The organism is Flavobacterium omnivorum (assembly GCF_900099915.1).
Classification (GTDB): Bacteria; Bacteroidota; Bacteroidia; order Flavobacteriales; family Flavobacteriaceae; genus Flavobacterium; species Flavobacterium omnivorum.
The window spans coordinates 1-57,671 of sequence record NZ_FNDB01000009.1 but is presented as its reverse complement, the minus strand read 5'-3'; the positions used below and the strand labels follow the sequence as shown (position 1 = coordinate 57,671).

Annotated in this window: 47 protein-coding genes and 1 pseudogene (1 of these 48 running past the window's edge); 21 read left to right on the top strand and 27 right to left on the bottom strand. The window is 34.1% G+C overall.

Going from position 1 to position 57,671, the window contains the following annotated elements; genetic code table 11:
* Together BLS90_RS10235 and BLS90_RS10230 are read right to left on the bottom strand one after the other, a co-directional pair.
* A protein-coding gene (locus tag BLS90_RS10235; protein WP_091257552.1) for a GNAT family N-acetyltransferase crosses the window boundary here: on the bottom strand, positions 1-253 show its 5' portion. 182 nt of this gene lie to the left of the window's left edge; 253 of the gene's 435 nt are visible here — the first part of the coding sequence; the start codon lies at positions 251-253; its stop codon lies beyond the left edge, outside the window.
* Positions 234-1,706 carry a sodium:solute symporter family protein gene (locus BLS90_RS10230; RefSeq protein WP_091257551.1) on the bottom strand — a complete coding sequence of 491 codons (1,473 nt, stop codon included), beginning with the start codon at positions 1,704-1,706 and terminating at the stop codon, positions 234-236. The genes BLS90_RS10235 and BLS90_RS10230 overlap by 20 nt, the downstream gene beginning before the upstream one ends.
* A gap of 512 nt (positions 1,707-2,218) precedes the next feature.
* Between BLS90_RS10230 and BLS90_RS10225 the strand changes: the two genes are divergently transcribed.
* Positions 2,219-4,066, top strand: a complete 1,848-nt coding sequence (locus tag BLS90_RS10225; RefSeq protein ID WP_091257550.1) for a CocE/NonD family hydrolase — start codon at positions 2,219-2,221, stop codon at positions 4,064-4,066.
* 255 nt (positions 4,067-4,321) lie between these two features.
* On the opposite strand, the gene BLS90_RS10220 is transcribed toward BLS90_RS10225, so the two are convergent.
* From BLS90_RS10220 to BLS90_RS10205, 4 genes are all read right to left on the bottom strand, one after another.
* Positions 4,322-5,638 (bottom strand): ammonium transporter, encoded by a 1,317-nt coding sequence (locus tag BLS90_RS10220; protein ID WP_091257549.1) that lies wholly within the window; start codon positions 5,636-5,638, stop codon positions 4,322-4,324.
* A gap of 334 nt (positions 5,639-5,972) precedes the next feature.
* The gene (locus tag BLS90_RS10215; protein ID WP_091257548.1) at positions 5,973-6,350 is read right to left on the bottom strand and encodes a PH domain-containing protein; all 378 of its coding nucleotides are present in this window, start codon (positions 6,348-6,350) and stop codon (positions 5,973-5,975) included.
* A gap of 9 nt (positions 6,351-6,359) precedes the next feature.
* Positions 6,360-7,667, bottom strand: a complete 1,308-nt coding sequence (locus tag BLS90_RS10210) for an amidohydrolase family protein (RefSeq protein WP_091257547.1) — start codon at positions 7,665-7,667, stop codon at positions 6,360-6,362.
* Between the two features lie 70 nt (positions 7,668-7,737).
* A complete protein-coding gene (locus BLS90_RS10205) occupies positions 7,738-10,728 on the bottom strand; it encodes an amidohydrolase family protein (protein WP_091257546.1) in 2,991 nt (996 codons plus the stop codon).
* 234 nt (positions 10,729-10,962) lie between these two features.
* On the opposite strand from BLS90_RS10205, the gene BLS90_RS10200 reads away from it, so the two are divergent.
* Both BLS90_RS10200 and BLS90_RS10195 read left to right on the top strand, forming a co-directional pair.
* Positions 10,963-12,498, top strand: a complete 1,536-nt coding sequence (locus BLS90_RS10200) for a YifB family Mg chelatase-like AAA ATPase (RefSeq protein WP_091257545.1) — start codon at positions 10,963-10,965, stop codon at positions 12,496-12,498.
* Positions 12,499-12,654: 156 nt separating this feature from the next.
* A complete protein-coding gene (locus BLS90_RS10195) occupies positions 12,655-13,353 on the top strand; it encodes a pseudouridine synthase (protein WP_091257544.1) in 699 nt (232 codons plus the stop codon).
* 624 nt (positions 13,354-13,977) lie between these two features.
* On the opposite strand, the gene BLS90_RS10185 is transcribed toward BLS90_RS10195, so the two are convergent.
* The 8 genes from BLS90_RS10185 to BLS90_RS17360 form a co-directional block, all read right to left on the bottom strand.
* Entirely contained in the window at positions 13,978-14,616 is a 639-nt protein-coding gene (locus BLS90_RS10185) for a hypothetical protein (RefSeq protein WP_091257543.1), read from the bottom strand.
* 369 nt (positions 14,617-14,985) lie between these two features.
* Positions 14,986-16,275 carry a DEAD/DEAH box helicase gene (locus BLS90_RS10180; protein WP_091257542.1) on the bottom strand — a complete coding sequence of 430 codons (1,290 nt, stop codon included), beginning with the start codon at positions 16,273-16,275 and terminating at the stop codon, positions 14,986-14,988.
* A 166-nt stretch (positions 16,276-16,441) separates the two neighbouring features.
* Entirely contained in the window at positions 16,442-17,302 is an 861-nt protein-coding gene (gene ypfJ / locus BLS90_RS10175) for a KPN_02809 family neutral zinc metallopeptidase (protein ID WP_091257541.1), read from the bottom strand.
* 78 nt (positions 17,303-17,380) lie between these two features.
* Complete coding sequence (locus BLS90_RS10170; RefSeq protein ID WP_091257540.1) at positions 17,381-21,391, bottom strand: PAS domain S-box protein; 4,011 nt, start codon at positions 21,389-21,391, stop codon at positions 17,381-17,383.
* A gap of 134 nt (positions 21,392-21,525) precedes the next feature.
* Complete coding sequence (locus BLS90_RS10165; protein ID WP_245705087.1) at positions 21,526-22,308, bottom strand: hypothetical protein; 783 nt, start codon at positions 22,306-22,308, stop codon at positions 21,526-21,528.
* 24 nt (positions 22,309-22,332) lie between these two features.
* A complete protein-coding gene (locus tag BLS90_RS10160; protein WP_091257538.1) occupies positions 22,333-23,070 on the bottom strand; it encodes a nitroreductase family protein in 738 nt (245 codons plus the stop codon).
* Positions 23,061-24,389 (bottom strand): aldehyde dehydrogenase, encoded by a 1,329-nt coding sequence (locus BLS90_RS10155; protein WP_091257537.1) that lies wholly within the window; start codon positions 24,387-24,389, stop codon positions 23,061-23,063. The genes BLS90_RS10160 and BLS90_RS10155 overlap by 10 nt, the downstream gene beginning before the upstream one ends.
* Before the next feature lie 9 nt (positions 24,390-24,398).
* Positions 24,399-24,500, bottom strand: coding sequence for a hypothetical protein (locus BLS90_RS17360; RefSeq protein WP_394331032.1), 102 nt, complete (start codon positions 24,498-24,500; stop codon positions 24,399-24,401).
* A 328-nt stretch (positions 24,501-24,828) separates the two neighbouring features.
* Here BLS90_RS17360 and BLS90_RS10150 point away from each other — a divergent pair, with 328 nt between their 5' ends.
* Positions 24,829-25,245 carry a YybH family protein gene (locus BLS90_RS10150; protein WP_091257536.1) on the top strand — a complete coding sequence of 139 codons (417 nt, stop codon included), beginning with the start codon at positions 24,829-24,831 and terminating at the stop codon, positions 25,243-25,245.
* A gap of 50 nt (positions 25,246-25,295) precedes the next feature.
* Here BLS90_RS10150 and BLS90_RS10145 read toward each other — a convergent pair whose 3' ends face one another.
* Together BLS90_RS10145 and panB are read right to left on the bottom strand one after the other, a co-directional pair.
* Positions 25,296-25,985: an RluA family pseudouridine synthase gene (locus BLS90_RS10145; RefSeq protein WP_091257535.1), complete on the bottom strand. Its 690-nt coding sequence runs from the start codon at positions 25,983-25,985 to the stop codon at positions 25,296-25,298.
* A gap of 20 nt (positions 25,986-26,005) precedes the next feature.
* Entirely contained in the window at positions 26,006-26,824 is an 819-nt protein-coding gene (panB, locus tag BLS90_RS10140; protein WP_091257534.1) for a 3-methyl-2-oxobutanoate hydroxymethyltransferase, read from the bottom strand.
* Between the two features lie 101 nt (positions 26,825-26,925).
* Between panB and BLS90_RS10135 the strand changes: the two genes are divergently transcribed.
* From BLS90_RS10135 to BLS90_RS10090, 10 genes are all read left to right on the top strand, one after another.
* Positions 26,926-27,357, top strand: a complete 432-nt coding sequence (locus BLS90_RS10135) for a nuclear transport factor 2 family protein (protein WP_091257533.1) — start codon at positions 26,926-26,928, stop codon at positions 27,355-27,357.
* 65 nt (positions 27,358-27,422) lie between these two features.
* Positions 27,423-28,766, top strand: a complete 1,344-nt coding sequence (locus tag BLS90_RS10130; RefSeq protein ID WP_175455469.1) for a sigma-54-dependent transcriptional regulator — start codon at positions 27,423-27,425, stop codon at positions 28,764-28,766.
* A 243-nt stretch (positions 28,767-29,009) separates the two neighbouring features.
* On the top strand, positions 29,010-29,279 hold the full coding sequence (locus BLS90_RS10125) for a DUF7674 family protein (protein WP_245705086.1): 270 nt from the start codon (positions 29,010-29,012) through the stop codon (positions 29,277-29,279).
* Positions 29,280-29,386: 107 nt separating this feature from the next.
* The gene (locus BLS90_RS16670) at positions 29,387-29,464 is read left to right on the top strand and encodes a potassium-transporting ATPase subunit F (RefSeq protein WP_139171412.1); all 78 of its coding nucleotides are present in this window, start codon (positions 29,387-29,389) and stop codon (positions 29,462-29,464) included.
* A gap of 61 nt (positions 29,465-29,525) precedes the next feature.
* Positions 29,526-31,247 carry a potassium-transporting ATPase subunit KdpA gene (kdpA, locus tag BLS90_RS10115; protein WP_091257529.1) on the top strand — a complete coding sequence of 574 codons (1,722 nt, stop codon included), beginning with the start codon at positions 29,526-29,528 and terminating at the stop codon, positions 31,245-31,247.
* A 9-nt stretch (positions 31,248-31,256) separates the two neighbouring features.
* Complete coding sequence (kdpB, locus tag BLS90_RS10110) at positions 31,257-33,290, top strand: potassium-transporting ATPase subunit KdpB (protein WP_091257528.1); 2,034 nt, start codon at positions 31,257-31,259, stop codon at positions 33,288-33,290.
* Between the two features lie 51 nt (positions 33,291-33,341).
* On the top strand, positions 33,342-33,896 hold the full coding sequence (locus BLS90_RS10105; RefSeq protein ID WP_091257527.1) for a K(+)-transporting ATPase subunit C: 555 nt from the start codon (positions 33,342-33,344) through the stop codon (positions 33,894-33,896).
* A 172-nt stretch (positions 33,897-34,068) separates the two neighbouring features.
* Positions 34,069-35,151, top strand: coding sequence for a porin (locus tag BLS90_RS10100; protein WP_091257526.1), 1,083 nt, complete (start codon positions 34,069-34,071; stop codon positions 35,149-35,151).
* 173 nt (positions 35,152-35,324) lie between these two features.
* Positions 35,325-36,452 carry a histidine kinase gene (locus tag BLS90_RS10095; RefSeq protein ID WP_091257525.1) on the top strand — a complete coding sequence of 376 codons (1,128 nt, stop codon included), beginning with the start codon at positions 35,325-35,327 and terminating at the stop codon, positions 36,450-36,452.
* A gap of 18 nt (positions 36,453-36,470) precedes the next feature.
* On the top strand, positions 36,471-38,207 hold the full coding sequence (locus BLS90_RS10090) for an ATP-binding protein (RefSeq protein ID WP_091257524.1): 1,737 nt from the start codon (positions 36,471-36,473) through the stop codon (positions 38,205-38,207).
* A gap of 75 nt (positions 38,208-38,282) precedes the next feature.
* Here BLS90_RS10090 and BLS90_RS16885 read toward each other — a convergent pair whose 3' ends face one another.
* From BLS90_RS16885 to BLS90_RS10070, 6 genes and pseudogenes are all read right to left on the bottom strand, one after another.
* On the bottom strand, positions 38,283-38,453 hold the full coding sequence (locus BLS90_RS16885) for an EGFR-like transmembrane domain-containing protein (RefSeq protein ID WP_175455467.1): 171 nt from the start codon (positions 38,451-38,453) through the stop codon (positions 38,283-38,285).
* A 338-nt stretch (positions 38,454-38,791) separates the two neighbouring features.
* Positions 38,792-39,109: a chromate transporter gene (locus BLS90_RS17355; protein ID WP_394331031.1), complete on the bottom strand. Its 318-nt coding sequence runs from the start codon at positions 39,107-39,109 to the stop codon at positions 38,792-38,794.
* Positions 39,048-39,923: pseudogene (gene chrA / locus BLS90_RS10085) on the bottom strand (chromate efflux transporter); the annotation flags it as partial. The gene BLS90_RS17355 and the pseudogene chrA, both read right to left, overlap by 62 nt.
* A complete protein-coding gene (locus BLS90_RS10080) occupies positions 39,913-40,344 on the bottom strand; it encodes a DoxX family protein (protein ID WP_091257523.1) in 432 nt (143 codons plus the stop codon). The gene BLS90_RS10080 and the pseudogene chrA, both read right to left, overlap by 11 nt.
* A gap of 1 nt (position 40,345) precedes the next feature.
* A complete protein-coding gene (locus BLS90_RS10075) occupies positions 40,346-40,822 on the bottom strand; it encodes a hypothetical protein (RefSeq protein WP_091257522.1) in 477 nt (158 codons plus the stop codon).
* A gap of 701 nt (positions 40,823-41,523) precedes the next feature.
* On the bottom strand, positions 41,524-42,951 hold the full coding sequence (locus BLS90_RS10070; RefSeq protein WP_091257597.1) for an L-serine ammonia-lyase: 1,428 nt from the start codon (positions 42,949-42,951) through the stop codon (positions 41,524-41,526).
* A 238-nt stretch (positions 42,952-43,189) separates the two neighbouring features.
* On the opposite strand from BLS90_RS10070, the gene BLS90_RS10065 reads away from it, so the two are divergent.
* Positions 43,190-45,697 carry a M14 family metallopeptidase gene (locus tag BLS90_RS10065; RefSeq protein WP_091257521.1) on the top strand — a complete coding sequence of 836 codons (2,508 nt, stop codon included), beginning with the start codon at positions 43,190-43,192 and terminating at the stop codon, positions 45,695-45,697.
* An 87-nt stretch (positions 45,698-45,784) separates the two neighbouring features.
* Here BLS90_RS10065 and BLS90_RS16880 read toward each other — a convergent pair whose 3' ends face one another.
* A complete protein-coding gene (locus BLS90_RS16880; RefSeq protein WP_175455466.1) occupies positions 45,785-45,958 on the bottom strand; it encodes a hypothetical protein in 174 nt (57 codons plus the stop codon).
* A 531-nt stretch (positions 45,959-46,489) separates the two neighbouring features.
* Between BLS90_RS16880 and pyrR the strand changes: the two genes are divergently transcribed.
* The 6 genes from pyrR to BLS90_RS10035 all read left to right on the top strand — a co-directional run bounded on the left by pyrR (position 46,490) and on the right by BLS90_RS10035 (position 51,019).
* Positions 46,490-47,029, top strand: coding sequence for a bifunctional pyr operon transcriptional regulator/uracil phosphoribosyltransferase PyrR (pyrR, locus tag BLS90_RS10060; RefSeq protein ID WP_091257520.1), 540 nt, complete (start codon positions 46,490-46,492; stop codon positions 47,027-47,029).
* Positions 47,030-47,076: 47 nt separating this feature from the next.
* Entirely contained in the window at positions 47,077-48,003 is a 927-nt protein-coding gene (locus tag BLS90_RS10055) for an aspartate carbamoyltransferase catalytic subunit (protein WP_091257519.1), read from the top strand.
* Positions 48,004-48,077: 74 nt separating this feature from the next.
* Positions 48,078-48,410 (top strand): ribonuclease Z, encoded by a 333-nt coding sequence (locus tag BLS90_RS10050; RefSeq protein ID WP_066076426.1) that lies wholly within the window; start codon positions 48,078-48,080, stop codon positions 48,408-48,410.
* Between the two features lie 294 nt (positions 48,411-48,704).
* A complete protein-coding gene (locus tag BLS90_RS10045) occupies positions 48,705-49,610 on the top strand; it encodes a ribonuclease Z (protein ID WP_091257518.1) in 906 nt (301 codons plus the stop codon).
* Positions 49,611-49,706: 96 nt separating this feature from the next.
* On the top strand, positions 49,707-50,351 hold the full coding sequence (gene pdxH, locus BLS90_RS10040; protein ID WP_091257517.1) for a pyridoxamine 5'-phosphate oxidase: 645 nt from the start codon (positions 49,707-49,709) through the stop codon (positions 50,349-50,351).
* 164 nt (positions 50,352-50,515) lie between these two features.
* On the top strand, positions 50,516-51,019 hold the full coding sequence (locus BLS90_RS10035; protein WP_091257516.1) for a CAP domain-containing protein: 504 nt from the start codon (positions 50,516-50,518) through the stop codon (positions 51,017-51,019).
* A gap of 662 nt (positions 51,020-51,681) precedes the next feature.
* Here the strand turns inward: BLS90_RS10035 and BLS90_RS10030 are convergent.
* The 4 genes from BLS90_RS10030 to BLS90_RS10015 form a co-directional block, all read right to left on the bottom strand.
* Positions 51,682-53,622 carry an OmpA family protein gene (locus BLS90_RS10030; RefSeq protein ID WP_091257515.1) on the bottom strand — a complete coding sequence of 647 codons (1,941 nt, stop codon included), beginning with the start codon at positions 53,620-53,622 and terminating at the stop codon, positions 51,682-51,684.
* A gap of 42 nt (positions 53,623-53,664) precedes the next feature.
* Positions 53,665-54,060, bottom strand: coding sequence for a flagellar motor protein MotB (locus BLS90_RS10025; protein ID WP_245705085.1), 396 nt, complete (start codon positions 54,058-54,060; stop codon positions 53,665-53,667).
* Positions 54,061-54,072: 12 nt separating this feature from the next.
* Positions 54,073-54,990 (bottom strand): PorP/SprF family type IX secretion system membrane protein, encoded by a 918-nt coding sequence (locus BLS90_RS10020; RefSeq protein WP_091257514.1) that lies wholly within the window; start codon positions 54,988-54,990, stop codon positions 54,073-54,075.
* Between the two features lie 155 nt (positions 54,991-55,145).
* Positions 55,146-57,671 (bottom strand): gliding motility-associated C-terminal domain-containing protein (locus BLS90_RS10015; protein WP_139171410.1); only part of this gene is annotated, 2,526 nt, incomplete at its 5' end.

The window sequence follows — 57,671 nt, the reverse complement described above, 5'->3', positions numbered from 1 at the left end:
CTAAAATGTTTTCGGGAATAAAATCTTTCATTCCAGTATTGTTTAAGATCACAACACCTACAATTTTTTGTTCTTCGATACCAACTATGATGTTTCCTCCTTTACTGGGATTCATTACATAATCCATACATTTAGTAATATCCGCAACGGTATCGCCGTATTGTTCTAAATGGGCATAAAGAAATAAGGCTATAATTGGATTGGTATAAACGGCATGTTCTCCTGTTGTATCGTTAATTTGTTTGAATTCCATTTTGTCTTTCTTTTTTATTAGTATGATAAAGTGATAGTGTAACGAATAAAAGCAGTGAGATGCTAATTCCGTAAATATTAGCATCTAAGTGCTCTGGTAATTTTATACCTAAGGGTAGTTTATTCTCGGTGACAATTAGTAAGATTGTGGTTGCACCTCCAAAAAGCATACTCCAAAAAGCAGCAATTGGATGACTTTTCTTCCAAAACAAAGCGCCTATTACTGGAATGAATAAGCCAGAAACCATAAAAGCATAGGAATACAGCATCAGTTCAAGTACATTTTGCATTTGTGAGGCCAATAAGATGGCGAAAAATCCAACAAGTAAGGTTATAATTTGTGATAGTTGAAGTTCTCTTTTATGGCTCATTTCTTTTTTAGAAAATTTAGCGATAATATCAGTAACAATATTTCCGGAAGCCGCCATTAAACAACTGTCCGCTGTTGAAAGTATTGCTGAAAAATAAGAAGAAAGCATTAATCCCATGAGTCCTACTGGAAGTATTGTGGCTAATAAAATAGGCAATCCCATTTCGCTATCCATGGAAGCGGCATCGGTAATGCCGTTAAACATTCCTTTGGTAGCAGCCACTTTTGCCAGCATTCCCAGAATTACGCCCATAAAGGCCATTATCGGCCATTCAAAAACACCGGCAATCAACCATGCTTTTTTCGCTTCTTTTTCGCCTTTGCTGGCATAAATTCTTTGATACAAGGTCATTCCCACAAACCAGATAGGAATTATGGTGATGGACCAGTTTAAGATTTGATACCATTTTACATTGGTCAGCGATAAATATTCAGGTGCTAAGGTAGTTTTGATCGCATCATAACCTCCCACGGCAGTGTAAGCAATAGGAATTCCAATGAAAACTAATCCTCCAATTAAGACTAACCATTGGATCGTATCGGTATAAATGACGGCTTTTAGTCCTCCAATAGCAGTGTAAATTACTGCGATTAGGCCCATGACGATCAGCGCAGTTTGTAAATCAAGTCCTTTTATGGTTGCAGAAGCTAATTTGGCTCCAGCCAAGACTTGAGAACTGGTAAATCCTATATATCCAATAGCCGAAATTATTCCCGCTAGTAAAGCGACTTTAGCATTATAGAAATGGCCGAAAATTTGTGGAAAAGTAAAAAATTTATATTTATGTCCTAAAGCACTCACTTTTGGAATAAGAAAAACGGCACTTAGCCAAGCTCCTAGTAATCCCGTAAATAACATCCAAGAACCGGAGATTCCCATGGTAAATCCCAGTCCTCCCAATCCTATTGAGAATCCACCACCAACATCTGTGGCCACTACCGATAAACCGATGTGCCAACTGCTCATATTTCTACCGCTTACGTAAAAATCTTCAGCGGTTTTATTTTTGTTGAAAAAGTAAACGCCAACACCTAACATAGCCAGCATATAAACAATAAAGATTGCATAATCTATTATGTGCATATTATTAATTTTCGATTATTATATAGCCTGTAAATGGAATTTTTCCAAAAGGCAAAAGGTGCATTAAACTGCAACAATAGACGATTTTTTCAGAATTTTTCCTGAAATAAGGGATTTTAATTTTGGGTTAAAAGTGCACAAAAAGACACTTAATAAACCACAAAAAATAATTTGGTATTTTACAAATATAGGGCAAATTATCTGAAAATAGCTCTTAAATGATGTAAAATGTACTTTTTATAAGGAAAAACGATTCTTTTAGGGGTTTCTTTTGTAAATAATTCAAGGCAAAGACATAGGATTATCTGACAGAAAATGTTGCTAATTTGAATACATAAATGAATAAATTAATGGTGTGAAAACGTTGAATAATGAGCTAGTATAGACAGTATAAATTTCTACTTTTTCATCTCATTAAAGTCGATAGGTGAATTTTAAAAAAGTTGAAATAAGGATATTATATTCAGCGAGATTTTTTATCTTTAAAAACTATTTAAACTCAAAAAATACAGATGAAAAAACTATTAAGTATTTCTCTTCTTTTTATTGGTGTGATTCTTTTTGCCCAAGACAAAGCAGTAAATTATGTCGCTGATAATTATACTAAAAAGGAAGTACATATCAAAATGCGCGATGGAGTAGAATTGTTTACGGCTATTTATACTCCCAAAGACGTTTCTAAAAAATATCCAATTATAATGCAAAGAACGCCTTATAATTCTGGTCCTTATAGAGAAGGTCAGTTCAAAAGAAGTATTTCTCCAAGCGAAACAATGATGAAAGAAGGATATATTGTGGTCTATCAAGATGTTCGTGGCAGGTTCATGAGTGATGGATTATACGATAATATGCGCGGCTTTATTCCAAATAAAAAAGGAAAGGCAGCTACCGATGAAGCTTCGGATACGTATGATACGATAGATTGGTTGGTCAAAAATGTGGCCAATAACAACGGAAATGTTGGAACTTGGGGAATTTCATACCCCGGATTTTACGCTACGTATTCTTTGTTGAGCAATCATCCAGCTTTGAAAGCGGTTTCGCCTCAAGCGTGTATAGCCGATTTCTTTTTTGACGATTTTCATCACAATGGAGCCTATTTATTGAGCTATTGGAAAGTGACTCCATTATTTGGCCCTCAAAAAACAAAACGGACTACCGAGCCGTGGTATAAATTCAGCAACATAAGAACGAATGATGATTATCAGTTTTTCTTGGATGCTGGACCTTTATCAAATTTGGACAAATATTATGGCAAGGAGAATGAATTTTGGCAGCAGCTGAAAGACCATTCTAGCTATGATGATTTTTGGCAAAAGCGTGGAATATTGCAACATTTGAACAATATTAAACCAGCAGTAATGACCGTAGGAGGTTGGTTTGATGCCGAAGATTTGTACGGTCCATTAAACACCTATACTACTATCGAAAAGAGTAGTAAAAATTACAATACAATCGTTATGGGTCCATGGAGTCATGGCGACTGGGCTCGAAATTCAGCAAAACAAGTAATTGGAAATATTAATTTTGGAGATAGTATTTCTGGTTATTATCAAAAAAATATCGAAGCTAATTTCTTCCGTCATTTCTTGAAAAATAATGGAAAAGGAGCCAATAAATTGCCAGAAGCTTATGTTTTTGATACCGGAAGAAAAGAGTGGAAAACCTATGATGCGTGGCCTCCTGAAAACACTGAAAAACAAGATTTCTTTTTGCAAGGAAGTCAATTGACAAAAATGGCGAAGCGAAATATTTCTTTTGAAGAATTCATCAGTGATCCTAAAAAACCGGTTCCTTATTCTGAGGATATCAAACAGCCAGGGCTTACGCCAAGAAAATACATGACAGATGATCAACGTTTTGCAGCGAGACGTCCGGATGTAATTGTTTTTGAAACGGAAGTATTGGGCGATGACACTACATTAGCTGGAGAGATATTGGCTAAATTGCAGGTTTCAACAACAGGAACGGATGCCGATTGGATTGTAAAAGTGGTAGACGTTTTTCCTAGCGATGAACCAGAGACGAAAGATGTGGCTCCTTATTTGAAAATGAGCAATTACCACATGATGGTCCGCAGTGAAGTAATGCGCGGTCGTTTTAGAAACAGTTTTTCAAAACCAGAAGCTTTTGTTGCCAATGAGAAAACAGCAATAAATATTAAGTTGCAAGATGTTTTTCATACATTCAAAAAAGGACATAAAATCCAGATTCAGGTTCAAAGTACTTGGTTTCCATTTATTGATTTAAATCCGCAAACGTTTGTTGATAATATATTTTATGCTAAACCAGAGGATTTTCAAAAGCAAACACATAGAGTATATAACGACTCTAAAATTGAGTTTACTATTTTAAAATAACAAGGTAATTGGGTCGTATACTACATAAGTATCGGACTATATTCAAAGCTAAAATCCCAATCTTACTTAAGGTTGGGATTTTTAGTTTTTAAGGTATGTAGGTTGAAATTAGTATGATTAAGCGATTTACAACAAAGCTTTTGGTCCATTGTTTAAACAGTGGGAACTGCTTTTAGATTATAGGTGTTTAGAACGGATAAGTGAAAAAAAAAACGCTCTGAAATTTCAGAGCGTCTCTAACTTTATGCGGAAAATTTATAGAAATTCACCGTGTTGCGAAATATCTAAACCTAATTCTTCTTTTTCTTCACTCACTCTTAGAGGAGTTATTTTGTTTACAATAAAGAAAAGGAAATAAGACATTGAAAATGCAAATATGGAAACGATAACCATGGCAAATAATTGATTTAAGAATAATGTTGTTTCTCCAAAAATAAGTCCTTGGTTATCACCAACGGCCGCGTTTATTGATTTTGAAGCAAATACACCAGTTAAAAGCATACCAATCATTCCACCTACGCCGTGACAGGCAAATACATCTAAAGCATCATCAATTTTACATTTGTGGAAACTTCTAACCACTAGATTGCTCACGATACTGGCAAAAATACCTATGAACAAAGCATGAGGAATGCTGACAAAACCAGCTGCAGGAGTAATGGCAACTAATCCGACCACTACACCAATACAAGCTCCCATTGCCGATAATTTGTGACCAAGAATTTTATCAAGAAACACCCAAGCCATTCCGGCAGCTGCAGCAGCAATAGTGGTTGTTCCTAACGCTTGTACAGCAAGCCCATTAGCTCCTAAAGCGGAACCTGCATTGAACCCAAACCATCCAAACCATAACAATCCGGTACCTAACATTACGTATGTTATACGTGCGGGATTTCCTTTTTCTGCTTTTCTTTTGCCTAAGAATATGGCACCGGCCAGAGCAGCCCAACCTGCACTCATGTGAACAACTGTTCCACCGGCAAAATCCAATACTCCCATTTTAAAGAAAATACCCTCTGGATGCCAAGTCATGTGTGCTAGTGGTGTATAAACAAGTAATATGAATAAAACCATAAATAGTAAGTATGCCCAAAAACGAATTCTTTCAGCAAAAGCTCCTGTGATTAAGGCAGGTGTGATTATTGCAAATTTCGCTTGGAACAAAGCAAACAGCATAAATGGAATTGTCGGAGCTAGACTCCAAGCTGTATTTGTGCCAACACCTTGGAAAAATAAATTAGGTAGAGGGTTTCCTATAATCCCTCCAATTGATGGACCAAAAGACAATCCGAAAGCAATTACAACCCAAAGTACGGTTACAATTATCATAGCCATAAAACTTTGAAGCATGGTACTGATTACATTTTTCTTACCTACCATTCCGCCGTAAAAGAAACCTAAACCAGGAGTCATGATTAATACAAGTGCTGTAGCAACAATCATCCAAGCCGTATCGCCAGTGTCAAATTTGACAACTTCAGCAGGTGCGGGGCTGTCTATTAGAAAATAATTTGAAAAAAGGGTTACTACCAAAATGGTGATCAATAATACACTTAAAATAATTTTTCGCATTGTTTTTAGTTTTAAATTTCGATAAAAATATAAAAATACTGAATATACCCCCTTAAAAAATCAGTTGAATGTTTAATTTTTATGATTTAAATAATCTACACCCCTTTTTATTGTGGGTATTATATAATTTAATCTTAATATCTATAATTTATTAAAATTAGGTTAAAGAAATATTAGAATAAAGCACATTAACGCGTTATTATTAGAAAAAAAAATCTCCTGAATTCAAATTACTGGTTCTCATTTCCAACAAAAAATGGATTGTACTAAAAAAGGCGCTAATTGTTTGGATTTCAATTAGTGCCTTTCGATGCTGTAAATTATTGTTTTTTTTTTACTTCAACGTATGTTGACTTAAAATTTTATACACTTCATTAATATTATTTCCACCTTTTCCAAATTGCTTCACAATTGGATTATTGTCGTGGTTTAACCAAATTTTTAATTCGGCATCCAAATCCAATATTCCTGCACTTTCTTTTGAGAATTTCTTGATACTGGAATAGGGAATAGACATATAATCAACTTTACTTCCAACCAATTGTTTTTCGACTAGAATCAGCCTTTTATTGGTGAAAATAAACATGTCCCGAATAAGCTTATATGCTTTTTCAATTCTTTCTCCATCAATTAAGATTGGCTCAAATTCTTTCGAAACATTTTCAATATTTACTTCAGATGCATTGCCTAAAATGGCATTAAATAGTCCCATTGTATTACTTTATTTTTGATTGTATTTTGTTTTATATCTGTCGTTCAGCTTAGTTTGATGCGTTTCCAAACTAATCATTCTCCCTTGTATAAAGGCATTAGTCAATTTATTGGTTCTCATATCTAAAGCATCACCTTCTGAAATGAATAACGTAGCATCTTTTCCTTGTTCTAAGGTACCACATTGGGCATCAATTCCTAATATTTTTGCAGTATTTGAAGTGATTAATTGTAACGCTTTTTCTTTATCCATTCCGTAAGCAGCACATGTTCCTGCTAAAAAGGGTAAATTTCTGGTATTCATTCTTTCATGAGCACCACTATTTTCTAAACCAACCAAAACACCTTTGTCTGTTAATAATTTGGCGGCTTTGTAGGGCAAATTAATATCATGATCATCATTTTCGGGCATGTCATGAACTCTCCTTAATAAGACACCAATATTGTTTTTTTGCAATAATTCAGCCACTTTGTAGGCTTCATATCCACCAACAATAACCATTTTCTTAATACCATTTTCCTTGGTAAATTGCACCGCATCTATAATTTGCTTTTCTTCATTGGCATGAATGAATAGCGTTTGGCTTCCGTCATATATACCTTTTGTTGATTCTAAAACTAAATTTCTTTCCTTTGAACTATCACCTAAATAGGCTTTGGCATTAGATAAAAATCCTGATAATTCTAAAATTTGTTTTGTGTAATCTTTATTGGTTTCGATATTTCCAGGTTCAAATCTTGAGCCACCTCTTCTAAAAGTAGTTGGGAAATTTACATGAATTCCGTCATTTTCTTTTACCAAGGCATCTGTCCAGTTCCAGGCATCCAATTGAACAATGGAGGAAGATCCAGAGATTGTTCCACCGCGAGGTGTAATTTGAGCCATTAAAATACCGTTAGGTCTCACGGTTTCTATTACTTTTGAATCGGCTGTGTAAGCAATAATACTTCTCACATTTGGATTCATAACTCCAATTTCATCTTCATCATCGGATGATTTTACAGCATCAATTTCAACAAGTCCCAAGGTGGAATTTGGTGCAATAAATCCTGGATAGACATGTTTTCCACTGGCATCAATCGTTAGATCGTATGCTCCTGCAGCCAATCGGATTACTGTAGCATCAGCAACCAAAGTGATTTTTCCATCCACAAATCCGATGGCGCTATTTTCAATTATTTCACCATTTCCTAAATGCGCTGTTGCATTAAGAATTAAAACAGATTTTGATTGTTTAGCGGCAGGTGTTTGTTGTGCTCTTGTAAGTACTGATATACTACATACCAACGCTAAAAGATATATTTTTTTATTAATCATATTTATACGTTTTTTAAAATTGCTTAGCTTTTTTATAAAAGCTTGGGTTTTTGAAATTCAAATTGTTCCGTTATTCTTCCATAGAATCACAGTGATATTCTGTTTTTTCTTTCTTTTTAGGTTCCTGAGTATTCATACCTTTATTTTTTTCTTGCAGTAACTGACCAATAAGCTCGCTTCTTTCTTTAGCAATTGCCACTCTTTGGGCTTCATCTTTTTGCGCATCATAATACACAACTCCTTCAATTAAGGTTTTTTCAGCTTTAGCATAAATAGATAAAGGATTTGCATTCCATAATACGATATCTGCATCTTTACCCACTTTTATACTTCCTACTTTGTCATCAATATGCAACAATTTAGCAGGATTCAGTGTTACGAATTTCCAAGCATCTTCTTCCGAAATATTACCATATTTCACTGCTTTTGCTGCCTCTTGATTCAGTCTTCTGGACATTTCAGCATCATCAGAATTGTAGGCAACTACAATTCCTGCATTGTGCATAATTGGTCCGTTGAAAGGTATAGCATCATTTACTTCAAATTTATACGCCCACCAATCTGAGAAAGTTGAGGCACCCACGCCGTGTTCTTTCATTTTATCTGCCACTTTATATCCTTCAAGAATGTGAGTGTAGGTATTGACTCTGAAATTAAATTTTTCAGCAACGTTCATCAACATTAAAATTTCCGATTGTACATAAGAGTGACAAGAAATGAAACGCTCTTTATTTAATATTTCAGCTAATGTTTGTAACTCTAAATCGACTCTTGGCGCATTTCCTTTTGCTTTTTTACCACGAGAATTGTATGCTTTCCAAGCCATATCATATTCTTTGGCACGTTGGAAATAATCTGTAAAAACTTGTTCAACACCCATTCTGGTTTGTGGAAAACGAGTTGGATTAGTAATTCCCCAATTGGCTTGTTTTACATTTTCTCCCAAAGCAAATTTGATGAATCCTGGTTGGTTTTTATACAGCATTTCATCTGCTGCTGCTCCCCATTTCCATTTTACAATAGCAGAACGTCCTCCAATAGGATTGGCAGAACCGTGTAATAATTGTGAAGTGGTAACTCCACCGGCTAAATCTCTGTAGATATTAATATCTTCGGAATTTACCACATCTTGTATTGTTACTTCGGCACTGGAATTGTGTCCGCCTTCGTTGACACCATTAGAAATTGCAATATGCGAATGTTCATCAATAATTCCGCTAGTCAAATGTTTGCCTTTAGCATCAACGATTGTTGCGGATGCGTCAGCAATATTTTTCCCGATAGACGCGATTTTTCCGTTTTTAACTAATACATCCGTTTCTTCAAGAATACCATCTTTTTCATTGGTCCACACTGTAGCATTTTTGAATAATAAGGTTTCTGCAGTTGGTTTTTTCAAATTACCATAAGCAACATTTGGAAATGTTGTTGGTATAATCATGTTGTTTTTCTCAATTTTGGAGGAATCAACCACTTTTACAAAAGGTGCCGTTTTTACAGCAGACCATTTTACTTCATTTCCATTAAATAAAACTGCTTTTCCAGAAAGATTTTGTGTGTCTTCAATGTATCCAATTAATCTAGTAAAGCTAGTTTTAGTAGAATCATTAGGTTTGATTACCGTCGAAATCCAATTGTTGGTCATCGTCAGTTTTGAGTTTACTTTTTTAGCATCAACTGTTGTAATTTCTGATTTTGGTGCGCTAATTTCACCATTAATCTTCCATTTGTATTTTTCATTGTTGATGGTTAAATCATAATTTCCACGAATATCTTTTGTAGTCAAGTCATTAATAACAAATTTGTTTCCTTGAACCCAGTTTTCATAGAGTATTGTTTTTTCTTCGAAAATTTCTCCGGAAGTAATCACAAAGTTGGCTAAACTTCCTGTCTTTAAAGTTCCCATTTCATTACTTTTTCCTAAAAGTGCAGCAGGAATGGTAGTCAATGCTTCTAACGCTTTGGTTTTATCAAAACCATATTTGATGGCTCTTAAAAGATTGGGTCTAAAATCTTCCATCTTCTTTAATTTATCTGTCGTCAATGCGAAAACAATTCCATTATCAGCTAAAACTTTAAGGTTAGTAGGCGCTTGGTTCCAAAAACGAAGGTCTTTTAATTCCATTTGGTTTGCTTGATTCGGATCAGATACATCATAGGCTTCAGGGAAATTGATTGGAATAATAAATTTAGAACTCGTTTTTTTGATTTCCTCAATGCGTTCAAATTCGTTTCCGTTTCCTTTTAAAACATAATTTAAACCAAATTCCTTCGCAATTTTGGCAGCGCGTAAACTGTTTAATTTGTCTTCAGAAGCGAATATTTGGATCAATTTTTCATTATTTGCTAAGGCTTCTAATGATAAATCTTTGGTTGTTGAATTGCCTTTTTTGTACCAATCCAGATCATAATACATTTGGCGTAATAATGCCATCATTCCCATTAAAGAACTTGGGTAGGATTGATTTGTGGTTACACTTTTAGTAAACGCAAAGTGATTGGTCACTTTATCGGATAGCAATTGATTCTTTTTTTCAAAGTTGTTCAAAGCGATTAAAGTTCCTGATCCGCGTGCAATTCCATCCGGGATATGAGTTCCCACAACACCAAATCCGGCTTTCAATAATTCTTCGGCTTTAGTTTGGTCGTATTTGAAAGCTTCGTAAGCATTCACCTCGGAACGAATGCTCTCATTCCAATAAAAACCAGATCTTTTAGTATCATACAATGGGTTTCTTTCGGTGATTCCTTTTGGTTTTTCAATTCCAAAACTGGTATACATATCAATAAAAGAAGGATAAACGGATTTTCCCTCCAGATTGATTGTCGTGCAATTTTTTGGGATGGAAATGTTAGTTCCAACACCAATAACTTTTCCGTTTTGAATCAGTAATGTACCTTTTTCGATAACTTGTGTAGGCGTTACATAAATTTTCGCATTGGTAAAAGCGGTAAAATTGGTGTTTTTGTTTTGAACACTTTCGTTGTTAGGAAAGTATTCTTGTGCGTAGGTTTTTGGCAGTAAAAAACTAAAAAATAACAGAAGTAAGATTTTTTTCATAGTGTGGTTTATAATTATTTTCTAAAAGTAGAAAAATGTTAATGTTATACCTTCACTTTTTTTAATTTTAACATTTGGTTTTTGCGGAAAATGCATTATATCGGACTGTTTGCCAAAGTATTTTGAGTATTTTTTGATCAAATTTTTGCTATTCACTTTTTATTGTAATTTATTGTAAGATTTATTATAATAATAAGAAAAGTTTTCTCTAATTTTAGAATCAAATAAAAATAGATGTTAGTTAAAGTTTTTGGAAGTGCAGTTTTTGGAGTAGAAGCCACAACAATTACCGTTGAGGTAAATATTGATAAAGGGATTGGTTATCATTTAGTTGGCTTGCCGGATAATGCCATCAAGGAAAGTAGTTATCGGATTGCCGCTGCGCTCAAAAACAATGGCTACGCGATGCCAGGCAAAAAAATCACCATCAATATGGCTCCCGCTGATTTGCGCAAAGAAGGTTCTGCTTATGATCTGACTTTAGCGATTGGAATTCTAGTAGCTTCCGGACAAATCAATGCGGAGGATGTTGATAAATACATCATTATGGGGGAACTTTCCCTTGATGGAAGCCTCCAGCCGATACGTGGCGCTTTGCCAATTGCTATTAAAGCCAAAGAAGAAGGTTTTAAAGGTTTTTTTCTTCCAAAGCAAAATTTAAAAGAAGCTGCAATTGTGGCGGGACTAAATGTATATGGAATCGATAATGTGCAGGAAGTAATTGATTTCCTTGAAGGAAAAGGAACGCTGGAACCGACAACTATAGATACACGAGCCGAATTTTATAAAACATTAGACTTTCCAGAATTCGATTTTAGTGATGTGAAAGGACAAGAAAGTATCAAGCGCTGCATGGAAATTGCCGCAGCTGGAGGACATAATATTATCTTGATAGGTCCGCCGGGAGCAGGAAAAACGATGCTTGCAAAACGATTACCAAGTATTTTACCGCCGATGACATTGCGTGAAGCTTTAGAGACTACAAAAATTCATAGTGTTGCCGGAAAATTAAAGGAAGTCGGTTTAATGAATCAACGCCCTTTTCGTAGTCCGCACCATACTATTTCAAATGTCGCATTAGTCGGTGGAGGAAGTTATCCGCAGCCTGGCGAGATTTCTATGGCACACAACGGCGTTTTATTTCTGGATGAATTGCCGGAATTTAAAAGAGACGTTTTGGAAGTAATGCGTCAACCTTTAGAAGATCGCGAAGTGACGATTTCGAGAGCCAAGTTTACAGTTACTTATCCATCCTCATTTATGCTGGTAGCAAGTATGAATCCGAGTCCGAGTGGTTTCTTCAACGATCCGGATTCGCCACAAACCTCTTCACCACATGAAATGCAGCGGTATTTGAGTAAGATTTCGGGACCTTTATTAGATAGAATTGACATTCATATCGAAGTGACGCCCGTTCCTTTCGAAAAATTATCGGATGATCAAAAAGCAGAAAGCAGTGTTGATATTCGGAAAAGAGTGACTGCGGCTCGAGAAATTCAAACCGAACGTTTTGAGCAAATGGAAAACATCCATTATAATGCCCAAATGAATACCAAACACATTCGGGAATATTGCGCTTTGGATGATGTTTCCAAGCAATTATTGAAAACGGCAATGGAACGATTGAATCTTTCCGCTAGGGCCTACGATCGTATTTTGAAAGTAGCCAGAACAATCGCTGATCTTGATGCGGCTTCAATTGTGGTTTCGAGTCATATTGCTGAAGCGATTCAGTATAGAAGTTTGGATCGTGATGGTTGGTTGGGGTAAAATTGATTTCAGATTTTTGATTAACGATTTTTGATTTTAGATGTTTCACTTCTGCAAAATTGAGAATACGCTCGCGCTAACGAGGAAAAAAGAAAAGTATATAAATAAATAAGTCAAAAAAGAGATTTCGAGAGAAATCTCTTTTATTTTTGCCAAATGTTAGAAATTCTGTACCAAGACGAATATATTATTGCAATTAATAAACCAAGTGGATTGTTAGTCCACAAATCATTTTACGCGCGTGATGCAAAAGTTTATGCGATTCAAGAATTGAGAAATCAGATAGGAGGGCAACACGTTTATCCTGTTCATCGGTTAGATCGCAAAACATCTGGTGTCTTGTTATTTGCGTTGGATAAGGAAGTTTTAAAAATTATGAATGATCGCTTTGCCACACGTGAAGTCGAAAAAAAATATTTAGCCATTTTACGTGGTTGGTCACCCGAAGAACTAACGATTGATTATGATTTAACCAATGATGATGGCATTATACAAAATGCAATAACTTACTTTCATCGATTGCAAACTACCGAAATTGAGTTAGCATTTAACAACAAACCAACCTCACGATATTGTTTGGTAGAAGCGATTCCTGAAACTGGACGGATGCATCAATTACGAAAACATTTCAAACATATTTTTCATCCTATTTTAGGAAGTCGGCCACATGGTTGTAACAAACAAAATAAATTATGGTTGGAGCATTTTGAAATGAAAGGAATGATGCTTCATGCACATCAGTTAATTTTTAATCACCCCATAACAAATGAACCACTTATTTTGAATGCAAAGATTAATGAAGAGTTTAGCAGAGTAGGTACTATTCTTAATCTGGATTTGAATACCTATGAATAGCATACTAATTTGTAAAGTCATGCTTTAAATTATTGTTGTATTTGGAAACAACAGTTTTCAGTATAAAGAGGAGCCGATTTCAGATTTTTGATTTCAGATATTAATTACAACGTTCCACAAAGTCTCCGATTTGTATGAAGTGACTTTCGGTTTTTAACCGATTTTGTTTTTCAAATATTTGAATTTTAAGGTCAGTCGGCGAATGAAAAATACATAATCAAAATCGCAGACTTTATTTAGCGGGCACGGATTGCAAATCCGCGCTATCGGGGCTGGAAAAAGCCCGAGCGCAATAGGAAAAACCTAATGCGATTAGGGATCGATAAAGACCACCCCTATGCTTGGAGCAGAACTAGAAAAGGAGGCTAGCGAATCGCTCAACTGCGAAGCACATCACGAAAACCAAAATTTAAATAAATATTGAGTAAAGTCCGATTCTAACCACTACAATTACCCTACTGCGACTTAAGAAGAAAGGCTATCAATCAATGTTGGAGATTTACATGGAACTGAACCCATCACTTTGCGAACCGCCGTATACGAGACCCGCACGTACGGTCGTGTGAGAGGCGCACTCTGTCAGTTTCTGGCGGAGCCGTCTACTCGATTATAGGCAGGTTTTATTTATTTTTTTGTAAAACTAGCATCTCCATTTCCAATCCAATAACTATATCTGCCTTTCGGTAGTTTTTGTAGCAATTCACGATACTTTACTTTTAGATTAAGTTCCTTGTCCAAAAAATCTAATACTTTTTGTGCTTTTTTTCGGTTTTCAGGTGTGTCTTCTTCATTTTTTTGATTGGGGGTTAATTCCCAAAAACTATATTCTTTAATTACATTAATAGATTTAATATTAAACTCTGTGTGAACACCGTCAAGCCCCATTAGACAATCATTATTTTCGGTACAATTTTTAACATTTTCGAGCGCAATCTTTTTGAATTCAGAAATTAGCTTTTCAACTTTTGATTTTTCAATCTGCATTTTACCTACAAAAAGTTCACTCTTGTTTTCAAAATCTCTGTCAATCACAATGTTTACAGTACCAAAAAAATCATCATCTAATTTTTCAATAAGCTCTATTGTTAGAGGAGAACTCGATAATTTAATTTGATAAATGGTCTTATAAATTTTGTCATTAAAATTAATAGAATCTTGTTGTTGATTTATTAACTTTTCTTGAGATTGAACAAAACTAGAATTTGCTATTAAACAAAGAAAAAGTAAAAAATATTTATTCATTGGAGTTGTTATTTTTACCATTCGTTTAAACTTGCCTATAACTAGGTTATATGTCTGACGAAATCATACAAAGCCACTCAATTTAGTATAGATATATATGATGATGGTCATACATTTATTTCAAATATAAGGTTTTTTTCTTACAAATAATCTGGCAATTCTAGATTTGTTAAATGAATTTACAAAATTGTATTATGAAAGTATAAACGCTCTCAATAGCCCCGATTACTTCACTTAGCTTTTATTTTAATTGGAGTTCAGTGAACTACGTTTGAAATGAAAAACCTTCTTAAAGCTGGTGTTCAGCCCTAAGAAGGGTTGTAATGTATAGCGGGAAATACGTTATAAAAAAACGAACTCGTTCTGCTCCTAAAAAACAATAAAAATTAATTATCTATTAGAGCGTCGGTCATTATTTTGACTCGGGCGTCTTGGACCAAAACTGTTATTGCTGCTGCGGTTTGTGGTGTCTGTTTTTGGTTTTCGCGGAGTTGAATCGCGTTGTTGTCTTCCTTGTCCTTGTTTGATTGGTTCTTTGGAAGCGTTAGGATCTGGCTCAAATCCTGCAAGTTGCTCTTTAGGCAATTTTAAACCTATTAATTTTTCAATATCACGTAAAAAAACAGTTTCATCGGGACTAAACAAAGAAATAGCTTCGCCGCTTGCTCCAGCTCTTCCTGTTCGGCCTATGCGGTGAACATAATCTTCTGGAATATTAGGCAATTCAAAATTGATAACGTGCGGTAATAAAGGAATGTCTAGACCGCGTGCTGCAATATCTGTCGCAACAAGTGCGGTTATGCTACCATCTTTAAAACCAGCTAAAGCCTTGGTTCTTGCACCTTGACCTTTGTTTCCATGAATGGCCGCTGCTACAATACCGGAGTTGATCATGCTTTCACATAATTTATTAGCCCCTTGTTTAGTGCGGGTGAATACTAATATTTGTTTCCAGTTACCCTCTGTAATAAGTTTTATTATTAATTCTGTTTTTTTCTCTTTAGCAACAGGATATATTTTTTGAGCGATTGCTTCTACTGTGGTATTTTCAGGTGTTGCTTCAACTTGAATAGGATTGTGCAAAATTCCCATCGCTAATTTCTTGATGTCTTGTGAAAATGTTGCTGAAAATAGTAAATTTTGTCTTTTTGCAGGAAGCACTTTTAAGATGCGCTCTATATCTCTTAAAAATCCCATGTCGAGCATGCGATCAGCCTCATCTAAAACTAAAATCTCTACTTTAGCGAGTGAAACTAGACCTTGATTTTGCAAATCAATAAGGCGACCGGGCGTCGCTACTAAAATATCTACACCGTTTCTAAGTTGAGCCGCTTGTGGATTTTGATTGACACCACCAAAAATAACGGTACTTCGAATATCTAAAAACGTACTGTATTCTTTAATGTTTTCAAAAATTTGAGCAGCTAATTCTCTCGTTGGTGTTAATATAAGCGCACGAATAGGTCTTTGTCTTAATTGTTGACCTTGCGAAATTATTTGTAAAATGGGTAAAGTAAAAGCAGCTGTTTTTCCAGTTCCAGTTTGTGCGGATGCTAAAACATCTTTCCCTTCTAATATAGGTTTAATTGCTTTTTGTTGTATTGGAGAAGGGGTTGTGTATCCTTTTTTGCTGATCGCTTTTAATAAAGCGTCAGATAATCCTAATGAGTTAAATGACATAAATGGTGTTTATAAAGTAAACACTATTATTTAGGTTACTTTTTAATTGGGCGCAAAGGTACTGTTAATTTTTCCGATGTGCTTTTGATTACTCCGATTTGTTTAAATATAAGCACAAAAAAATCGGGAAATTATCCCGATTTTTAAATTTTTATTGAATTGTACTTTATCTTATTTCTGCAAAAGTATCGCCTTGATTGATGTCTCCTGATTTATAGCCTTTCATAAACCACGCTTTGCGTTGTGCCGAAGTTCCGTGTGTAAAGGATTCCGGAACAATGTGTCCTTGAATTTTAGCTTGAATCGCATCATCACCAACGGCGTGTGCTGCACTTAAAGCTTCATCAATATCGCCTTCTTCTAGGAAGTTATTCATTTTTTGATTGTAATGTGTCCAAACACCTGCGTAAAAATCAGCCTGTAATTCCAGCGCCACTGATAACTTATTGGCTTCAGCCTGACTTTTTCCTTCTTGCATTTGCCTCATTTTAGTTGAAGTTCCTAGCAAGGTTTGTACATGATGACCAATTTCGTGAGCAATAACGTATGCTGTTGCAAAATCGCCTCCCTGCGCACCAAACTTAGTTTTGAGCTCTTCAAAAAAGGCTAAATCCATGTAGACTTTTTGGTCCGCTGGGCAGTAAAATGGTCCAGAAGCTGATGTGGCACTACCGCAGCCAGTTACATAAGAATCAGTGAATAAGACTAAATTTGGTCTTTCATACTGCATATTATTCTCTTGAAATATTTTAGCCCAAACATCCTCCGTATCCACTAATATGGCTTCTATAAATTTACTTTCTTCAATTTCGGCTGGTGTTAAGTCTCTTTGTTCAGTAGGAGCGCCATTTCCTCCACTTATTTGTTCCAATATTGGCGTAAGCATCTGGACGTTTTCTCCGCCAAAAGTGTTTAGTAACAAGATAATTATACCTATAATACCACCACCTACAATTGTTTTTCCTCCAGAAGACATCCCTCTTCGGTCTTCAAAATTTTCACTTGAACGTCTGCCACTCCATTTCATAATCTATTGTTTTAGTGATTTAAATCAAAATATAAAATTACAAATTTTATAACAATAAATAATCATCCTAGGATTAGGTTATTGAACCCATTTTAAAAATGTATCTTCAATAATTCCTTTGATTATTGGTTTTGGAATATAATCATTCATGCCTGCATTCAGACACTTTTCTTTTTCCTCTTTTTCTGTGCCAGCAGTGATGGCTATTATTGGCACTTTTTGACCGGATTTTAAATTCCGAATAATTTCTGTGGCTTCATAGCCATTCATTATAGGCATTTGAATGTCCATAAAAACAATATCTGGATTTATTTTTTCAAATTGCTCCACAGCTTCTTGACCATTTACTACTTGATAAATAGCAGTTGGTATCGATAAGTTTTTTATAATAGTTTTGAGTAACAACATATTTACTTTGTTGTCCTCTACTATTAAAACGGTAATTTTTTTAGTGGTGAGATTGGTCCTAACTACGATGTCTTTGATTGCATCAAAATCTGTATCGAATAGACTGACACTTTCTGGTGCTTCATTACTAGTTTTTAATTTTAAGTCAAAATAGAAAGTACTTCCTTTATTTACAGTACTCTCTAATTGTAAATGACTATCCATCAAGCCCAACAACTGATTCGAAATTGTTAAACCCAATCCTGTACCACCAAATTTTCTTGTGGTCGAGCTGTCCTCTTGCGAAAAGGCCTGAAATATTTTCTTCTTATTTTCTTCTAATATTCCAATGCCGGTATCGATTACTGCAAATCGAATTATATTTTCTAAATTATCTAATTCCTTGATTAAAGAAACTTCTAATTTTATACCACCTTTTAAGGTGAATTTTACAGCATTAGCTAACAAATTGATTAAAATTTGTTTTAATCTCACGCTGTCTAACCAAAAATATTTAGGGATATCGGATGCAATACGAAGTTCTAAATTTAATTTTTTTTGATTGGATTCGTATAAAATTAAATCAATTACAGGTTTTAGCAATTCATGAATATCATATTTTTCAATGTACAAATCTAGTTTACCGGCTTCAATTTTTGAAAAATCAAGAATGTCATTTATAATGTCTAATAGGGAATGGGCGGATTGACTGATAGTGGTCATGTATTTCTCCTGTGTAACTCCAAGATTAGTCTTCATTAATAAATCGGTGAACCCAATAATTCCATTTAATGGCGTTCTAATTTCATGACTCATGTTAGCTAGGAATTCAGATTTAGCTTTGTTGGCGGCTTCTGCTAATTCCTTTTGTTGCATGGCGGTTTCGGTTTTTTTTCGCTCCGTAATATCAATAAAAATACCTTCAATAAATGCAATTTTTCCATCTTTATAAATGGTATCACCAAATTCCTCTACCCAAACTACATGGTTGTCTTTATGTATGATTCGGTACATTAAGTGAATGGCTCTTTTATTTTCTATGGCATTTTTTTGTGCTGTAATGGTCCGTTTTTTATCATCTGGATGAATCAAGTCAATAAATGATAATTCATTATTGATAAAACTTGATTTAGGATAACCTGTTAGTTTTTCAATTTCATCATTAATGTATATTTTGGTGTTATTTTTATCATAATTAGAGAGATAAACGGTTCCAGGAATATTATTAGCTAATAAGCGAAATTTTTCTTCACTTTCATTAATTGCGGTCTCGTTTGCAATACGCTCAATTGAAGATGCAATGTTACTGGCTAATGTTTGTAAAATATTGACTTCATCCTCTGACCATAGTCGTTCTTGATGGGTGTCATCAAATCCTAAGAAACCATGGAATTTATTTCTTACAAATATTGGAAAAAGGATCAAAGACACAACGTCAATATTAATTAGTTTATTTCTTAAAGAAATATTTTCAATTTTAGGAATTAAGGCTGTATATATTTTATTATTTAAAAGGGGAGTTATCAGCTCTTCAAAATAATCATGTGGTAAATTCTGCAGCTTAACATTATTTTCAGATAGTTTTAGGTTGTGAATAATCCACCGGTATTTTTGACTAATTAAATCAGTATTTACATCATTTTCAAAATAATAAGCTCGATGGGATTTAGTCGCTTTTCCCATAATTACCAGGACATCGGAGAAAATAGCATTGATGTCATTGCTGTTCAAAAATTTCTCCGTGCAAAGTGCCATGGATGATAAAAGTTCGCTCTTATACTCTAATTTTATTTCAGCCTCATATCTGCTATGTGATATTATAGTCAATGAAAGAATGTCAGATATCGTTCTGGCAAAAATAATATCGTCATTATCCCACTTCCTTTTATTTTTTGCCGTTTCAAAGCTGATTGTTCCTGTTAATTCCCCATTGATAAAAACAGGGATATCAAGTTGTGATTTAATATCATATTTTAAAAAATAATTTTCTTTGAACTCGGATAATTCCCATTTTTTTAAAACATCTGGTGCGCTAATTTGTTTTTTGCTTTTTATAGATTCAAAGTAAATAGGATAATTTTCCTTTTCAATAACATATCCTTTGCTGTAGGTATTGGTTTCTAATTCGTATAAATTTTCACAAGTAATAAGCTCTTCTGTATAATTCCAATAACTAACGCGACTGCATTTATTAGCTTTTGCAGCAGCTTCAATGATTTGCATTATGCTATTCTCCAGATTTTTATAACTACTAAAGTTGGTCGTGGATAGCTTTTTAATAGTTCTGTTGTAATCTTCTATTTTTTTCTGACGAATTTTATTTTCAAATTCGATATTTTTTAATTTAGTAATATCTCTTGCAATCCCAGAATATCCTACTAGTTTTCCAGTATCATTTCGATTGATAATTACTTTTTGCGATACCCATAATTCTTCGCCATTCTTCTTTAATAATGGAAATTCAATCGTAGGGAAGTCTTGCTCATTTTCTAACAAATTCTGATAAAAGCTCTTGATTTTAATGCCGTAATCTTCACGTATGAAATCTAAATAATGTCGGGATAATAGTTCTTTTGGATAGTATCCTAAAGTTTTAATAGTAAATTCATTTACAAAGATGAAGTGGCCTAGGTTATCTACTTCAAAAATAAGATCAGTTGCGTTTTGAATTAAATTTTTATATTGATTTTGTAAATTGATTTCACTAGTTACATCTTGACCGATGCCAATAATTAAATCATCAGAAAATTTCTTGTCATTCCACTGAATGTGCTTATAATCTCCATTCTTACATTTAACTTTTCGGGTGAAAATTCTATCAACTTTAAACTTAGTGTCATAGTCTTCCCTATAGAATTCAGTATCTTCGGTTACTTTCCAGTAACCCAATCCCATTACTTCAGCTACAGTATACCCTAAAATACTTTCTACATTTTCACTACAAAAAACAATTTCTCCTTTTTTATTTGTTGCTAGAATCAGAGAATTTCCTTTGTTGATAATTTGATTGTTAAACTTAGTTACATTATTGCGGTTTATCCATAGTATGAAGCGAATGTAATTTATAATTACTATTATGGCAGAGTTGATAAATAATACTAAAATTGTTTTAAAGGGAACTAATTCAAAAACATAAATAACAACAAAATAGGCAATGACCGCCAATACAAACCCCCAGTACAGTTTTAAAGATTTGAGGACGATGTATGAAAAAAATAACGTTACTGCGAAAGCTACGATAGGAATAAGATCTGCGGGAGTTACTATTAAATTTCTACAAATTGAGCTAAAGTAGAGTAGAAAGCAAACAGTAAAAATTTTTTGAATATTTCTGAATATTAGCGCAGATTTGGTGCTGATAAAGTACAAGACCAATAAGGCAAACCCAATACTGCAGTTGACTACTAGCAAGCTTTTAGATCTAATATTTAAAAATTCAAATGTAATTTCTATAATAGGTAGTATAATTCCTAAAAAGAAAAGATAAATTTGATATTCCTTTTTCTTTGTAATGGCTTTGGCACTTTTTTCGAGTAAATTACTTTTTAGTCCATTTCTTATTTTGAAAATTTTATAAATAAGAAAAAGGATTAAAATAAGAACGACTATACTAAATAGCACATTAATAGCCAGTGAATTAGAGATTCCCAAGAAAATAATTTCAAGGGGAGAAGTATATAATTGGCTATAGTAGAGTACCATAGATTGTATTGGCTTAGGTTAAAAACTAAATTAGTTGGGGCTATTTTGGCTGTCAATTTAGTAATTTATTTTAAAAGAAAAACCAAAACAGATTGCTATTTCTATGATGGTTTTTATTCAAAAATAATTTGTAGTTATAGGGTAGCTTCTTGATCAATTTCAGTTTCAAATCCAATTATTTCACTGTAAATGACGTAGTATAAAGAATATATAAAAGGAAAAGTGAAGAAAATTCCAATACAACATCCTATTAATCCGACCATTATTGCAAAAGTCCCAACAACGATTAAACCTAATAAGATCAGTGGTTGTTTTGATACAATCATCAGACTTGTTTGTATAGCTTCTACGTCTTTCAATTTGCCGAAAATGATAAGCGGAATCATTAATATGGTGAACAAAGAGACTGTCAAGGTATTAACAAAGCCTAGAATTGGAATTTGTGCAAAATCAATTATAACGGAGAGGATGGAACTCACTATAGAAACGAGTAATGTAGCAATGAAAAGTTCCTTGAAATAAGGAGCTTTAAAAAACTCAAACATAGTTGACACATGAAATTCTTCGTCTCTTTCAGCGCAATAAGCCATTTTTATTAACCCAGCAGTAAATGGGCTTAACGACGAACCAATTAAAACGGACACTGCTGAAATAATTATTAAAGTAGATAAAGAAAGTACTTCTGGTCTTAAGTTTTCGGGCTTTAGAAATTCTAAAGTGGCGGCACTGCCAAAAATGGCAATGATTACGCCAAATGCTACTATACTTAGGAGGAAAAAAAACACAAAAATAACTAGACCGCCATAAAGCGCAATTTTTTTGTAATTTTCAAATGCATGGTTGAAAACAATGCCAAAATCCAATTCGTATCCATTATTTTTTATTCTTTCTATGCGATTTTGAGTAGTATTCATCATTTGGTTTTAGTATTATTTAATTGGTTATATTTTAAAATAAGTTTCTTTAAAAGGGATACGAAATCGCTCCCCATAAATCCCATTTGTAGCTCTGATCCAGCATCCCAAAATCATATTTATTTCTGCAGAAGCCGGTAAATGTAATATTTTTTTAATTCTCAACGAATCAAAACCTTCCATGGGACAGGTATCATAATTTATTGCAGCCATACCAATCATAAAATTTTGTGCCGCAAGTCCGGCGCTTTTATGTGCTACAATCCGCATATCGCTTTGTCGAGCCTGTCTGTAAATGGGTTTGAATATTCCAATAATTTGAAAAGCAAGGAATTTAATCATTCCAATGATTCCAAAAAAATCAAAATAAAGAGCATTAATAATTTTCTGATAATAATTTAAAGCAAACTTTTCTCTCTTCGAATAATCGGCTTCCGGTTTATTGCCATATTGAACTTTTAGATACTCAATATTTGATTTAACTCTTTTGCGCCAAAGGTCTTTTCTCGTGACAACGATAACTAGTTGCTGTGCCGTTTTTGCTGCATTTTGATCAAAACTTGCTTTAGCAATCTGCTCTATGCAATCTGGAGACACTACATGGTAGAACTCCCAAAGCTGCATATTGCTGCTAGTAGGTGCTAAAGCCGCTAATTGAATGCAGTCTTTTACTTTTTGAATATCAATTGCTTCATTTTTAAAAACACGGACAGAGCGTCTGTATTTAATAGCTTCGCTCACTGATTTTTCAGTGCTTAAATCCATTTCAATAATTTTTGAATGGTTTGTAATTTGTCTTTATACGGTGCATAACGCAGCGGTAAATCAAGCCAAGTTCCTCTTTTTACGATCGCTTTTTTATGGGAAAAAATATCAAAACTCAATTTTCCATGGTAAGCACCCATACCAGAATTTCCAACACCACCAAAGGGTAATTTATTATTAACCAAATGAATTACCGTATCATTGATACAACCGCCACCAAACGAATATTTTTGTAATACTTCATCAACAAAGGATTTATTTTGAGTAAATAAATACAATGATAATGGTTTTTCAAAGCTTAAAATTATTTTCTCAATATCTGCTTTTGTTTTATAAGAAAGTATGGGAAGTATGGGACCAAAAATTTCCTCCTGCATGACTTTACTGTCCATTTTAGGTTCGTCGAGTAAAGTAGGAGCTAGGTATAAGCTTTCTTTATTAGATTTTCCTCCTAAGAGCGTTTTTTGATTTTCCAATAAACTCAATTGACGTTCCCAGTTTTTTAAATTAATAATTCTAGCATAGTCTGGAGATTCTTCTGGATTTGTTCCTAATGCTTTTTCAATTTCCAGAATTAAGAATTTCACTAAAGTGTCCTTCATTTTATGATGTACCAAAATATAATCAGGAGCAACGCATGTTTGTCCTGCATTTATAATTTTCCCCCATACAATACGACGGGCGCTCAATTCTAAATTAGCCGTTTCATCAACAATGCAAGGGCTTTTTCCTCCCAACTCTAGAGTAACAGGAGTTAAGTTTTCGGCGGCAGCCTTCGCCACTATTTTCCCCACAGCGACACTTCCTGTAAAAAAAATATAATCCCACCGTTTTTTTAACAATTCCGTCGCCACAGTAGCATCACCAGTGACAACTACAACCTCTTTTACAGGAAAAGTTTCAATTATAATTTTGGAAATAATAGCAGCAGTGTGTGGTGTAAGTTCGGATGGTTTTAACGTCACTTTATTTCCAGCGGCTACTGCAGCCACCAAAGGGCATAACGCTAATTGAAATGGATAATTCCATGGTGAAAGTATTAAAACATGGCCATAAGGTTCACTGTAAACATAATCTGAAGAGGGGAAATTCAACAACGAAGCACTAACTTTCTTTGGCTTAGCCCAAGAATTTATATTTTTTATAGTTTCCTTTAAGTCAGAGATAACATAATTGGTCTCTGTTAAAACGGCTTCAAAAGCAGGTTTTTTAAAATCATTGTATAATGCTTTGATAATTTCCTCTTCATATTTTGTAATGACGTACAATAATTTTTTAAGAGATTCTTTTCGTTGTTTTAAATCGATAATTTTATTCATAAAATGATTTTAATTTAAAATTACATAATTATTAACTGATAGCAACTTTCTTTGGGAACTAAAATAAAAAAAGAGAATTTTATTCTTTTTATTTAGCTGTACGTTCGTAATTTTTTTGTTTTGAATTGTTAATAATTAGAATTTCTACAGTAAATCACATGGCTTTATTGCCAAGATTTTCATATTTTGTTTAAGAGAAGTATAAATAAAAACTAATTTTTTATCCTGAAAATGAATTTATGAGATGTACAAGAATAAATAATTAACGCTGCATGTGGGGTAAAATAGTACAAAAATTAAAAAGTAGTTCAAGTATTTTATAGTACAATATTTCATAAAATTAAATGGGAATGAACACGATTTTTTGAATACATTTGATTTATGAAAAGGGATAAAGGTTGTCCACAATAAAGTTAAAATCAATCAAATCGTAAAAAAAATGAAAAAAATCATATTATCAATTATGCTCTTATTTTGTGGTTATTTATCAATTGCTCAAGAGAAAGAAATTAAAGCAGTTTTAGAGAAACAACGTTTAGATTGGAATAATGGGGATATGATCGGGTATATGCAAGGTTATTTAAAATCCGATTCTTTACTGTTTGTTGGAAAAACAGGACCATTTTACGGCTGGCAAAAAAACTTAGAGATCTATCAACAAGTTTATCCTGACAAAGCTGCAATGGGTACTCTAACTTTTGATATCAAACAAATAAAAATGATTGATAGCAAACACGCCTTTGTTTTAGGAGGTTGGAATTTACAAATGGAAAAAGGAGAACAAAAAGGATTTTTTACTTTAATAGTAGAAAAATTTAAAGAAGGTTGGAAAATCGTAGTTGACCATTCTAGTTAGTTTTTTTTTAGTGAAAGGTTGTGACGAAATATTTATATGAAATGAGATTTCTAAATTGCATTCCAAATTACATCATCAGGAGTTGGCGCCAAGATTTCAATATTTTCTTTGGTTACAGGATGTTCAAAAACTAATTTCCGAGCGTGCAAATGAATTCCACCATCGGAATTACTTCGGTCAAAACCATATTTTAAATCGCCTTTTATTGGGGAACCAATAGCCGAAAGTTGCGCCCTGATTTGATGGTGTCTACCAGTATGAAGATTGATCTCCAAAGCGAAATAATTGTTGAGTTCCTTAATTATTTTGTAATCTAAACTCGCTAGTTTACTGTCAGGAACTTCTTTTAAATGTGCTTTTGAAGAATTGTTTTTTTCGTTTCTTTTTAAGTAATGAACGAGTTTATCTTCAGACTCTAAAGGTTTATTTTTGACAATACACCAGTAGGTTTTTTGAGTTTTCCGATTACTAAACAGCTCATTCATTCTCGTCAATGCTTTACTGGTGCGGGCAAAAACCACAATTCCAGTTGTAGGTCGGTCTAAACGATGTACGACGCCCAGGAATACTTCTCCAGGCTTACTATATTTGTCTTTAATGTATTCTTTAACTACATCAGACAGTGGTTTATCACCCGTTTTATCGCCTTGTACAATATCGCCCACACGCTTATTGACCACAATGAGGTGGTTGTCTTCATGTAGAATTTGGATATTGTTTTTATTAGATATAACCTTCATATTAGTTCCCTTTTATTGGATTAATATTGCTCATTTGCATTAGGGAAATCACTCGATTTTACATCGGCAACATACTGGCCAATGGCTTTTGTCATTCCTTCATACAAATCCATATATCTTCTCAAGAAACGAGGGCTAAATTCATTATTCATTCCTAACATGTCATGAATTACCAGAACCTGTCCGTCAACTCCGCCACCTGCGCCAATGCCTATAACTGGAATCGATATGCTTTGGGCTACTTTCTCGGCTAAATGTGCTGGTATTTTTTCTAAAACTAAGGCGAAGCAACCCAGTCTTTCAAGTAATTTAGCATCTTCGATTAACTTATGTGCTTCTTCTTCTTCTTTAGCGCGAACGGTATAAGTTCCAAATTTATAAATGGATTGTGGGGTTAAACCCAAATGGCCCATAACAGGAATTCCTGCGTTTAATATTTTTTTGATCGACTCTTTAATTTCTTTACCACCTTCTAACTTTACGGCGTGTCCACCGCTTTCTTTCATAATTCTAATAGCAGATCGCAAGGCTTCTTTCGGGTCTGATTGATAGCTTCCAAAAGGTAAATCCACGACTACTAAAGCTCTTTCTATAGCTCTAACCACAGAGGAGGCATGGTAGATCATCTGATCTAAAGTGATAGGCAATGTTGTTTCATGACCTGCCATGACATTTGAAGCAGAATCACCCACGAGAATTACATCGATTCCGGCAGTATCAACGATTTTTGCCATAGTGTAATCATAAGCCGTTAGCATAGAGATTTTTTCTCCGTTGGCTTTCATATCAATCAGTGATTTCGTGGTAATCCTTTTGTAATCTTTTTTAGCGACAGACATAGTTGTTATTTTAAGCTTGTAAAGGTAATAAAATGTATAATTTTTGATGAAAAATGTAACACTAATATTGTTTTAGATACAAATTAACTAAAAAAGGAATCATGCGAAAAATGCTAATATTAATTTTATTGCTTTGCTCCGTATATTCACAGGCGCAAAATCAAGAGATTCAAAAAGTAATTGAAACTTTTTTCATAGCTTTTCATGCTAAAGATTCAACAAAATTAAAGACTCTTTGCGAAGATGACATGATTTTGCAATCCATTGCTGAGAGCAGCAAAGGCAATACTTTATCTAATGAAAAACTGCAAACATTTTATAAATCCATCGCTTCTATTCCTGTGGATTTAAAGTTTTTCGAAAAAATTATAAGTTTTTCTATTCAAGTAGACGGAGCTATGGCGCATGCTTGGACGCCTTATGAGTTTTATATTAATGAAAAATTGATTCATAAAGGCGTGAATGCTTTTACACTTTTCAAAGAAGATAAAAGTTGGAAAATCATTCATCTGATTGATACTCGAAGGAAGTAAACCCTGTTTATTTATTTGTGTGCATTTAAAAAGGTAGCTTTGTATTTTAAATTTATAGAGATCCTATTTTGAAAAACATTCTAATTATCGACGACGAAGAAAAACTGCGCGGGCTTCTCGCCAGAATTGTAAAATCAGAAGGTTTTGACGTTGTAGAAGCCTCTGATTTAAAATCAGGTTTCAAAAAATTAGAACATACAGCTATTGATGTGGTTCTTTGTGATGTCAAGCTTCCTGATGGGAACGGTGTTGATTTTCTCGAAAAAATAAAGAGTACCTTTCCCTTAACCGAAGTTATCTTGCTCACTGCTTTCGGCAAGATTTCTGATGGCGTTCAAGCCATGAAAAATGGTGCTTTTGATTATATTGTTAAGGGCGATGACAATGATAAAATCATTCCACTTTTGTACAAAGCATTGGAAAAAGTACAATTACAAAGGAAAGTAGAACAACTAGAAAAACGAATTTCAGATAAATATTCTTTTGATTCCATCATCGGAAAATCTAAAGGGTTGGAGCAAGTAATTGATTTAGCAAAAAAAGTGGCAAAAACAGATTCAACCGTACTTTTAACCGGTGAAACCGGAACTGGAAAAGAGGTTTTTGCACAAGCTATTCATGAAAATAGCAATCGAGTAGGAAAGTCATTTGTGGCTTTAAACTGCAGCACCTTTAGCAAAGAAATTCTCGAAAGTGAATTATTTGGGCACAAGCAAGGCGCCTTTACTGGCGCCATAAAAGATAAAAAAGGATTTATTGAAGAAGTCAATGGCGGAACCTTATTTCTGGACGAAATAGGTGAAATGCCAATCGATTTGCAAGCCAAGCTACTACGTGTGATAGAAACTAGCGAGTACATTCCTGTTGGGGATTCCACTCCAAGAAAATCGAATTTTCGCTTGATAGCTGCAACCAATAGAGATTTAAAGTCAGAAAGCGACGCACATCGTTTCCGGCAGGATTTATACTTTCGATTGAATATTTTCGAAATCAAAATTCCTCCATTGCGGGAACGTGTAAAAGATATTTCCCCATTAACGCTCTATTTTGTCAAACAATTTTCAGAAAAAATTAATCGTAGAAAGTTAGAAATTGATTCGGAATTCTTGAAAAAATTGGAAATCTATCATTGGCCAGGAAATATTAGAGAATTAAGAAATGTCATTGAACGTTCCGTCATTTTATGCAATGGTGATTGTTTGACTCAAGATGTTTTGCCCTATGAAATACAACATCAAGCAGATAACACTTCTAAAATAATGTCTGCGTTTTCAATGCAAAGTGTAGAAAAATTGCACATTCAGAAAGTGCTGAACTACACGAAAGGCAATAAAGCCGAAACCGCTCGATTACTCGAAATAGGTGTTGCTACTTTATATCGAAAGTTAGACGAGTACCATATTCTGTAATTTTTAGAATGCAATCCCCTAAGACTATTTTAAACTTTGTGAGTCGTATTAACTAACTCAAACTTTGAATAAATCCTATTATAATGAGAAAACCTTATCAAAATGATAGGGTTTTTTTGTGCTGTTTCACGGCATAGAATCAGTCAAGTCTTCTAATACAACATGTTACAGGAATTCTAATTTATCGGAACATATTTTGGCATAAGCTCGGGGAACATAAAAATTTTTCTTACGAAAAACCAAGTGAATACAATTTACAGACAAGCGGAACGGTTTGCTGAAATCACCCAAAAGGCTATTGTTTCTGGAAACATCCATCGCGCTAAAAAATGTCTAGCCATCGCCGAAGATTTACTAAGGACAGGACGCAACGAAACTAAAAATGTTATTTCTACTGTCTATGTTTTTTCTGTGTCTTCTTTTATGGAGTTGCGCAAATGCTCCATTTCTAATCTGTTTCCTAGTGCTTTAAAAGCAGAATATGTTAAACACATCAATGCAGTAGGAGTTTAACCTAATTTTTATACCCATGATAAGTATTTTTATTTTAAGCGCATTAGCCATTTTGCTGTTTGCGATTTGCTTTAAAACCGTCGATTTTTTCGATAAAATCTAAAACTATGATAGCGTTATTTATTATTGCACTACTTGTTTTCGCTTATTTGATTTATGTATTAATCAAACCCGAAAAATTTTGATCCTCTCCTGAAAATTAGGGATTAAATCACCTACAAAAAACCAACAATTTAAAATTTCATTATGAATACAGAAGTATTTGGTGTCATCAGTATTTTTATTATTTCTTTAGTTTTAGCAATTCCTCTGGGGCGTTATATTGCCAAAATTTATGCTGGAGATAAAACATTGCTTGACCCTATTGTCAACCCGATTGAAAAATTAATTTTCAAAGTCAGTGGCATCAATGCTACTGACGAAATGAACTGGAAACAACACCTAAAAGCACTCTTGAGCGTCAATATGGTTTGGTTTTTCCTTTGTTTCTTTGTTTTGCTCACACAAGGTATGTTGCCTTTAAATCCGGATAATAATCCGTCAATGACTGCTGATTTGGCTTTTAACACTGCTATTTCATTTTTAGTGAACTGTAATCTGCAGCATTATTCTGGTGAATCTGGGTTGTCTTATCTATCTCAGATGGTGTTGATGTTCTTACAATTTGTTTCGGCAGGTATTGGAATGGCAGCTGCCGCAATGGTTTTTCTTGCTATGAAAGAAAGAGCAACGGATAAACTAGGTAATTTTTATAATTTTTTTCTCAAGAGTTGTATTCGTGTTTTGTTACCACTTTCAGCTGTTGTAGCTGTAATTTTAATATTCAGCGGCACGCCAATGACGTTTGAAGGAAAAGATAAAATAGTGACTTTACAAGGCGATACTAGTGAAGTGTCTCGCGGATCAGCTGCAGCTTTTATTGGGATCAAACATATTGGAACTAATGGAGGTGGGTTTTTTGGTGCTAACTCAGCACATCCACTAGAGAATCCAACTTATTTCACAAATGCGGTTGAATTATGTGCACAGTTACTCATCCCTTTTGCCATGATTTTTGCTTTAGGTTTTTACCTCAAGAAAAGGAAATTTTCCTATGTTGTTTTTGGAGTGATGACGATTGGTTTTTTACTCTTAGTAGTCCCAACTGTTATCAGCGAACTTAATGGGAATCCTGCTATTGAAAGAATGGGAATTACGCAAGCCACTGGAGCGATGGAAGGAAAGGAAGTTCGTTTTGGACCTGCAATTTCAGGTTTTTGGAGTATTGCTACTACTGTAATTTCAACAGGTTCTGTGAATAGTATGCATGATAGTGCAATGCCAGTTGCAGGAGCTACGCAGCTGTTAGCCATGATGATTAATGCCTTTTACGGAGGTTGTGGCGTAGGCTGGTTAAATTTCTATGTTTTTATCATTTTAGCGGTATTTATATCTGGTTTAATGGTGGGTAGAACGCCGGAATTTTTAGGGAAGAAAATTGAAGCTCGAGAAGTTAAAATTGCTGCTTTCATTGCTATTCTGCATCCATTTTTAATTTTGACAGGTACTGCCTTAGCTTCTTATTTAGCTGCAAATGATACCGCAATGGGATATTGGTTTAGTGGTAATGCAGCAAGTTGGTTAAATAATCCTGGCCACCACGGATTTTCAGAAATGCTTTATGAATATACGTCGAGTGCAGCCAATAATGGTAGTGGATTTGAAGGTTTAGGGGATAATAATCCGTTTTGGAATATAACAACAGGAATTGTTTTATTGCTTTCAAGATTTATCCCAATTATTGGCCCGTTAGCCATTGCGGGATTATTGGCCAGCAAAAAATACATTCCAGAAAGTGCGGGAACTTTAAAAACGGATACTACTATTTTTGGTGTAATGGTTTTTGCTGTAATCGCTATTATTGCGGCATTATCGTTCTTTCCAGCATTAGCTTTAGGACCATTGGCAGAATATTTTTCATTAAAATAATAAATCAAAATGAACAACTATAAATCCACTTCATTATTTGAGAGCAATCAAGTAAAAGAGGCCTTAGTGCACTCTTTTATAAAGCTTAATCCAAAAGAAATGTTCAAAAATCCGGTAATGTTTACCGTTGAAATAGGAACTGCCATTATGTTTTTTGTTTGTATTTCCATTTTATTTGGTGCACAAAATCAAGGTAGTTTTATTTATTATTTCATTGTTTTTTTAATTTTATTAGCCACGCTTTTGTTTGCCAATTTTGCTGAAGCCATCGCTGAAGCAAGAGGTAAAGCGCAGGCTGACAGTTTACGAAAAACACGTGAAGAAACGCCAGCAAGACAAATTTTGCCTAATGGCGAAATTAGAAATATCAGTTCATCAAAATTAAAGAAAGGAGCTATTTTTATCTGCGAAGCAGGGGATTTAATCGCTACTGACGGTGAGATTATAGAAGGTTTAGCTACTATCGATGAAAGTGCCATCACTGGCGAAAGTGCTCCGGTAATACGGGAAGCTGGCGGCGATAAATCATCTGTTACGGGTGGAACTAAGGTGCTATCAGATAAAATTAAAGTACTTGTTACAAATGAACCAGGCGAAAGCTTTTTGGATAAAATGATTGCTTTGGTGGAAGGAGCAAGCCGTCAGAAAACACCAAACGAAATTGCATTGACGATTCTTCTTGCGGCATTTACTCTGATTTTCGTGATTGTTTGCGTGACTTTGAAACCTTTTGCTGATTATGCCAATGCGCCCATTACGATTGCTGCTTTTATTTCACTTTTTGTTTGTTTAATTCCTACGACAATTGGTGGGTTGTTATCAGCAATTGGTATTGCTGGAATGGACCGAGCGTTGCGTGCCAACGTGATTACGAAATCCGGAAAAGCAGTCGAAACGGCTGGAGATATTGATGTTTTGCTCTTGGATAAAACAGGAACTATCACTATTGGAAACAGGAAAGCGACTCATTTCTATCCTTCAAAAGGGGTTACTCAAGAAAATTTTATAAAATCAGCCGTGCTGAGTTCGCTAGCAGACGATACTCCTGAAGGGAAAAGTATCATTGAATTAGCAGGAATTGATGTTGCGCAAAAACTATCCATCGAGGGTGCCACTTTGATTAAATTTACTGCAGAAACTCGGACAAGCGGCGTAATTTTGAAAGAGGGAACCAATATTAGAAAAGGAGCACAAGATGCCGCTAAGAATATTGCAAAAGAAGCTGGGAACCCCTTTCCGGAGGACACCGCACAAAAAGTTATAGATATTTCTTCCTTGGGAGGAAAACCTTTAGTAGTGATTAAAGACGGACAAATTCAAGGCGTAATCGAATTGCAGGATATTATCAAAACGGGAATGAATGAACGTTTTGATCGTTTGCGAAAAATGGGAGTCAAAACCGTAATGGTTACTGGAGATAATCCCTTGACGGCAAAATTTATTGCTGAAGCTGCAGGTGTTGACGATTTTATTGCCGAAGCCAAACCTGAGGACAAAATGAATTACATCAAGAACGAGCAACAAATGGGGAAACTTGTAGCGATGATGGGAGACGGTACCAATGATGCTCCCGCATTGGCGCAAGCCGATGTAGGGGTTGCAATGAACAGCGGAACACAAGCGGCCAAAGAAGCCGGGAACATGGTAGATTTAGACAACGATCCAACAAAGTTAATTGAAATAATAGAAATAGGAAAACAGTTGTTGATGACTAGAGGAACTTTAACCACGTTCTCGATTGCGAATGATGTTGCTAAATATTTTGCCATTGTTCCAGCTCTTTTTATCACAGCCATTCCTGCTTTGGAAGGATTGAACATCATGCGGTTACACAGTCCAGAAAGCGCGATATTATCGGCAGTGATTTTCAATGCGATTATTATTCCGATATTGATTCCCCTAGCTTTGAAAGGAGTAGATTATAAACCAATTGGAGCGAGTGCCATTTTGAAAAGAAATCTTTTGATTTATGGATTGGGTGGATTGCTTGTTCCTTTTGTTGGTATCAAATTAATTGATTTATTTGTTGCATTATTTATGTAAAATCAAATCAAACCGTTTTTAAAATTGGTTTGGTTTATAAAAAATATTAAAATGAAAAATATATTTTCAATACTTAAATTCACCTTTTTATTGGTGATCTTATTTGCGGTTATTTATCCGTTGGCGATCTACGGTATGGCACAATTTTCTCCAAACAAGGGAAAAGGTGAAACTATTACACAAAACGGAAGAGTAGTGGGTTATCAAAAAATAGGACAGAAATTTAATACTTTAAACTATTTTTGGGGTCGTCCTTCGGCAGTGGATTACAACGGAGCTGGAAGTGGTGGAAGCAATAAGGGAGCTAGTAATGAGGAGTATTTAGCTCTCGTTCAAAAAAGAATTGACACGTTCTTGATCGCTCATCCCTATTTAAATAAATTACAGATTCCAGCAGAAATGGTTACTGCTTCAGGCAGTGGATTAGATCCAAATATTTCTCCGCAAGGTGCTTTAATTCAAGTAAAACGTGTGGCTAATGAAAGAAAAATAGCGGAAAAAAAAATAAAAGAACTTGTTGAAGCGCAATGTAATAGACCATCAATTATGGGTCCAAAAACCGTAAATGTCTTAGCGCTAAATGTCGCTTTAAATGAATTAAAATAGTTGTTTAATAAAATTATCTAGTGTGCCGAAATCGCCTAGCCCAGATGGGAACGGCATCCTTTCCTTGCCTATTTTAGGCAAGGAAAGATAAAGTGGACAGCTGGATTAGCTTCAAAAAAATTAAATAATAATACAAATAGCATCGTAAGTCGCGATGATAATTAAATATAAAATGAAAAAAATAATAGTTACCGCATTACTTGCTTTGGGCTTTACGACAATCAATGCCCAAGAGGTTGAGAAAGAAAAAAGCCCAATTACATTTTCTGGATATATTGAAACCTACTACAGTTATGATTTTGGAAAACCGGACAACCACATGCGTCCAGGATTTATTTACAGTCACAACAAGCACAATGAGGTTAATTTGAATTTAGGATTTGCAAAGATTAATTACGCAACGGATAACATTCGCGGAAATTTTGCACTTATGGCCGGAACTTACGCGGCGTATAATTTAGCCGCTGAACAAGATTTATTGAAAAATGTATTTGAGGCGAATGTTGGTGTGAAAATTTTGTCAAAACACAATTTATGGATCGATGCAGGAATTATGCCCTCACATATTGGTTTTGAAAGTGCTATTGGTAAAGATTGTATGACATTGACAAGAAGTATTTTAGCAGATAATTCTCCTTATTATGAAGCGGGCGTAAAAATTGGATATACTTCTGCAGATTCAAAATGGTATGTAGCTGTAATGTACTTAAACGGCTGGCAACGTATTCAGAAAGTGGAGGGAAATCAAACACCAGCTTTTGGGACTCAAGTAACGTTTAAACCTAATGCTGGGGTTACTTTAAATTGGAGTACTTACGCGGGAAATGAGCAACCTGATGCGCTTAAAAAATGGAGGTATTTCAATAATTTTTATGGTCAATTTAAAGTTTCAGAAAGGGTAAATTTAATAACTGGCTTTGATATTGGCGCACAACAATCGGCAAGAGGAAGCGTTAAGTACGATATTTGGTACGCACCAATAGTGATCGCGCAATACAAGCCTTGGGAAAAAATCCAATTGGCTGCAAGGGTTGAATATTACGAGGATGCGAAAGGAGTAATTATAGGAACTGGAACGCCTAATGGATTCAAAACGTATGGTTATTCAGCTAATTTTGATTATTTAGTAACCGATAATGTTATGTTTAGATTGGAAGCACGAAGTCTAAAAAGTAAAGATCAAATCTTTTTGAAAGAAGGTAATCCAAATGCTAACAATGTTTTTTTGAGCACTTCATTAGCGATTTCTTTTTAAAAATTAAGATTTTAAATCAATAAGTTTCCTTAAGAAAAATTAAGCTATTTCTTAAGGAAACTTATTGGCTTAATGGTTTAATTTTTAGTTAGTATTTCTTTTTGATTTTGAAGTTTTTAATTTGAGCAAACTTAACAACTAATAGGAATTTAGCACCAGTAAATTCAGCATAAATGGACAACGAAAAAGATAATAATGTCAAGCACTTTCTTGATTTAATTCAGAAATCACGCAGAGGCAAATTTAAAGTCTACATTGGCATGAGCGCGGGCGTGGGGAAAACGTTTAGAATGTTACAAGAAGCACATACGCTATTGAAAAATGGTATTGATGTCAAAATTGGGTATATTGAAACCCACAATCGACTGGAAACCCATCAATTACTTGAAGGTTTACCCGTTATTCCGCGGCGAAATATTTTTTACAAAGGCAAGCAATTAGAAGAAATGGATGTACAAGCCATTATAAATTTGCGTCCTGAGGTGGTGATTATAGATGAATTAGCGCATTCAAATATCGAGGGAAGTAAAAACGAGAAACGCTGGCAAGATATACTAGAAATTCTTGAAGCCGGAATAAATGTTATTTCTGCGGTTAATATTCAGCATATTGAGAGTTTAAACGAAGATGTGAAACGTATTACCAACATTGATGTTCAGGAACGAATTCCAGATAACGTTTTGCGCATGGCGGATGAGGTTGTGAATATCGATTTGACTTCGGAAGATTTGATTACTCGATTGAAAGAAGGTAAAATTTATACCGCTGATAAAATCCAGACCGCATTGAGCAACTTTTTCAAATCAGATCAAATTTTGCAATTGCGAGAGTTGGCCTTAAAGGAAGTAGCAGGTCAAGTGGTTCGAAAAGTGGAAAATGAAGTTCCTAAAAACCTGGCTTTAAAACAGCAAAAACTATTGGCTTGCATCAGCAGCAATGATAAAACAGCTAAAATTGTTATTCGGAAAGCGGCTCGTTTGGCTAGCTATTACAATTGCCGATGGTGTGTTTTGTATGTGGAAACGCCAATTGAAAGTTCTGATAAAATAGCACTAGACAAGCAGCGGCATTTGATTAATAATTTCAAATTAGCTACACAATTAGGTGCCGAAGTTATCAAAATCGAAAATAAATGCATTACAAATGCTATTTTAGATGTTGTGGAGCAAAAAAACATCACAACAGTTTGCATTGGGAAACCACATTTAAACTTATTTAAAGTAATTTTATCCACTACTATTTTTAATAAATTATTAAACAATTTATCTTCATCGAATATTGATCTAGTAATTTTATCCTAAACTATATTTTTTAGTACAATGAAAATTAAAACCAAATTAAATCTGGGTGTTGGCCTGCTTTTCCTAATGATAATTATTCTTTCATTGGTAGCCGCATTTTATATATTTTCAATTAAAAAAGATACTGAAAATATTTTAAGGGCCAATTACAATACGTTGGAGTATTCAAGAAACATGCTTCTTTCACTAGATGAAATAAATGTTGATGAAGAAAAAGCAATTATAATTTTCGAAACTAATTTAAGGAATCAAATTGCTAATATTACGGAATCTGGCGAGGATAAAGCGACTTATAATTTGCAAAAAAGTTTTGATTTGTTAGTAAAAAATAGAACAGATGAGTCGATTAAAAGCCAAATCCGTCAGGATATTTTTGAGATTATGAAGTTAAATATGACTGCCATTAAAGCGAAAAGTGATATTGCAAAACAAACTGCTAAAACTGCTAATTTATGGATTGCTATTACGGGTACGCTTTGTTTTTTGATTGCATTTAATTTATTGGTGAATTTACCCAATAACATTGCCAATCCCATCAAAGAGCTTACTGAAAGTATCAAAGCAATTGCGAACAAAAATTATTCACAGCGGGTACATTTTATGAATCACAACGAATACGGTGATTTGGCCAAATCGTTCAATACTATGGCACATAAACTGGAGGAATACAGCAATAGCAATCTACATAAATTATCTTTTGAAAAGAAACGATTGGAAACGCTGATCAACAATATGCACGACCCAATTATAGGATTAGACAATGAGGGAATAATATTATTTTCAAATGATGAAGCGCTAAAAATAATGGGGTTAAAATCAGAAGAAGTAATTGGCAAACCAGCCTCTGTAGTGGCATTAACCAATGATTTAATGCGATCCTTAATTATAAAAGAGCTAGAAATTTATCCTGGAAATTCTGGAAAGAAGCCGTATCTAATGAAAATTTTTGCAGACGGTAAAGAAAGTTATTTCGAAAAAGAGACGGTAAAAATCACTGTAAAACCAACAGGGGAAGACCAAACTATAGCAATAGGTGAGGTGCTTATTTTACGAAATATTACCGTTTTTAAAGAATTGGATTTTGCCAAAACTAATTTTATTGCTACTGTTTCCCATGAACTGAAAACCCCCATTTCCTCCATAAAAATGAGTGTGCAACTATTAGAAAAAGAGCAAACAGGAATAATAAACGAAGAGCAACATCAGCTGATTGAAAGTATTAAAGAAGACAGTCAACGCTTACTAAAAATTACTGGGGAACTGTTAGAATTATCGCAACTAGAAACGGGTAACATTAAATTGAATATTGAAAAAACTAGTCCGTATAAAATTGTAAGCTATGCTATTGAGGCTGTAAAAGTACAAGCCGAGCAGAAGAACATTGAACTGCTTGTTGAAACTGAAAATAATGTGTCCGATGTAAGAGCGGATAGCGAAAAAACAGCTTGGGTTTTGATTAATTTTTTGACCAATGCTATTCGATATTCGTCTGAAAACAGTAAAATTTTGATCGAATTAAAAAGCCAAAACGAACAAATTATTTTCCAAGTAAGGGATGCTGGAAAAGGAATTGACTACCGGTATAAAACCAAAGTATTTGATAAATATTTTCAGATTCCAGGCAGTGATAAATCAGGAACCGGTTTGGGTTTAGCGATAAGCAAAGAATTTATTGAAGCTCAAAATGGTGTTATTGGTGTCGAAAGCCAATTGGGTTTAGGAAGCACATTTTATTTTAACTTGGGTGCGGTTTAATTTATAAAGAGAAACATTTTTTTTAAAATATAAAACTTTTTTTAGCGGAAATTAGGAGCCTAGTAGTTTATCCCCTTAGTACGTGTCGTCATTCAAATCTGATTCTTCTTCAGTAGCTTTTTTGTAATCATTATTCAAGTAATTAGTGTACTTCTTTTTATCTTTTTGATTTTTTCTAAAAAGAAATACAATCAAAATAATTGCGAAGAAAATAACAATACCAATAGTAATCCAGTTGATTTCCATTTTTTTTTACATTAAAAAAAGTATATTTAAAGGTAGGAATAAAATTTAAATTGTGTGTTATCTGTGTTTAAATAATCAATAATAAAATTTTAAACAATTTACTTTCTGTACGTCTGGCTTTCGTCACTAAAAAAGTTATTTTGCCAATATTAAAAGATTTTAAAATCATTGTTTAGTCTAAAATGCTATAGCAAAATTTAATATGTTTTTTTAATTCAAACCCATTCACTTTTATTATATTGAAATTTGTTGGGTAATTAATTTTCGCAGCATTCTTTTCCCCTTATTGTATAAAGCACCATAACTTCAATTTTTATTAGTTGCATCCCATGAGTTATTTATACATATGTTAATAGATAACCAAATAAGGAACTTCCTAAAACTATAAAAGCACTATTTATTTTTTTATAACCAAATGTAAAAGCAGTACTTAAAATAGCAATAATAATGGTTCGCCAATCTGTAATGGATTCTTTTCCCATTGAAAAGCAAATGGAAATAATTATAGCTACTGAAGCAATATTTACTGCATCTAAAAAAAGCAGACAATGATTTTGAACTTCGCATTTTCTTAACCAGTGGATTAAGCATTGCAACAAAAAGGAAAGCAGGAACAAAAATTCCAATAGTAGATATAACAGCACCAGAAATCCCATTGATTTGATAACCTATAAAAGTAACCGATGAAAAAATAGGACCAGGAGTAAATTGTCCTACTGTAATTGCATCAAAGAGTTGCTGCCTTGATAAAAGCCCTGTAGATACTAATTCGCTATCCAGAAAAGCAAATAAGAGGTAACCGCTTCCATAAAGTATTGTTCCGATTTTTAAAAATTTCCAGAATAAATTTAAATTCGTAGCTGAAAGTATTGTTGTATTTGCTATTTGTAAAAATGTAAGAGGGAAAAGAGTATTGGTTTTTTGCAATTTATTATTCCTGATTGTGAATAGGAGTAAGGCAACTAGGCCTGCCCCAAACATTAAGTAAATTTCATTAAAGTGAAGCAATGAACTTATTAAAACTATAATTCCAATGATGGCTAATTCAACTGATTGTAATGATTTTTTAGCCAAAGGAAAAGTTGCAGCAAGTATAATTGCGATTATGGCGGGATTTATGCCGTAAATAAAAGGTTGGAATTCTGGAAACTGTCCATATTGTTTGTATATCCAAGCAAAAATTCCGGTAATAAAAACTCCAGGAAAAATAAAGCAAAGTCCTGCAACAAGTAAACCTTTCCAACCTGCTTTCTCGTGTCCAATGTGAATGGCCATTTCGGTGCTGTTAGGTCCTGGAATTAAGTTTGTTGCGCCAATTAAGTCTAGGAAATGTTGCTCTGTTAGCCATTTTCTCTTTGTAACCACCTCTTCCCGCATCATTGCAATATGTGCCAATGGACCACCAAAACCAATTATACCGAGTTTTAGAAAAAGTTTTGCAATTTCTTTTAAGTCAACTCTATGCTCCATTGTTTGAAATTCTTAAGTCGAGCGACCAAAAACCACCCCCTTTCAATAATAGAAAGAAACTGCCTAATAGCATTGCCCAATCTGTTCTACTTCCATGCAGCATTTCCCAAACCCCTTTTTCAGCTAACACATCTGCTTTTGTCGTTGCAATTGCAACAAGCATAATTACTATTAACGGAATACTTCCTAATCTTGTAAAAAGTCCAATTAAAATCAAAGCACCACAAAGGATTTCGAATATGCCAACAAAACCGCCTAAAAATTCAGGAGCGGGTAAACCAATTTTTTCAAATCTTCCTGCCCCCAAAGTTTCTGAAAATAAAAATTTTTGAATACCTTCAGAAAGGAAAACAGCACCAACCATTAAACGAATGAGCACAGTTGTTTTTTCGCTATCTGTATTTATTAATTTCTTAAACATTTTATTTATGTATTGGTGATTGTCTGTTTATTGGCAGTTTAACGGTAAAAAAAGGAACTTTTTCCATTGAGTGACAATTGTTACAGTTAATCGTCATGGTTTTAAATTCTTTGTTAAAAAGCGCGGTATCTTTACTTTTTATTACTTTTTTCATTTCAGGTAAGCCAAGTTTTAAAAAATGCTCTGCAGATTTAGCTCTTTTAGGTCTTCTTTCGAGACCGTATTCAATTGCAACTTTTATTTTATCTAATTGATAATCGGCGTATTCCCAATTCTTATCTTTTCCAGCCCAATATAGCTCTTGATAACGATACCCGGTTTCAATCATCGCTTTGTCAAATCCCCTAAATTGTTTTTCAATGGTAGTAATTTGATCACTTTCACTTCCTTTAATCCAGTTCCCTTGTACCGTTTCTTGTTGTCTCTGTTGATCACAACCCAAAAGGCCCAGAGCTATTATGCTAAATAGTAGTTTCATTGTCTTATCATTTCAAATATTGCAATATACCCAAATTAAGGGACTCAAAACGTCAAATTTGTCTTCACTTATTTAGATTTTAGTCTAATCGTTTGATATTTAAGTTGATAAATCTGTTTTGTTTTTTGAAAAAATATTTGGTTATTGGGTTTTGAGGGATGCCAAGTACTTGCTTTTGGTATTTCTAAATTTTGCTAGAGCATCAAATCTAATTCAAATTTTAATAATCATCTTGCTTTAAAGTTTTCCTTTATGCAAGGGAGTTTAAGGCTTGAAGAGTAATTGAAAAGAACTTTTCGCTTTTATAAAACCAATGATTTCCTCCCTTTAGAGCGATTATCGCCTAATCCTATTTTACTTTGACTGTTGCACCTTCTTTAAAATATAGTAAAAGGTCTCTTTGAATACCATGAGAAGTTGGTCTTTATTATGGCGCCATTAGCATCAAAAATCATTTTTTTTATAAATTTTCACAGCATACTCGATAAGTTTACTTAGAGTATTCAGTATAAACTGTTTGTAAATGATGAAAATTTTTGTAAAAATATATGGATCAACTTTTTTTCAATTATCTTATTTCATCATTCTTTTTTTGTTTGCTACTGCTTTATTTAACGTACATGAAAATTTACGTTTGCAATTGACAACCAGTTTGTTTGCGAAAAAAAAACGTGTGATGTAATGCTGAAATTAGTTCAGTATTAACAATCTGCCATATTCACGGCAATTGCCAGACCTCCTTCGGAAGTTTCTTTGTATTTGTTGTTCATATCTTTGGCAGTTTGCCACATGGTTTCCACCACTTTGTCTAACGGAACTTTTGCGTTTTCGGGATCGGTGGCCAAGGCTAATTCAGCGGCATTAATGGCTTTTATAGCGCCCATGGTGTTGCGTTCAATACAGGGAATTTGGACTAATCCGCCAATAGGGTCACAAGTCATTCCAAGATGATGTTCCATGGCAATTTCAGCTGCCATTAATACCTGCTCTGGTGTTCCACCCATTAATTCGCATAAAGCGGCAGCTGCCATGGAGGAGGACACTCCAATTTCTGCCTGACAACCGCCCATCGCTGCTGATATAGTAGAACCTTTCTTGAAAATACTGCCTATTTCACCAGCCACCATAAGGAATTGTTTGATTTGTTTTTCACCAGCTTGGTGGTTTTCAATCACTAAGTAATACATTAAAACAGCTGGTATAACGCCAGCACTTCCATTAGTTGGAGCCGTTACGACGCGTCCTAATGCCGCATTGACTTCATTTACTGCAAGTGCAAAACAGCTTACCCATTTCAGAATTTGACGAAATTTAACTTCCGTTTTTCTAATTTCTTCAAGCCAACTTTGTGGAGAATTATAATTGGCTAAACCAATTAGGTTTTGATGCATGTCAAATGCTCTTCGGCGTACGTTTAATCCTCCAGGAAGAATCCCTTCGGAATGACAGCCAATATACATGCATTCTAGCATGGTGTGCCAAATACGGATCAATTCGTGATCAATTACGGCTTCCGTACGCATTGATTTTTCGTTTTCAAAAACGATTTCCGAGATGGATTTATTTTCGTTTTTACAATACTCTAATAATTCTGATGCTTTATCAGTAGGATAAGGAAAAGCACATTTTATTTGTATTTTCTTTTTAGCGTTAATGCGTTCTTCTTTGACTACAAATCCACCACCAATAGAATAAAAAGTGGATTTATATTCTTTATCATCGTTCATAAAAGCCGTGAACGTCATTCCATTGGCATGAAAAGGAAGGAAGTTTTTATTGAAAACGATGTCCTGGAGAAAATAGAAAGGGATTGGTTTTTCGTTTCCTAAATTAATTTCGTTTTTTGATTCAATGGATTTTATAATGGCAGCGATATTTTCTATAGGAATGTATTCTGGATCTTGTCCACTCAATCCTAGCATTACGGCTAAATCCGTTGCGTGCCCTTTTCCAGTCAAGGAAAGAGAACCGTATAGGTCTATTTTTACTCGGATTACAGCATGAAGTAACAACTCGTTTCTCAATTCACCTAAAAAGCGTTCGGCAGCTCTCCATGGGCCTAGTGTGTGTGAACTCGATGGTCCTACACCAATTTTTAGCATGTCAAAAACTGAGATACATTCTTCCATCTGTTGTTTCATTTTGTGATCGACAAATATAATAGATTGTTATTAGGATCCGAATTATATGCAAGATTTTATTAATTATTTAATAAAGAATAGTGCTGTAATCTTAGTATTCCTCCATGAAAAATGAATTAATGATAGCGGAGAGCTATGGTATAATCTGTATTTAATTAATCGGAAATTTTGCTTGTGAAAGACTTTGTAAATGGCTATTTTTGAAGCATAACTAACCCAAAATAATATGAAAAAGACTATTTTTTCTTTTTACCTAATGCTAACTCTGGTGCTCAGTGTTCATTCACAAGTGCAAAGTCCTTCAGAATTTTTACCGAATTACGGAAAGCAAATAACGTATTACCATCAAGCCGAAAATTATTTTAGGCATCTTACGGAAAAATCCCCTTTAATAAAACATCAAAAATATGGAGTGACTCCTGAACAAAGGGATTTAAATGTATATTTTATTTCTAGTCCTGAGAATTTAGCAAACTTAGAACAAATTCGAAATAATAATTTAGCCGCTATTGGTTTGTCCACCAACAAAAGCCAAATGATTGGTGATAAATTAATTGTATGGTTGAGTTTTAATGTTCATGGAAATGAATTTGCTGGAACTGAAAGCGCTATGACTGTAGCGTATGAGCTGGTAAATCCTTCCAACTCTGAAACTAAAAAGTGGTTAGAAAATACTATTGTAATCTTGGATCCATGCATTAATCCTGATGGATATTCCAGATATGGGAATTGGTTAAGAGAAATTTCAAGTAAAAAAACGCATCCCGATTTGTCAGACAGGGAACACATGGAAGTTTGGCCAGGAGGTAGGTACAACCATTATATCTTTGATTTGAACAGGGATTGGGCTTGGCAAACCCAGCCGGAAACCCAACAGCGTATTGCATTGTACAACCAGTGGATGCCTCAAGTACACACGGATGTACATGAAATGGGATACGATTCTCCCTATTTTTTCCCACCGTCAGCGGAACCTTTGCACGAATATATTGAAAAGTATCAAAAAGATTTTCATTATACGTTAGGTAAAAATATATCAAAAAAATTTGATGCTCAAAACTGGATGTATAATACAGGGGAGCGTTTTGATTTGTTTTATCCAAGTTATGGAGATACCTATCCTACTTACAATGGAGCAGTAGGCATGACTATGGAACAGGGCGGAATAGGAGCTGGGAGAGCAGTAACAATGAGTAACGGAATCACATTGACAATTAAAGACCGCTTAACCCATCATGCTACGGCGGTTCTTACGGTTGTAGAATCAGCGGCAGCACAAGCAGATGTTTTGCTAAAAGGTTTTAGAGGTTTTATGAATAATTCTCGAAAAACAGTCAAGGGAAATTATAAAATGTATGTGATGAAAAACAATCCGAAGTTGGTTCAAATGGCGGATTTGTTAAAAAAAAATAATGTAGAATTTAGTTATGCTGACGGCACTCAAAAAGCATCAGGATTTAATTATACTACAAAAACAGAAAAAGGTTTTACAATTGAACCAAATGATTTAATTGTGAAAGTAGACCAACCCAAAGCCGTTTTTGCGCAAGTACTTTTTGAACCAAACCAAAAATTGAATGACAGTTTATCTTATGATATTACTTCATGGGCATTGCCTCTGGCTTATGGAGTAGAAGGCTATGCATTGAAAAATAGTGTAGCTGTTAAAACAAAAATGGCAATTGAAATGCAGGAAAAAGTCATTCCGCAAAACGTGTATGCGTTTCATATTCCTTGGAATAATAGAATTTCAGCTCAGGTATTATCTTTGTTGCACCAAAATAATATCAAAGTGCGATCAGCAATGAAGAAAGCTGTTTTTGGAGAAGTAATTGTTGAGCCGGGTGGGTTGTTAGTAACCAAAGCAGATAACCCTAAAGTAGTTGATTTTGAAAAAACAATTTCAGGACTAGTAAAAATAAAAACCGATTACAATTATATTGCTACAGGTTTTTCCTCGAATTCAAAAGATGTAGGAGGCGAAAATTTTAATTTATTAAAAGCACCAAAAGTGGTTTTATTATCTGGAAAAGGAGTTGGTTCCACTGAGTTTGGTGCCGCCTGGTATTATATGGAAGAAACAATTGGTTATCCAGTAAGTGTGATTGAAGTAAATAATTTCAACAGATTAAACTTGTTTAATTACAACACGTTAATCTTAGCAGATGGGTATTATGAATTTTCCGAAGACCAACAAAAGAAAATTGGAGAATGGATTAAAAACGGAGGAAAAGTGATTGCAATGAATAGTGCTTTGACAATATTTGAGGGAAAAGAAGGCTATGCATTAAGTCCATTTGCATCCGAGGAAGACAAATTGAGTTCAGAGAAAGAGGCTGAAGAAGAAGCGTTAAAAGAACGTTTTTTAGATTTTCAAGATTCGGAGCGTAGGTATATTTCTAAATCAATTCCTGGCGCTATTATCGAGAATATGCTGAATAAAACACATCCAATGTCTTTTGGTTTAGGGGATAAATATTTCAGTCTAAAAACGGATGATAGACACTATTCGCTGCTGAAAAAAGCAACAAATGTCGTTTATGTGCCCAAAGATTATAAGAGTTATGGTTTTGTTGGAAATGAAATAAAAAAGAAACTCAACAATACCGTAAGCTTTGCTGTGGATAAAAAAGGTGACGGATCTGTAATCTATATGGTCGACAACCCTTTATTTAGAGGTTTCTGGGAAAATGGCAATTTATTGTTCAGCAATGCTTTGTTTTTAGTAAACTAAAGATCCAAAGTATTGAAACCATAAAAAAGAGCACAGCAATGGGCTCTTTTTTATTGGGATCAAATGACCATTATAAAGTGCAGTGACTTATTTTCTTCCAAAAATTTTGCTGATTATAAAAATTAGTATAGCCAGTACTGCAACAACTATAAATATACCAACACCTACTCCAGCTTTGAATATTCCTTCTATTATTGAACAGCTTGAAAATGATATTAATACTATAAAAAGCATCAATAAACGAGTTAATTTTTTTTGCATGATTAATTAGTTTAGGTTAAAAATGTAAAATTATTGCTTTCAACTAAGCAGTTTGTTATATAATTCAGAGGGGTATTTATATAATTCAAACAAAAAATAACTTAAAATGGTAACCAAATAGCCCATTTAAGTATAAAGGTAAAACAAAAATATTTACAGTTGAACAGTAGTGTTTTATATTTTGACAAAATATAGTGGAATAAAAAAAGGTATTATTAAGTAAAATGAAGTCTACCTAGATAAATTATTTCAATTCCTGTTGCGACGGTCAAGTATCAAATTAGGTCATAGGAATTTTTGATGTTACAACAGCATTAGCCAATCTGTCTGTCGATTATCAGGGAATTTTGTCCAATTTTACCTTACACATTGTTCTAAAATCTATTGTCAAAATGCTTTAGAATAGTTTTGTAAATAAGCAATTTGGTTTTTAGCAGATAAACGAGTAATGATGTTTATTTTCTCTCTTTTTAATTATAAAATCCTAAATCGGAATTCGTATATTTGTCAAACCAAACAATATAATCTACTATGAGTCACAAAGTATTACTTACTGCAAAAGAAGTAACTATCATATTACATCGTTTGGCCTGCCAGTTAATTGAAAAACACTTAGATTTTTCAGATACAATTTTAGTTGGAATTCAACCACGAGGTGTTTTTTTAGCGGAGCGCTTGAAAGAAATTTTGGAAAATGAATATCAAACTCCTGAAATTCAATTAGGTTACTTGGATATTACCTTTTTTAGAGATGATTTCCGAAGAACTGACAAACCATTGGAGGCCAATAAAACTAAAATTAATTTTATAGTTGAAAATAAAAAGGTCATTTTTATAGACGATGTTTTGTTCACTGGACGAAGTATCAGATCTGCTTTGACTGCTATTCAATCTTTTGGTAGGCCTTCAGAAATTGAACTATTGGTGTTAATCGACAGACGCTTCAGCCGCAATTTACCCATTCAGCCAGATTATAGAGGACGACAGGTTGATGCAATCAATAACGAAAAAGTCAAAGTGAGCTGGAAAGAAAATGAAGGGGAAGATGGTGTCTATCTAATTACAAGTTAGATCATTTTTAAACGCTAACTATTAAAAACTAATAATCGTAAACAGCAATGAAAGAATTAAGTGTAAATCATTTGTTAGGCATAAAATACATCAATAAGAATGATATTGACCTAATTTTTGAAACAGCCGATCATTTTAAAGAAGTCATTAATCGCCCCATAAAAAAAGTACCTTCTTTAAGAGACATTACCATTGCCAACATTTTTTTCGAAAATAGTACAAGAACAAAACTTTCTTTTGAACTTGCTCAAAAACGTTTATCAGCTGATGTTATTAGTTTTTCAGCTGCTCAATCCTCTGTCAAAAAAGGAGAAACACTAATTGATACGGTGAATAATATACTTTCGATGAAAGTTGATATGGTGGTAATGCGACATGCAAATCCGGGAGCTGCTTATTTTTTATCCAAAAATGTAAAAGCAAGCATCGTAAATGCTGGAGATGGTGCTCATGAACATCCTACGCAAGCTTTATTAGACAGTTATTCGATTAGAGAAAAACTAGGAGAGGTCGCTGGGAAAAAAGTGGTTATTGTAGGGGATGTTTTGCATTCTAGAGTTGCATTGTCTAATATATATGCCTTGCAAATGCAAGGGGCCGAGGTGAAAGTTTGTGGGCCTAAAACGCTAATTCCTAGGCATATTGAATCGCTTGGAGTTACGGTAGAACCAAATCTTAGAAAAGCACTTGAATGGTGCGATGTGGCAAATATGTTGCGTGTGCAAAATGAACGAATGGACGTGAATTTTTTTCCCTCAACAAGAGAATATGCACAACAATATGGAGTAGATAAAACACTTTTAGATTCTTTAGATAAAGAAATTGTCATCCTGCATCCAGGACCAATCAATCGTGGTGTGGAGATTACTAGCGAAGTCGCTGATTCAAGTCAATCAGTGATTTTAAACCAAGTAGAAAATGGTGTTGCAATTAGAATGGCAGTAATTTATCTTTTGGCATCAAAAATTCAATAGTTTTATGTAAAACTTTGTAAATTAGCTACTTGTAATCGAAAATACCGCTGGGTAGGTTCATAAATATATTAAAAATGAAAGTAGATCAAAAAGGACATACCGTAACGATTAGAGATACACAAGGGGATTTTATGTCTTTTCTTATGAAGGTTACGCACCAGTATAAAACATTCGAAAAACACAACATAATGATTGATCTTTTGTTACACAAAGATTTATCTACGAATGATATTAAGCAATTTATGCCTTTATCGAAACAACATAAAAAAGCAAAAAAATCTTTTGTCATAATTACTTCTGATTTTGATTATAATGCCGTTCCCGCTAAATTAACCGTTGTGCCTTCCTTATTAGAGGCGCATGATATTATAGAAATGGAAGAGATTGAAAGAGATTTAGGGTTTTAACAAATGTCTTATGGATTTTTACAAAAACAAAAAGGACGCACATATTTTAAGCATTATTCTATTCGCATTTTTTATAATTTTAATGGGGCTCAATCTCTCTAATGTTTTTACTGCTGACGATTCCTACAACTATTGGGTAGTATTTGCAAACTGATTAGTAGCAATTTCTCATGAGCTACAAATTAAAAAATACAACAGCGAAAAAAGGATAGTATGTTGTAATTAATTTGCAAATAGTGAATTATGAATGTTCCATTTTAATTCTATAGTAACTTCTAACATGAAATTAAAAAATTGAAACTAACAATACTTGGTTGCTATGCAGCTACACCACGAACTTTTACCAATCCCACCTCACAGATTTTAGAAATTAAAAATAGACTTTTTTTGATTGATTGCGGGGAAGGAACTCAAGTGCAATTGCGCAAGAACAAAATCAGGTTTTCTAAAATAAACCATATTTTTATTTCCCATTTGCACGGAGATCACTTTTTTGGATTAGTCGGTTTAGTATCTACATTTAGTTTGCTTAACAGAACCACCGATTTGCATATTTATGGGCCAAAAGGAATAAAAGAAATTATTAAATTGCAATTGCGATTGTCTAATTCTTGGACAAATTATGGCTTGTTTTTTCATGAACTGGAATCGCTAGAAAGCGAAATTCTTTTTGAGGATGAGAAGGTTTTGGTGCAAACCATCCCATTAAAACATCGAGTGTACACAAATGGTTTTTTGTTCCAAGAAAAAATAGGATATAGAAAACTGAATTTAGACGCTGTTCAGAATTATGAAATCGATAGTTGCTATTATCAAAAAATCAAAAACGGTAAAGATATCACACTACAAGATGGGAGAGTTATTGAAAATGACAAATTGACCTTCGATCCTATTCCAACTAAGAGTTATGCTTTTTGTTCTGATACCGTTTATCATGAAGCTATTATTCCTATTATAGCCAATAGTACTGTATTGTATCATGAATCTACCTTCCTGCAGTCTGAGGAAAATCTGGCTAAAAAGACACTGCATTGTACCGCAAAAGAGGCTGCAACCATAGCTCTTAAGGCTGATGTAGGACAATTAATCTTGGGTCACTATTCAACACGTTATGAAAAAATTGAATTATTTAAAGACGAAGCTGAAACCGTTTTTTCAGAGGTACTTTTAGCCGATGATGGGAAAAGGTTTGAGTTTTAAATAAATAATTGAACGGCACGAGAAAATTGGTTTAGTGAATTTTGAATGACACCACTCAAATCAGGCCAGAAATGAACATTTTTAAATTAGAAATATATGAACGACTTAAGTAATTACAGAAAATCGTATGATAAGAGCGAGCTTTTAGAAGCTTCTATCCCCGAAGATCCAATCAATTTGTTTAACAGATGGTTTCACGAAGTAGAGGACTTTGGAGGTGATAGTGAAGTAAATGCAATGACCGTAGCAACAATTGGCTTAGATGGATTTCCAAAGTCTAGAGTTGTTTTGTTAAAAAAGTTTAATGAAGAGGGTTTTGTTTTTTATACCAATTACAATTCAGAAAAGGGTAGGGCTATTACAGCAAATCCAAATGTTTGCTTGTCTTTTTTTTGGCATACTATGGAGCGACAGGTAATCATCAAGGGAATTGCAAAAAGAACTTCGGAAGTAACTTCTGATAGTTATTTTGAATCCAGACCCGATGGAAGTAAATTAGGAGCAATTGTGTCCAATCAAAGTGAAGTGGTTCCTTCCAGAGACTATTTAGAACAAAACCTGAAACGATTAGAAAAAGATTTTGAGAGTATGGTTATTCCAAGACCAAAGCATTGGGGCGGATTTCTTGTAACTCCTTTAGAGGTAGAATTTTGGCAAGGAAGACCTAATAGATTACATGATAGAATTCGGTATTCTAGCCAACAAGATTATTCTTGGAAAATAGATCGTCTTTCTCCTTAATGTAAGAATTATACATATTTAATTATTTTTATGATGTATTTCATCGACTTTTTTAGGTATTTAAACGGTAAAAGATGTATGTTTGAGTAAGAAATAAAAAACATAGAATTATATATTAAAGTTGTTTGCCCCACAATCTACTTTAAACCTAACCTACTAAAGTTATGAAAATAAAATTACTTCGTGCATTATTGCTCGCTGTTGCGATATGCACTATGAATTCCTGTTCCTCAGACAGTTCTGAAATTGAAACCGCTGACGCAACCGTTCAAAAAGTTGTTGTATACTCATACAATTCTATTGAGTTAGAGACCATGGATTTGATAAATGCCCACAGAGTTAGTAAAGGTTTGAATCGCTTGGAAAAAATCAATCACATGTCTTATAAATCTGAAGAGCATGATAACTACATGATCGCAAACAATGTAGTTAATCATAATGATTTTGTTGCGCGTTCAGAAAACATTATGAAGACTTTAGGAGCCAAATCGGTAAGTGAAAATATAGCTTACAATTACAATACGCCACAAGCAGTTTTAAATGCGTGGTTAGCCAGTCCTAGTCACAAAGAAAATATTGAAGGTAACTTTACCCATTTTGGAATTGCGATCAAAGAAAATCCGGTAAACGGTAGAAAGTATTATACAAATATCTTTGCAAAAATTTAAGTTGAGTTTTTTATATTTAAGTGGCTGTCTTCTCCCCGAGAGACAGCCATTTATATTTTAAAAACAGTTTATAAAAAATCAGATGTTAATTTAGCATACTAACTGTTAATGATTTTTCTTTTGATGTGTTTTAAATGATAATTATTTTTGATTTAAAAATGTAAGCTGTCTTATTGTTTACATATTTTTTTAATACTTATTCTTATTTTGCATATTACTAAATATCTGCCATTAATGGATCATGTAAGCACATGGAACTATTTAATGTCGTACTATAAAACGAGTGAAATAATATTTAACATAGGAGTCATATAAGCATTAAACCTTAAATGACCTTATTGTTGTTTAAAGTATATAAGCCTAACAAATGAAACTTAAATGACTTATATGGTAAAAAAAATGCACCATTGTTTTATTCTTATAGCTTATACATTCTATTTGGTACTAATATTTTAGGCAGGTATACTACTTACTAGCCTACAAAGCAGATAATTGAGACACCTCACGCTCTAGTGTAGCACACCTCTTGATTCAACAAATTAGATCATTTATATCCCATCGAATTATTTTTATTACGCGGAGAAAATAGATGAGGAAAATAATTGAAATAAAAATAGGCTGTCTTTATGGGACAGCCTACTAAATTTACTTAGGAAGTTATTTTACAGGGCAGTGATAATAAATTCACTTCTTCTGTTTAGCTGATGTTCTTCTTCTGTACATGGTACTCCATCGGTACATTTATTTACTAATTGAGTCTCACCATATCCTTTGCCACTCAATCTATTCTCATTTACTCCATTTTCAACTAACCACTTAATAGTTGATTTAGCTCTTCGATCTGATAAAGCTTCATTGTATTTAAACGAGGCTCTGCTGTCAGTATGAGAGCGAATATCCAATGTCATCGTTGGATTTTGGCTTAGAACATCAAGTATTTTTTCCAAATCTAAAGCGGCTTCTTTTCGAATATTGGATTTGTCTAAATCAAAATAAATCATTTTTATGTTAAAGCATTTGCCAAGATCATCACCAATAGTAACTTTACAAATAGCATTCTCTAGTGCAATTGGTAAATATGTTTTTCCATTTTCGTCTGCAATCGTTATCGATACTTCTTTTACGGTATATTCTGGTTTTTGAGCTCTTACATAATATTTTTTACCGCATTCAACAGCAAATGAATAAGCACCTTTTTCATCTGAAACCGTGGTGCTAATGCTATTAAATTGATTGTCAAGCAATGTTACTTTAGTGTTAGGAAGCAACTCTGCAGTATCGATGTTGGTAATTTCTCCGAATAATAATTGTGTACATGTAATTTTTTTTAGTTCTAAAAATTTATAAATGTCATCATATCCCATACCACCATCCCGGTTTGAAGTTAAAAAGCCTCTTCTAGATTTTGTATCTATAAAATAAGCAAAATCGTCTTTGGGTGAATTAATATCAGAGCCTACATTTTGTACTTTGCTAAAAGAACCGTTTGGATTAATTGTAGAAACAAAAACATCTAAACCTCCTAAGCCCGGATGTCCATCTGATGAAAAATAGATTTCGTTTTCATCATTTACAAACGGAAAAGTTTCTCTTCCTTCGGTATTAATAGTTTTGCCTAAGTTTTCGGGTATCCCATAACTTCCATCATTATTTACTTGAACTTTAAATAAATCAGATAGACCTAAGGTTCCAGGCATATCAGAGGCAAAATATAATGTTTTGCCATCAGGACTTAGCGTAGGATGTGCAACACTGTAATTGTCACTATTAAAAGGAAGTTCAGTTATATTCGACCAAAAGTCATTTTCTAAAGTGGCTTTGTATATTTTTATTAAAGTAATTTTATTTGCATCTTTTCCTTTTTTTCCATCAAGATAATTGTTTCGGGTAAAGTACATTGTTTTTCCGTCTTTTGTAAAAACAGGGGTTGACTCATGAAATTTAGAATTTATCTTTTTGTCAAACTTTTGCGGTTCTCCTGGAGTCATATTTTCTCCTAATGTAGAGGCATATAAATTTGTAAAATATTGATTAGTCCATTTGTGTTTTCTTTGTCCAAGGCTTCCAGTATCCCTAGCTGATGCAAAAACAATTTTATCGGAATACAATGCAGTACCATAATCAGAGTAAATAGAGTTTATTCCAGCATCTTCAATATTATATCTTCCGGAATTAGCTTTGATGGCATCAAGATAATTTTCATTTTCCATAAAAAGGATCCCTCGGCTGTCGTTTCCGGCTTTTTTATTGAACAACTCTAAAAGTTCATTCGCTTTTTCATTTTGGCCAATTGATCTCAAAGACTGCGAATAACGAAAATAATATTCTGGTTCTAAGTCTGAAGTATTCATGGCAAATAATTCGCCATACCATTTGGCAGCTTGTTCCAATTCTGCATTAAAATAGTAGGAGTTGCCTAATTTTTTAAACATATCTACCGATTTGTATCCTTTTTGAGCCACTTTTTCGTAAGTTTTTATGGCATCTATATAGGCATAGTTGTTGTACTTTTTATCAGCAGCTGCAACCTTTCCTTGTTGGCAGTGTGCACTAAATGAAAAAGCGGTTAATAAGGTTATATAGAGGAGTATATTATTTTTCATAATAATTGTTTTTAAAAGAATTTTGGCATTGTGATTTTGTCTTTATTTCCGATTTTTTTTCTCGTGTAAGAGCCGTGATTTTTGTTTTAATTTTTCCAATATTTCATTGGCAATATCATTTTGACCAATAAATAATAAAGATTTAGAATATTGGTGATAATATTCTGGTTCTAAATTAATACCCATGGCAAATAATTCACAATACCATTTAGCAGCGTTACCAAAATCTGCATTTATGTAATAAGAATCTCCAATTTTTTTAAATAGATCAGCTGATTTATATCCTTTTTCAACAATCCTTTCATAGGTTTTGATGACATCTACGTAGACATATTTGTCACTTGTTTTTTCAGTTATAAATAATTTGGAATCTTGAGCATTTCCTTTAAAATAAATTAGACTAATAAGTATGATGTAAAAGAATGTATTTTTTTTCATGCTATTTAATTTCTAGAAGAATCGAGGAGTTATAATTTTACCATTATTTTTAAATATTTCATATCGCAAAAATATTTCATGTGAACCAGAATTATAGTTGTTCAATCGAGTTGTCTCCCTGTCATATCCATAACCTATATACATTCCATCAGAGACTTGAAATCCAACAACCGCACTTAACGCAGCACTCCATCTATAGGCAATTCCTAAAACAAATTTCTCATTAAACATAAAGTTACCAGAAACATCAACTTGTAGTGGAGCACCTACTACCATTTTGGATAGGAATGCAGGTTTAAATTTTAATGTGCTATTGATATCAAAAACATAACCTCCTATTAAATAGTAATTTATTTTTTCTCTAAATATCGCAGTTTCATTATCATCATACCGGTTTGTTTCAATAAAATTAGGAATTGAAAAGCCAATATATGCTTTGTCAGAATGAAGATATAAACCTGCTCCAAAATTAGGTGAAAATTGATTATCTATATTTTGCATCGATGGATCAAGTGGATAGGAATCAACAGGGTTTAATTTTGAGATGTCTAAATTGAATAAATTAGCTGTAGCTTTTATACCAAAAGAAAGTTTGTAATTTTCCGATGCAGGAATGGTATATGAGAAATCAGTAGAAATAGTAGTTTCATTGGTAGGGCCAATTTTGTCGCTAACAAAAGAAACTCCTAAACCAAGATTGTTATCATTTAGCGGAGTGTTGATTGAGGCAACATTTGTAACTGGGGCACCATCCAAACCTACCCATTGAGTACGATGCATAGCAAAAATACTCATTGCTCCTCTAGAACCTGCATAAGCGGGATTGATATTAATGGTATTGTACATGTACTGAGTATATTGTGCGTCTTGTTGTCCAAAACCAGTAAATGCTGTAAATAGTAACAAGATTAAAAATATTTTTGTTCTCATAGTAGATTTGTTTTTGTAATTGAACTCTTTCTTTTTTTAGGATCCAAAAGATCTATTTCGAAAAATGTCAATACTATTTATATTTAAGAATAGGGCTAATTCATTTTTTAACCTGAGGATTTTTAACTATCCTCAGGATTAAAATTAATTCAAAATTATTTAGTAAGGTATAAATACCCGTCTAATTTTTTGATTTCTATATTACCATTTCCATCAATAGAACTGTAATTTAGAATATAAAAATAAGTTCCGGTAGGTAAACCTGACGACTGATTAACAGTTGTTCTTCCGCGAGAGATACCTTCAAAATTATTAGTTTGATTGTTATAATTTTTAGTTTCAAAAACTAGTACACCCCAACGATTATATATTTCAACGGTATTTTCAGGGTAACAAGCAGTGTCATCAATATTATCAATAACAAAAACTTCGTTTGTACCATCTCCATTTGGTGAAAATGCATTATGTATTTTTATGTCACCACATCCTAAAACGATACAATCATCATTTATATTTACTGTCAGTTCAATTTTTCTTGGACAATCTCCATTGTTGATTTGATATTCAAAGACTTTGTTTCCTAAGCTTAATCCAAAAGGAGATAGGATATTTCCTTGTAGTGCTCCAGTATTATCAACATCTACCCAGGTTCCGTTTGTTGGAGTTCCTTGAGGCAATAAATTAAAGATATTAATTGTAGAGGAATCTCCACTACAAGCAGAGCTTGCAATTGTTGTTCCGCTGTTTGCCACTGAGACGTTAACCGTTTGAGTAAATATAGAAATGTTTCCACAAGAATCTGAAACAGACCATTTTCTTACAATTGAATAAGAGTTCTGAGAACTATTAGTGATTGTTTCTGTATATATTGCCGGAGAGGTCGTTGAACAATTATCTGCAAAAATAAGTTCTGGTTTCAAAGGAATAGCATCACAATTCACATTGATAGTTGCAGCAAATTCAGTGGCAGTAGTTGGACCAGTAGTATCTTGTACACTTATGATTTGAAAAGCAGTAGTCGAATTTCCTGCTGAATCTGTAGCTGTCCAGGTTCTAGTTACAGTGTAAGAACCAATACAACTACCTTGAACAGTTGTGTCTACGAATGCTAATGTTATAGAGCTACAGGTATCAGTTGCTGTTGCTTGAGCAAAATTTGGAGTAATACCACAACTTATAGTTGAAGGTACTGGTAATTGAGCAATGACCGGTGCGGTAATATCCTTAATTGTTATAGTTATTGTTGCAGTATCACAGTTTTCTGGATTTAACTTCTCACATATTTGATATGTTAAAATATAAATTCCAGGATTTGTACCAGTTAATGTATTGATGTTTCCAAGGTTATCCAATTGAATATTTAAATTTTGCCCAGAAACTAAAGTGATATTCACCGTTGAAGCTATTAAGGAGTTTCCATTTAGTGAATCATTTCCTAATACATTTCCTAGTATGCCTGATGAGGTACAATTTTCAATTGTATAGATATCATCATTAGCGACAATAACAGGAGCGGTAACGCTAACGGTAACGGTAGCCGTATCACAATTATTTGGATTTAAGATTTCACAGATTTGGTACACCAAGGTATAGTTACCAGCAGGCGTACCCGCAGCCACTAGCACATCAGTGCCAGATAAAGTCACACCAGCATTCGAAGATGAAACGAAAGTCGTAGCAACTTGCGAAGCTAAAACAGGAACCCCGTTTAGGGTATCGTTTACCAATACATTGGTGAAAGCCGTTCCGCCGTTGGCACCGTTTACAGGAGTTCCAGCATCATCATTAGCGACAATAGCAGGAGCCGTAACGCTAACGGTAACGGTAGCTGTATCACAATTGGTTGGATTTAAGATTTCACAGATTTGGTAAACCAACGTGTAAGAACCAGCAGGCGTACCCGCAGCCACTACCACATCAGTACCAGAAAGAGTGATTCCAGCATTTGAAGATGAAACCGTGGTCAAGATAACTTGCGAAGCCAAAACAGGAACATCGTTTAAGGTATCGTTTACTAATACATTGGTGAAAGCCGTTCCGCCGTTGGCACCGTTTACATTAGTTCCGGCATCATCATTAGCGACAATAGCAGGAGCCGTAACGCTAACGGTAACGGTAGCCGTATCACAATTATTTAGATTTAAGATTTCACAGATTTGGTAAACCAACGTGTAAGAACCAGCAGGCGTACCCGCAGCCACTACCACATCAGTACCAGAAAGAGTGATTCCAGCATTCGAAGATGAAACCGTAGTCAAGACAACTTGCGAAGCTAAAACAGGAACCCCATTTAAAGTATCGTTAACCAATACATTGGTGAAAGCCGTTCCGCCGTTTGCACCGTTTACAGGAGTTCCGGCATCATCATTAGCGACAATAGCAGGAGCGGTAACGCTAACAGTAACGGTAGCCGTATCACAATTGGTTGGATTTAATATTTCACAGATTTGGTACACCAAGGTATAGTTACCGGCAGGCGTACCCGCAGCCACTACCACATCTGTACCAGATAAAGTTACACCAGCATTCGAAGCTGAAACCGTAGTCACGATAACTTGCGAAGCCAAAACAGGAACCCCGTTTAAAGTATCGTTTACCAATACATTGGTGAAAGCTGTTCCGCCGTTGGCACCGTTTATGGGAGTTCCAGCATCATCACTAGCGACAATAGCAGGAGCAGT

What these genes read in the sequence shown, in the direction of transcription:
- BLS90_RS10075 (WP_091257522.1), bottom strand. Translation starts at nt 40,822, where the DNA reads ATGAAACTACTATTTAGCATAATAGCTCTGGGCCTTTTGGGTTGTGAT.
- BLS90_RS10185 (WP_091257543.1), bottom strand. Translation starts at nt 14,616, where the DNA reads ATGGTAAAAATAACAACTCCAATGAATAAATATTTTTTACTTTTTCTT.
- BLS90_RS10100 (WP_091257526.1), top strand. Translation starts at nt 34,069, where the DNA reads ATGAAAAAAATAATAGTTACCGCATTACTTGCTTTGGGCTTTACGACA.
- panB (WP_091257534.1), bottom strand. Translation starts at nt 26,824, where the DNA reads ATGTCTGTCGCTAAAAAAGATTACAAAAGGATTACCACGAAATCACTG.
- BLS90_RS10200 (WP_091257545.1), top strand. Translation starts at nt 10,963, where the DNA reads ATGTTAGTTAAAGTTTTTGGAAGTGCAGTTTTTGGAGTAGAAGCCACA.
- BLS90_RS10025 (WP_245705085.1), bottom strand. Translation starts at nt 54,060, where the DNA reads ATGAAAAAAAATACATTCTTTTACATCATACTTATTAGTCTAATTTAT.
- BLS90_RS16670 (WP_139171412.1), top strand. Translation starts at nt 29,387, where the DNA reads ATGATAGCGTTATTTATTATTGCACTACTTGTTTTCGCTTATTTGATT.
- BLS90_RS10155 (WP_091257537.1), bottom strand. Translation starts at nt 24,389, where the DNA reads ATGAATAAAATTATCGATTTAAAACAACGAAAAGAATCTCTTAAAAAA.
- kdpA (WP_091257529.1), top strand. Translation starts at nt 29,526, where the DNA reads ATGAATACAGAAGTATTTGGTGTCATCAGTATTTTTATTATTTCTTTA.
- BLS90_RS10065 (WP_091257521.1), top strand. Translation starts at nt 43,190, where the DNA reads ATGAAAAAGACTATTTTTTCTTTTTACCTAATGCTAACTCTGGTGCTC.
- BLS90_RS10210 (WP_091257547.1), bottom strand. Translation starts at nt 7,667, where the DNA reads ATGATTAATAAAAAAATATATCTTTTAGCGTTGGTATGTAGTATATCA.
- BLS90_RS10070 (WP_091257597.1), bottom strand. Translation starts at nt 42,951, where the DNA reads ATGGAAGAATGTATCTCAGTTTTTGACATGCTAAAAATTGGTGTAGGA.
- BLS90_RS10215 (WP_091257548.1), bottom strand. Translation starts at nt 6,350, where the DNA reads ATGGGACTATTTAATGCCATTTTAGGCAATGCATCTGAAGTAAATATT.
- BLS90_RS10135 (WP_091257533.1), top strand. Translation starts at nt 26,926, where the DNA reads ATGCGAAAAATGCTAATATTAATTTTATTGCTTTGCTCCGTATATTCA.
- BLS90_RS10220 (WP_091257549.1), bottom strand. Translation starts at nt 5,638, where the DNA reads ATGCGAAAAATTATTTTAAGTGTATTATTGATCACCATTTTGGTAGTA.
- BLS90_RS10150 (WP_091257536.1), top strand. Translation starts at nt 24,829, where the DNA reads ATGAAAAAAATCATATTATCAATTATGCTCTTATTTTGTGGTTATTTA.
- BLS90_RS10090 (WP_091257524.1), top strand. Translation starts at nt 36,471, where the DNA reads ATGAAAATTAAAACCAAATTAAATCTGGGTGTTGGCCTGCTTTTCCTA.
- BLS90_RS10225 (WP_091257550.1), top strand. Translation starts at nt 2,219, where the DNA reads ATGAAAAAACTATTAAGTATTTCTCTTCTTTTTATTGGTGTGATTCTT.
- BLS90_RS10180 (WP_091257542.1), bottom strand. Translation starts at nt 16,275, where the DNA reads ATGTCATTTAACTCATTAGGATTATCTGACGCTTTATTAAAAGCGATC.
- BLS90_RS16880 (WP_175455466.1), bottom strand. Translation starts at nt 45,958, where the DNA reads ATGCAAAAAAAATTAACTCGTTTATTGATGCTTTTTATAGTATTAATA.
- pdxH (WP_091257517.1), top strand. Translation starts at nt 49,707, where the DNA reads ATGAACGACTTAAGTAATTACAGAAAATCGTATGATAAGAGCGAGCTT.
- ypfJ (WP_091257541.1), bottom strand. Translation starts at nt 17,302, where the DNA reads ATGAAATGGAGTGGCAGACGTTCAAGTGAAAATTTTGAAGACCGAAGA.
- BLS90_RS10145 (WP_091257535.1), bottom strand. Translation starts at nt 25,985, where the DNA reads ATGAAGGTTATATCTAATAAAAACAATATCCAAATTCTACATGAAGAC.
- BLS90_RS10165 (WP_245705087.1), bottom strand. Translation starts at nt 22,308, where the DNA reads ATGATGAATACTACTCAAAATCGCATAGAAAGAATAAAAAATAATGGA.
- BLS90_RS10020 (WP_091257514.1), bottom strand. Translation starts at nt 54,990, where the DNA reads ATGAGAACAAAAATATTTTTAATCTTGTTACTATTTACAGCATTTACT.
- BLS90_RS10050 (WP_066076426.1), top strand. Translation starts at nt 48,078, where the DNA reads ATGAAAGTAGATCAAAAAGGACATACCGTAACGATTAGAGATACACAA.
- BLS90_RS17355 (WP_394331031.1), bottom strand. Translation starts at nt 39,109, where the DNA reads ATGGGATTTCTGGTGCTGTTATATCTACTATTGGAATTTTTGTTCCTG.
- BLS90_RS16885 (WP_175455467.1), bottom strand. Translation starts at nt 38,453, where the DNA reads ATGGAAATCAACTGGATTACTATTGGTATTGTTATTTTCTTCGCAATT.
- BLS90_RS10195 (WP_091257544.1), top strand. Translation starts at nt 12,655, where the DNA reads ATGTTAGAAATTCTGTACCAAGACGAATATATTATTGCAATTAATAAA.
- BLS90_RS10230 (WP_091257551.1), bottom strand. Translation starts at nt 1,706, where the DNA reads ATGCACATAATAGATTATGCAATCTTTATTGTTTATATGCTGGCTATG.
- BLS90_RS10205 (WP_091257546.1), bottom strand. Translation starts at nt 10,728, where the DNA reads ATGAAAAAAATCTTACTTCTGTTATTTTTTAGTTTTTTACTGCCAAAA.
- BLS90_RS10160 (WP_091257538.1), bottom strand. Translation starts at nt 23,070, where the DNA reads ATGGATTTAAGCACTGAAAAATCAGTGAGCGAAGCTATTAAATACAGA.
- BLS90_RS10080 (WP_091257523.1), bottom strand. Translation starts at nt 40,344, where the DNA reads ATGTTTAAGAAATTAATAAATACAGATAGCGAAAAAACAACTGTGCTC.
- BLS90_RS10055 (WP_091257519.1), top strand. Translation starts at nt 47,077, where the DNA reads ATGAAAGAATTAAGTGTAAATCATTTGTTAGGCATAAAATACATCAAT.
- BLS90_RS10170 (WP_091257540.1), bottom strand. Translation starts at nt 21,391, where the DNA reads ATGGTACTCTACTATAGCCAATTATATACTTCTCCCCTTGAAATTATT.
- BLS90_RS10105 (WP_091257527.1), top strand. Translation starts at nt 33,342, where the DNA reads ATGAAAAATATATTTTCAATACTTAAATTCACCTTTTTATTGGTGATC.
- BLS90_RS10035 (WP_091257516.1), top strand. Translation starts at nt 50,516, where the DNA reads ATGAAAATAAAATTACTTCGTGCATTATTGCTCGCTGTTGCGATATGC.
- BLS90_RS10030 (WP_091257515.1), bottom strand. Translation starts at nt 53,622, where the DNA reads ATGAAAAATAATATACTCCTCTATATAACCTTATTAACCGCTTTTTCA.
- kdpB (WP_091257528.1), top strand. Translation starts at nt 31,257, where the DNA reads ATGAACAACTATAAATCCACTTCATTATTTGAGAGCAATCAAGTAAAA.
- BLS90_RS10095 (WP_091257525.1), top strand. Translation starts at nt 35,325, where the DNA reads ATGGACAACGAAAAAGATAATAATGTCAAGCACTTTCTTGATTTAATT.
- pyrR (WP_091257520.1), top strand. Translation starts at nt 46,490, where the DNA reads ATGAGTCACAAAGTATTACTTACTGCAAAAGAAGTAACTATCATATTA.